Consider the following 54,773-nt stretch of genomic DNA (forward strand, 5'->3'; position numbering starts at 1 on the left):
CGCCATCTTCATCAACCATGTGGATGGGCCGGATGCGCGGATTATCCCTTGGTTCAACATCATATTCCTGACGATTTTCGCCGCTTTGGTCTGGGCGATATGGGTGCGCTGGCGCAGGTTCCGGCAAGCCCGGATCGATCCCATGATCGAAAACGTGGAAGATGGGCTTTATGCGGCGGGTGACGCTATTGAAGAACGGTGCACCAGGTTTCGGCGCTGGCTGGACAGCTGGAAGTCAAAATAGAGTGCAAGGGGCGTGCAATCAGCACGCCCTTATTGCGTGAACGGCCCGTCACCTGACGATGAACTCTGCGTGTAACGCGCCCGCTGCCTTTATGGTTTTCAAAATGTCGATCATGTCCTGAGGCGATACGCCTAGTGCATTCAAACCTGCAACCACTTCGGACAGGGTTGTGGCCTCGGGGATTTCGGCAAGACCGGTGCCTTCTTCCTCTTCGATGCCAGCGATGGTGCGGGGTACGACCACTGTTTCACCCCTGGCAAACGGGTTGGGCTGCACGGCAATTGGTGCCTCTTGCACAGTTAACGTCAGATTGCCCTGAGAGACAGCGACGCGCGAAATGCGGACCTCTTGCCCCATTACAATCGTGCCGGAACGCTGATCGACGACGACGCGTGCCTTTGATTCTGGTTCAACCAGTATGTTTTCGATACGCCCGATGGCATGGGCAGTTGACACCGCCTGCGTTGCAGCGACGTTAAGCTCGACCGTGCCGGAATCCCGCATGATGGCCACGGCCCTGTTGAACTCGGTATTGATTGCGGATTCGATCCGCGCGGCAGTGGTGAAATCGGGTTCTCTCAGCGCAAGACGCATTTGGGTCAGGGTCGACAGGTCAAAGTCAATTTCACGCTCAACCCGTGCCCCAGAGGGTATGACACCTGACGTCGGCACCCCACGCACCACCGAAGCGGCCTCACCTTCGGCAGAAACGCCGCCCGCCAGGATTGTGCCCTGGGCAACGGCATAGATTTGACCGTCGGCGGCATTAAGAGGGGTCATAATCAGCGTTCCGCCCAAAAGGCTGCTGGAATCGCCAATGGCCGAAACCGTCACATCGATCTGACCACCTACCCTGGCAAATGGCGGGAGGCTGGCGGTTACAAGAACGGCTGCCACGTTTTTGGGTCGGAAATCTTCGCCGTTTACGTTGACGCCAAGGCGTTCCAGAATGTTGGACATGATTTCTTCGGTGAAAGGCGCATTACGCAAACCATCACCGGTTCCATTCAATCCTACGACAAGACCGTAGCCGACCAGATCGTTGCCGCGCACGCCGTCGAAATCGACCAGGTCCTTCAGGCGTATCGCTCCTGCCCATGCCAAGCTGGGAAGGAAGATCAGAATAAGTATCAGCGCCCTCATCTCAGAAAGTTCACCAGCGAAAGGTTCGCATTGCGAACGGTTACGGAATAGAGGCTTTCCAATTGGAACTGCACCGTTTGCAATTTGGCCGCTGTTTCATAAGGGTCGGCAGCAATCAGTTCGTTTCGGCTGAACTCAAGGCTGGTGCGGGCAGCAGAATTGCGTGTCGCGGCCTCTTCTATTCGAGCCTCTGCCGTGCCGACCTCGGCCCGAAGTCGTACAGTAGCGTCCTGCGCGTTGGCCAGGTCAACACCCAACTGTGTGAACAATGCCGTGCGCTGATCAGGGGAAAGCGCCAAGGTGCTATCTGTAGCTAGCGCAGCCACTGCAACGTCCCGTAGAGCCGCCTTGAAAGCCGGGTCCGTTGCGGTGATCGGCAGCGTGACACTTTCGTTTTCCGAAATCTGCATCGGTGAAAGTGCACTGTTTGCCCCCTGATAAAATACGGCGTCAAACCCGGCCGGGTCATTGAACCAAGTGTCTGCCGCCAGCCGAATATCGGCCACGGTTACAAGCCCGGTAAGTTGCGGTCTAAGCGCCGCCAAAAGATCGCCTGAAGAGGGAAGGGGGGACACATCGGTGGCTGTACCGGAAAACAGGCTGCGTCCACCTACGCGCGTGTTCAACGCCGAGATCATCGTGTCCAGTTCATTTTTCGCCTGCACCGACGCTTGTTCGTGGTTCGCGGGCTGATTTGCGGTTCCAAATGCCAGCAGGGACGCAGTCATGTCTCCGACGGAATCTCCGAAGGTTTGCAGGCTTAATTGCATGGCATCAGTGAACAGAGCCGCCTCAGACGTTGCTATGCCAAACGCGTCGAGGCGGGCAAGGCTACGATCCAGATCGAGAAGTTGCGAATAATCGCCCCCCAACCGGCCCGAGATATCTTGTACCTGTCCGGTGGACATCTCAAACGAAAGCGTTTCGATCTGTGTTTTTATGTCCGTGGCACGTGTGCGCAGGGTCATACCGCGCGCCAGATCACCGATTGAAGTCAATGTCATCATCACAACCTCAGCAGAGTTTCAAGCAGTTCATCCACGACCGAGATGACCCGGGCATTTGCTGCATATGTCTGTTCGACTTGCATCAGACGTTGCAGTTCCTGATCTGTATCCACGCCCTGTTCGGCCTCAATCTGAGCCATTTGCTGTTGCGCCGTGTTGGCGAAGGTCTGGCGTTGATCTGCAAGATGGGCGTTTGTACCGGCTTTGGACAGCAGTGCTTCGGTCAGTTCGGCGGCCCACATGTTTCCTGTGCCGAACAGCCCGCCAGCTACTGGGCGCGCGTCCTTCAGGATATTGCCGAAGGCACGCAGTTGTGCAGATTGTCCGGGATCACCTGCCGCGACGGCGCCCAAACCCGCGCGCAGCTTCCAGCTGTCACCGCCCATGTCGGGATCCACACTCGCGTTGACCGAAACCCGAGAGGCAAGCCCAACAAAAGCTGTGGGATCAAACCGGTTACCATCGTCGGTGAACAGACCGGGATCAGTAGCCAGAGCAGTCGGATCCAGACCGGGTGTCTCGAACCGTTCGATCAAGTCGCGGGCAACGGTGTCGAGCTGAAGTTGAGCCTCAACCGCAAGCTCGTCGCGGATGGTAAACTGCGCCATCAACGCCCCACCACGGATTTGTGCGGTGTCACCGCTGGTGCGCACCGGGTTTCCGTTCATCTCCAGCCCGGACAGAAGGCCATTTGCCACCGTCATGTGCGGCTTGGTTTCACCTGTGATGGCAAAGGTGAACTCTGACGCTTTACCCTCTAGCAGGATCAACCCGCCATCCGAATACAACGAGACCTGTTCGTTGGCGCGCGGCACGACATTGACCGGAATCAGAGCGTTGACCTGATCAATCAGAACATGCCGCTGGTCCAGCAGGGCACCAATGTCGCCACCAGAGTTTTTGATGGCTGGAATTTTGGCGTTCAGGTCTTCGATATCCTTCATAGTCTGATTCAGGTTTTCTACTTGAGCACCGATCTTTCGATCTGCATCCGAGCGCGCCTGCCGCACACCTTCAGATGCTGTGTTCAGCGCGTTGGCCAGATCACCTGCCGAACGTGCGACCTGATCCATCCGTTCGATCGAATCCGGCAGGCTGGCTGCCGTTAGGAAACTGTTTTCCAAGTCCGTCAGGCGCGTGGACAATGACGGCCCATTTGCAGGAGACCCCACCAGCTTTTCGAATCTTGCGTGAAAGTCCGATACCGCAGATTGCAGCGCCAGATCTGCGTCAGTGGACCGTCTGTTGGCCGTCAGAACCGGGTCCTGGTGCCGTACTACGCCAACGGTGCGGACGCCGTTGCCGGAAATCTGACTTGTTGCCAGTTCAAGGGATCGGCGCGCATAGCCCGGTGTCAGGGCATTTGCGATGTTCCCGGACACCACGGCGGCCCCTCGGCTGGCCGCCGTCAGCCCACCCAATGCGTTGTTGAGTGCCGTCGACATGTTCATGAGACCGCTCCTTTCCTGGGTTCAGAGCCTGAATCAGCGTTTCAGATTCGTCGTTTCCTGCAGCATTTCATCCACTGTTTGGATCACCGTGGCGCTTGATGAATAAGCACGTTGTGTCTGGATTAGTGAGGTGAGCTCGGTGGCGACGTCTGTGGTGGATTCTTCACGGGCGAAGGAAACAAGGTCACCGGTCGGGCCTTCGCCTGCATTCCAAAGAAAGAAGGTGCCGCTTTCACGGGATGGCGCGTAAGTTTGACTGTCCAGTGCCGTCAGGCCGTTGGGATTGGGAACATCCGCAAGTGGAATCTGGAACATCAGACGGCTGACTCCGGTGTCATAGAACGCATAAACAAACCCGTTTTCATCCACCTGCACACTGGTCATCGTACCAACGGCTGAACCGTCTCGTGTGATCGAGACAGGTGCAAATGTATCGGAGAGTTGGGTAATGCCATCAGAGTCCCCGATCATACCGATATTGATCTCCATCGGACCTCCGGCAACGTTGACCATGACGCTGCCTGTCGTTGGATCATATGCACCGCCTGAAACTGCCGTGACGCTGGCCAGGGTACCGCCTGCTGTCCGGTTGTCGGTGAAGGTCAACGTGTATTCTCCGATGATTGCCCCGCCAGAAGCGGAGTCGCGCAGAACCATCGTCCATTCATTACTGCTGCCCGTCGCCGGAACGGTCGGGATCAGTTCGATGTCCACACTTTCGGATTTGCCGAGATTGTTAAAGTATTCGACAGACAAGGGCTGAATATCACCCGGAGCGCCCGCATCCGTAGCGGTGGCCGGCAGATTCATGCGCAGGTTCATTTCCGTCGTAGGAGAGCCTGACAGCTGATTGACGCTTAGTTGAATGGGTTCAAGGGCGGCTGGTGTGTCACGCGGTACAGACGGGATGGTTCCGTCCGGTGCTGCGCGCCATCCCAGAAGAACAAGGTTCAATTCGGTCACCAGATACCCTTCTTCATTGGTGCGGAAAGATCCGGTTGTGGTCAGCAGCATCTCATTCGAGTTGTTGTCGATCTGCGAACTGGGACGCACCGGCAGCATCCCGCGCCCGCGCACGGCGAGGTCAGTGGAATTGCTGGTTGTTACCAAAGGTCCGCGCTGATCGATCATGCGCTGGCTTGTCGTGCGCACACCGCCTGCCGAGTAGCTGCCGCCCTGACCCGATGTGACCATCGAATGAAAATCGGTTTCGACCCGTTTGTACCCATAGGTCGAGGAATTCGCGATATTGTCAGAAATCGTCGCTAGCTTGTTGGCGTTGGCCTTCAGCGCCGCCACACCGGCATTGAGCGAAGAGGAAATGGTCATTGGCGCGCCCTTCTGTTGCGTCAGTCGTTGATGCAACAGGTAACGTGCTGCCCCTTAACAGCGCGCTAACATGTAAAATGCGTTCTATCCTTTAAGGCTGGCGTAGGAAGATCACCTCGACCCTGTTGTTCCGCGCTGCCATTGGGTTGTTGGCAAACAATTCCCGGTCTGCGTGACCCGTGACGCGATCCATTCGTTGCGCCTTGACGCCTTTGTCTTGCAACAACTGACGCAATTTCTGCGCTCGGGTTGTCGACAGATTCCATGCTGTGTTGCGCACCTGAACTACCGGTGATGCGCTTACATGTCCCTCAACGGCGATGGGATTTGTCACCAAATCCGAAGATCGGGCGATGATCAGCGCCAGTGCCCTTAGAAAACGGGTGGGGGTCGCGGATCCTGATTCGAACAATTCCTGGTCCTCGGTGTCGAAAAGTTCAACGACAAGCCCTTCATCGGTCACGCGCGTAACGATATGCTTGAGCAGCTTGTCCGACACCTCGCTTTCACCGGTACGCCCCAGCAGCTTTGCCTCAAGCGTTGAGAAATCTTCTTTGTTGCCTTTGCCGCCACCCCTGGCATCCACACCGATTGAGCCGCGGGCCTGGCGCGATTCAGTTGCGTGTGTGTTTGTGGCACCCAGGCCATCTCGTATCAGGGTATCTTCGGACAGCATACTGTCACCACCAAAGGCACCGTCACCCCCACCGGATTCCGGACTAAGTGGGATCGTCGGCGCAAAATAGTCCGCCAACCCCTTGCGTTGCTGTTCCGTTGTCGCGTTAAGCAGCCACATCAACATGAAGAAGGCCATCATGGCCGTAACAAAGTCGGCATACGCGACTTTCCACGCGCCACCATGGTGGCCATCGCCACCTGATACACGCTTCTTCTTGATGATGATTGGCGCCGCATTGGTTTGCGCACCCATCTCCACCACCTTTTTATCACCCGACTCTGTGACTAGCAGCGCAGGTCTTAAGGTGGCCTTAACACTTAAAACTGTTCAGAATTCCCTTAACGCGGCACCCCAGCCGAGGCACGGCGCAGAATCAGAGACAGGCGGTTAAAACTGTTTTCGATCCCTTCCGGGTCCAGCTTGCCAAAAAACGCATCCAATTCGTCATGAACACGCACTGCCTGATCCAAAAGCGGATCAGACCCTTCGGAATACAGCCCGGCCTTTATCATGACCTCTGACTGTTCGTAGCTGCCGACAAGTTTGCGGGTTTCCGCAATCATCTGGTTCTCGGCCTCGGATGCGGCGGCGGGTAAGCTGCGAGACACAGATCTGCTAAGGTCAATCGCCGGGAAACGCCCGCGTTCGGCAATGTCCCGGCTAAGCACTATATGCCCATCCAATACGCCGCGCAGAATGTCTGCGACAGGTTCATCCATGTCGGACCCGGCCACCAGAACGCTGAACACAGCCGTAATGTCCCCCTGATCTTGTGCGCCCGGTCCTGCGCGTTCGCACAAGTTGGCAATCAAGGGCGTAACCGAAGGCGGATATCCCCGCAAAGAAGGTGATTCCCCCATTGCGACGGCAATTTCCCGGTGCGCTTCGGCAAAACGGGTCACAGAATTGGCCAGAAACAGAACGTTCAGGCCCTTATCGCGCAAGAATTCTGCTGCCGACATCGCCGACCACGCGCAACGTCTGCGCGACAAGGCCGACTGGTCCGAGGTGGCGGCAATGACGATGGTTCGTTTCATGGCCTCGGGACCGATCGCGTGGGCGACAAACTCATTCACTTCGCGCCCCCGTTCACCAACCAGAGCGACCACGACCGCTTCGGCCTGCATGGAGCGTGCGAGGGTCGACAGGAGTGTGGACTTCCCAACGCCCGATCCGGCAAACAACCCGACCCTCTGACCACGTACAATCGGCAGCAATGTATTGAGAACGGACAAACCTGTGGGCATTCTCTGTCCCAACGGTTTGCGCGAAACGGCAGGCGGCGGAGCCTGCATGATATCGCGTTCCTGCGCCCCGTTCAGCAGAGGTTTCCCGTCCAGAGGTTTGCCAAAAGGATCGATGACGCGCCCCAACCAATGCAGGCTCGGCGCAAAGTCAGGAGAAGGGTCAAGGTACACGCGGTCCCCCAGGCTGACACCATCTGGTGCAGCGCCTGGTAACATATGAACATGATCCGCATCCACGTGCAGAACTTCACCGGAGACATCAGGTCCCGAGCGCCGCTGCAATGTAAGTTGGTCGCCAACTCGCGCGTGACTGTTCAGGCCGCTGATCTCGATCAACCCTTTTGCAACTCCGCTGACCAGCCCCACATGACGAACCGAAGTCATCCTGTCGAATTCATGTTTCAGAAGCATAGGGTCGAGATCGGACATTGTGGGTTCTCCAACTGAGTTCTGAAAACGGTTTCTAAAGGAATCGGGGTTAAGCCTTGATTGAAATTGATCGAGGGAGAAGCCCCGATGTTCTATGACCTGAACGTCTTTAAGACCGCGTACGCAATGGCAACCCATGCCGGGCAACGGCAGGCGGTCATTGCGCGCAACATGGCCAATGCGGATACGCCCGGCTACCGGACGCGCGATATCGAATCCTTCAAGAAAGCTTTTGAAACCTCACAGCGTGAAGCGACTATGACCGCCACGCGACAGGGTCATCTGCACGGAGGTTCCGATGCAAAAAGCTGGGCCGAGTTTGATGCAATCTCTTCGAGTGATCCCAATGGCAACGGCGTGTCCTTGGAAGAAGAGATGCTGAAATCGGTTGAGGTCAAGCGCCAGCATGACCGGGCTTTGGCGATCTACAAATCTTCGATGAATATTCTGCGCACCAGCCTGGGTCGCGGTTGAGGGGCAAGTAGATGAGCGATTTTTCCCACTCTCTGACCGCATCCGCCAGCGCCCTGCGTGCGCAAGCCGCCCGCTTGCGTCACGTGTCCGAAAACATCTCAAACGCGGATACGCCCGGTTATCGGCGCAAAACTGTGCCGTTTGAAACCGTGCAAAAAGATGGGCGCGACATGGTGCAGGCGGGTCGAGTGACGCTCGATCGGCGTGACCTGAGCCGGATTTACGATCCTGCCCACCCGATGGCCGACGAAAGTGGCCACTATCAGGGATCGAATGTCGATCTGATGATCGAAATCGCTGACGCGCGTGAGGCGCAGCGCAGCTACGAAGCCAATCTCAAGATGTTTGATCAGACACGGCAGATGTCGTCGTCGTTGATGGAATTGCTCAGAAAATAAAGGACAGCCAGAATGGACATCCGATCCCTGACCGCCGCACAGAACTATGCCGGCGCCCGCCCCGCAACACAGGCCGATCCCGAACATACCGGGCTGGCGCAGGGGCTGAAGGCCAGTTTCCAGGACTTTGCGGCCACATTGAAACACAGCGAGCAGATGTCTCAGACCGCGATGGTCGGGCAGGCCGATCCCCATGCGTTGGTGCAAGCTCTGGCGCAGACCGAACTGGCCGTTGAGACGGCCGTGATCGTGCGCAACAAAGTGGTCGAGGCGTATCAGGAAATCCTGCGTATGCCGGTCTGACGCGATGCTGAGCGAAGGTCTTTTCTATGACATCGTACGTCAGGCTCTTTGGGTCGCGGTGATCACATCGGTCCCAATTCTGGCTGTTGCCTTGGTTTCGGGCCTGATCGTCGGGCTGTTTCAGGCGCTGACGTCGATTCAGGAAATGACACTGACCTTTGTTCCCAAGCTGATCGCCATCGTTGTCGTGTTCTGGATCTCGATGGGGTTCATGACACAGACCCTTGTCACGTTTTTTACCGGAACACTTGTCCCTTTGATTGCAGGAGGTCGCTGATGGACACTGCCTATGTCACCCTGTCCCGCCAGTCCGGTTTGATGAGCGAAATGCGCCTGGTGGCGAACAATATCGCCAACGCCAACACAACGGGTTATCGCCAGCAAGGTCTGGTGTTTTCCGAGTTCATTCAGGACATGCCTAAAAGCCCTTCGCTGTCCATGAGCCGGGCCGAAGCACGCAACACATCGTTGCGGCAAGGCGTGCTGACGGAAACCGGCGGCCAGTTTGATTTTGCCATCGAAGGTGATGGGTTTTTCATGCTCGAAACGCCTGATGGAAATCGGCTGACGCGCGCCGGCAGTTTCTCACCCAATGCGGAAGGGGATTTGGTTGCAATGGATGGCGCACGCGTGATGGACGCCAACGGTGCCCCGGTATTTATCCCGCCCGATGCAGCCACAATTGATGTCGGAAGCGACGGAACCCTGAGTGTCGATGGGCAATTGTTGGGTCAGTTAGGCGTTTTTAACGTCGGTGACCCCAAGACCCTCGTCCGCGAAGGTAACACCCGTTTTCGTACGGAAGAGGCCATAGACCCGGTCGACGAGCCGGTTGTTCTTCACCGTTTTCTTGAAGGCTCCAACGTCAATGCCATCGAGCAGGTGACCCGTCTGGTTGAGATCCAGCGGGCCTATGAATTGGGGCAGAGTTTTCTGGAAAGCGAAGACAAGCGGGTGCGCGGGGCGCTTGACGCCCTGATGCGCTGATCAGAACAAGGAGAGTATGAAATGCGAGCCCTTAAAATTGCCGCCACCGGAATGAGTGCGCAACAGATGCGGGTTGAGACGATCTCGAACAACCTGGCGAATATGAACACCACCGGCTACAACGCCCGGCGGGCCGAGTTCGCAGATTTGCACTATCAACAGATGGCACGGGCCGGAGCTGTCAATGCGTCGGACGGCACAGTCCTGCCCACTGGGATTCAGCTGGGTCTGGGTGTGCGACCCGCCGCTGTAACGGTGCAGCTGGAACAGGGCGCTTTGTCGGCCACTGGCAGTGACCTGGATGTTGCGATCGAAGGTCGCGGATATTTAGAGGTGACGCTTCCAAGCGGCCAGACAGCCTATACACGCGATGGCAGCCTGAAACGTTCGGCCGAAGGTCTGATTGTCACCTCTGATGGATTTGCGGTATCGCCAGAAATCACTGTCCCTGACGACGCGCGGTCGATTTCGATCAACGCAGGCGGCGAAGTTTACGCCTATTTCGACGACGCTCCGGAAGGTCAGCTGCTGGGAGAGTTCACGCTTGCCAGCTTCTCGAACGCCAAGGGGCTTGAGGCAATCGGAAGCAATTTGTTCAAAGAAACCGAAGCGTCTGGTGCTCCGGTTTTGGGCACGCCAGGCGAAGATGGTTTGGGGACCATACGACAGGGTTATTTGGAAGACAGCTCGGTTGATGCCGTGCGCGAGGTGACAGAACTGATTGAAGCGCAGCGCGGCTATGAAATGAACGCCAAAGTCATTTCGGCTGTCGACCAGATGATGAGCGCAACAACACAGGTGCGCTGATGCGAGTTCTCTTTCTGGGCCTGGTAATGCTGATCCCATTTGCTGCGCATTCTGACATCGTGGTCTCAACCCGAACGATAAGGGCAAAAGAGATCATTGCCGCTGTGGATCTGGAAATGAAATCGACAGAAATCCACGGCGCAGTGACGGATCCCAACGTCTTGATCGGGCAGGAAGCCCGAGTGGCTCTTTACCCCGGCAGACCCATTAGAAGCGTGGATGTTGGTCCGCCCGCTGTAGTGGATCGCAACGACCTTGTTGTTCTGGTGTTCAACAGCCAACCCTTGTCAATCACAACAGAGGGCCGGGCCTTGGGGCGCGGCGCAGTCGGCGACCGCATTCGGGTTATGAACCTTTCGTCCAGAACAACGGTAACAGGCCGAATCCGTCCGGATGGCCAAATCGAGGTGCAGTGATGTCCAGAATTCCAAAAACTCTTATTCTGACGGCGTTTGCCTTGGCTGCGTGCGGGCGGCTGGATCACTTGGGCAAACCACCGAGTTTTACGCCAAATGAAGACTCACCGGAACAGGTGGCCATGCTGTGGCCGGGCCTGCCGTTGCACACGCAACCTCAGCGCAACGTGGACCGATCCTCACTTTGGAGTGGCGGTCAGCAATCTTTGTTGGGTGATCAGCGGGCGATCAAGAAAGGGGATATCCTGACCGTTGTAATCGAGCTGGATGAAGAGGCCGAGATATCCAATGACACGCGGCGCTCCAGATCCGGGTCCGAAGAGTTGGGGGTTGGTAGTTTCTTTGGCCTGCCGCAACGCGTACAAAAGAATTTGCCGGAAGGCGCGTCCTTGGACGACGCCGTCGCAATCGAGTCGGACTCCTCAAGCTCGGGGCGCGGATCCGTCCGGCGGAACGAGAAGCTGACTCTGCGCGTGGCTGCTACGGTGCTGGATGTGTTGCCGAATGGCGTGCTGGCTATATCGGGCTCGCAGGAACTGCGCGTCAATTTCGAACTGCGCGAGCTTTTGGTGGCCGGCTATGTTCGCCCACAAGACATCTCGCGTCAGAACGAAATCACCTATGACAAGATCGCGTCTGCGCGGGTGTCTTATGGCGGTCGGGGGCAGATTACGGATGTTCAGCAACCCCGTTACGGCCAGCAAATCCTTGATTCTCTTCTTCCATTCTGAGGTGCAGGTGTGATTGCAAAGCTGGCACCCGTTATTTTTCTCGTCGTCGGATTGGGCGCAGGTGTCGGAGCAGGTCTGTTTCTGGCGCCTCCACAAAAGTCTGGGGACAGTGCAGACGAAAAGGTCGATGCTTATGAGGGAAAAGCCGATAGCAAAAAACCAGACAAGCCCAAGACCTCGGAAACAAAAGACAAAGACGGCGACTATGGGTTTCTGAAGATGACCAAGCAGTTTGTCGTCCCCGTTGTGAAAGACGACGCGATAGACGCCATGGTCACGATGACGCTTAGCCTGGAGGCTGATCCAGCCATTACCGACAGGTTCTATGCGATCGAGCCGAAATTGCGTGACGCTTTTCTTCAGGTTTTGTTTGACCACGCAAATACGGGTGGTTTCGACGGGATTTTCACGGAATCCGGCAATCTGGATATCCTGCGTAAATCCTTGTTGGAGGCGGCGCGCAAAGATCTGGGCGATGACGTCACGAAAGTGCTGATCCAGAGTGTAAACCGTCAGGATATCTGAGCGTGATTGGTCGGTTATTCGGCCAGCTTTCGGGCCGTATAACGGCGTTGCTCCTGCTGCATTTGCTTAATCAGCGCGTCGATGGCTTGTTTACGCCCGAATGCCAAACGAAGCGCTTCTAACCTTGCAAGTTTCTGAGCCCGAATTTGGGCGAGTTGCATATTGAGCTGCCGCCGCGTGGTGGATTCCCAGCCGTTCCAAAGAATATCGGTTCCTGAAATCTGATAGCCTTCGGTTTGGCGACTTTCTGTTCGCACCTGGTTCAACTGGGTATCAAGTTTCAACAGCTGCTGCTGAATTCTGGCTTCGGCCTCCAGAATTGGACGCAGCTGTTGAAACTGCTTTTGAAACGCGGCGTCGGTCACCTTTTCCAATGGCAGAATTTGATTACTTTTCATCTGATCTGCTCACTGGCGCGCTTTCGCATCGTTTCAGCAAACCGGATCGCAGCCGCGACCGGCCGGTAGTGTTCTTCGGGGATCTCCTGACCGATTTCGACGGTTGCGTGCAGCGCGCGCGCTGTTGGTGGGTCCGAGTGGACCGGAACTCCGGCCTCGGCTGCGACAGAGCGAATGACTGCGGCCACCTCGTCCACGCCCTTGGCGACACACACAGGCGCGCTGCCCACGGTTCTGGACCATTTCAACGCGACAGCAAAATGCGTCGGGTTGACGATCACGACATCTGCATCTGGCACATCTGACATCATCTGGTTGGTCGCAATCTCTTGCGCACGTTGACGGCGTTGCTGTTTGATGTGGGGATCACCTTCGGCGTCCTTGGTTTCGTCTTGAATTTCTTTTCGCGACATTCGGTTCTTGCGCATGTGCTCGGCGTATTGCCAAAGGAAATCAACAACGCCGATGGCTAGGGCGATCGCGATCACAATGAACAGAAAGCGGAACAAAAGATTCATCATCAAAAGAATGGATGACTTGGCCGGAGCTGCACTGGCCGAAAGGATCTCGGTCAGATTTGCCTTAAGAAACAGGGTAAGGCAGGTGCTGTAGATCACCAGCTTGACTGCGCTTTTGGCAAATTCAAACAGTCCACCGCGACCAAATTTGTTTTTGGCGTTTGATATAAGCGAGATGCGCGAAAGTTTTGGCTTAAGCTTGCTGGGCGCAAAAATCAGGGCGCGCTGGGCGATCAGGTTCAGCAATACCGATGCAGCGGGCAGGCAGAATAGTAACGCGACAGGCAGCAGAGCACCTTGTAAGATCCCCGCAACCGGAGCGTTTGCCGGGCCGTCAGTCAGCATACGTGTTATTTCGTCGGATTGGTCGATCAACACCATCAAGACGGTGCCCATGTGTTTGACGGTGTATGTTCCAGCCATCATCAGAGCGATCAACAGTCCAGTGTACGCGGCTACGACAGACAGGTCGTTTGATTTCGGAACCTCACCTTTTTCGCGCGCCTTTTGCAGCTTTTGCGGTGTCGGTTCATACGACTTGTCGCTGTCGTCATCACCCGCGTTCATGGTCGTGTCCCGACTGGGTTCACAAAGAATGCCAGCAACGCGTCAGACCAAACGGAAAGGATCAGCGGTGCTCCAGCAAACAAAAGGAACAGTCCAGCGAAGGTGATCGCGGGTGCGCCAACGAAGGCAACCATCAACTGAGGCATGGCCCGATTGATGACGCCCAGCGCAAGGTTGTAGATCAACGAAGCAACGACGAATGGTGTGGCCAGCGCAAAGGCCAGGCCAAAACTGTATGAAACCTGTTGAACACCCCAGCGTGACATATCTGCGGAACCGGGAAGCAAACCTGCTGGAAACAGGGTGTAGCTTTGGATCAGAAATTGCGCGGCTCGCACATGCAAACCCATGATCACAGCCAGGGTCAGCCCTGCGAGGGTCAAGAGGTACCCCATTGCTGGAACAGGGTCGACCGCAGCGCCGCCAAGAAGCTGTGAAAGGGATGTGGACTGCGCCGCGATGGATCCCGCCGTTTGCAGTGCCAGAACGAAAAGGCGCAACCCGATCCCAAGAGCAAGACCAATCAGAGTTTCGGTGGCCACCAAGCGAACCATGGTCCACAGGCCGGGTTCAAAACCAATGGATGGGATTGCAGGCAGGATGATCAGAGTAAAGGCAACCGAAATACCCAGTTTGAGCCCGATGGGAATGCTGCGTTCGCCAAAGGCGGGCAACAACGAAACAAGGGCGGATACACGCAGAAACACGACAAAACTCTGCCAGAGGGCGTCGGAGAGCTGTGACAGCAATTCTGGTGGCAGCGCAATCACGCCGGAACGGTTCCAACCAGCGCAGGCTTGGCTTCGAGACCGATTTCCTCAAACGACAGAACCGGATTGGCGATACCCCGTGCATGCATGATCGTGCGCAGCAATCGCCGCCGCCGGGTCGAGGTTACAATGGCGGGAAACAGGCCGCTATCTGCTGACTTTGCGACGCTGCTCACCACACCGTCGGCCAGTTTGTTGAACAGGTTGGGCGGCAGCGCCACATCCAAACCGGCGGTGGGGGCGTCGATCTGGTAGGTGGCAAACGTGTCCTCCCATTCGGGCGCCAGTTGGATCAGCGGGATCGAGCCGTCCTCGCGTTTCATGTCCGCGACCAGTTGAAAGCCCAGGCGCTGGCGCACCAGTTCACAGATGCCTTCCGGTTGCGTGGTGGTCAGCCGTGCTTCGGCCACGCTTTCCAGGATTAGGGCCATGTTTCGGATCGACACACGTTCATCCAGAAGCAGGCGCAGAACCGCGTGCAGGGTGTCGATTGGCACTTTGTCCGGGATGAGCTCGTCCAGCAATTTGCGGTTGGCTTCGGCGCGGACAGGGTCGCTTAGGCGTGTCATTTCAGACAACAGGCGACGCAGGGACTTCAACGTAAGAAGACGCGAGAAATTCTGTTTGATAATTTCAAGCAGATGGGTTGCCAAAATTTCCGGAGGAGAGACGATGGTTGCGCCGCTTAGCGCTGCATCTTCCTGATGTTTAGGTAGGATCCAGCGGGCTGGCGCCCCGTATACGGGCTCGGTCACGTCGTTGCCTTCGGGCAGCAAATCGAACTCGTCCTGCACAAGGGCCAAAACCAGATCGGGATTGAGAACGCCGCGCGCCTGTTCGACGCCCTGAACTTTGATCACATAGGCCCCAGTCGGCAGATCGGCGCGGTCTGTCAGGCGAATTTCTGGCAGGATCAGGCCAAAGGTCGACGCTACATAGGTGCGCATATTGGCGATCCGGGCGTCCAGACCGGTGCCGGGGTTCAATACCATGCTGACCAGATCAGGGGCGAATTCAAGATGCACGTCATCCAGATCAAGAATATCCCCGATGGCTTGAGACACCGGAGTTTCCGTGGCAGTCGAAGGCAGCTGTATCGAGGTTTCTTCCTCTTGCCGCTTGCGGTGAACGGTATAAGCCGCATATCCCAAAACACCCGCCCCAAGAATGAAGGGCAGAAATGGCAGTCCGGGCACCAACGCAAACAGGACCATCAGGACCGCCACGGTGGACAGAGCCGCAGGATGGCGACCCAATTGCGAAAAGATGGCGGTGTCTGTGGCGCCTTGCGTGCCACCGCGCGCCAGCAGCAACGCCGAAGCGATAGAGATGATCACGGCCGGGATTTGCGACACCAACCCGTCGCCAACGGTCAGAATCGCATAGGTCTCGAAAGCGGACGCAACGGGCATGCCGTGTACGATCACGCCCATGATCAGGCCCATCACAAGGTTTAGCAAGGTGATCAGAAGACCGGCAATGGCGTCGCCTTTCACGAATTTTGACGCCCCGTCGAGCGAGCCAAAAAACGTCGTTTCCTGCTGTTCGCGTTCGCGCCGCTCTTTGGCTTGTTGATGGTCGATAGCCCCTGCAGACATATCGCTGTCAATGGCAAGTTGCTTGCCCGGCATTCCGTCCAGTGCAAAACGTGCACCCACCTCAGCCATGCGGGCAGCACCTTTGGTGATGACCATGAAGTTCACGATCAGCAAGATGCCAAACACCACAAGTCCCAGAAATATACTGCCGCCCATGACGAAATTGGCAAATCCTTCGATGACATCGCCTGCTGCATTTGGACCTGTATTTCCTTGTCCGATGATCAATTTCGTCGAAGATACATTCAACGAAAGCCGCAGCATGAGCGAGGCCAGCAGGATCGTCGGGAAGGATGAGAAATCCAGCGGGCGTTCAATGAACAAGGTCAGAGTAAATATCAGGATGGCCAAAGCAAATGAGGCGGCCAGCCCTACATCCAGCACCCAGGCAGGCATCGGCAGGATCATCATCACGATGACTGTCATCAAAGCCACTGCCAGAAGAACCGTGGGCGAAAAAAGGGACCAGGCGTCGATTTTGGGCACGCGGAACTCCTAGTTGAAGGCGATGAACGCGGTGGCGCTGCTTGCTGCAGGAACCAGGGACCCCAGCGCACCGGTTTCATGCGCAGTCTTTTGCGATGGGATTAATGGGGTTCCAACTCTTGTGAACGGATCACTGGGTGTGGTCGCAACCTGAGGTTGAGTTGAGCCGTCGAGTCGGTGCAGCACGGTCTGAAAACGCTTCGTATAGGCTTTGGCCAGCGAGTCGGTTCGGGAATGATAGGCTCCGGCGGCGGCGGGCCACGAACCAAGCTCAGCGTACAGGTCTTTCAGAAAGCGGGCGGCGTATGTTGCGTTCTCAACAGGGTCGAACATCGCGTCGAGTGAGCGAAAACCCTTGCCATGCCAGCGGTAGTTAATCTGGAAACAGCCCACATCAAAGCTGCGCGCGCCTGCTTTGAAAATCTTGAACACATAGGTTTTGGCCTCGCTTTCAGAGGGGAACCAATACCCTTTACCTTCAACGTTGATGGTCCACGGCCAGGGCAGAAACTGCCCGTCCAATGTACGACCCGTTTCAACACGTGAGATCGCGCGCAGAACGTCCAGCGGTACCCCTTCGGACAACGCCGCACGCCGTGCAGCCTGATCACACAGATCCCCGGTGTGCGCATTGGGCATGGCAAAGCCTGCCTGGACTGCAGCCACAAGCATGAGCATGAAAAAGAACGGGATCTTTTGAATTGGCATTCTGCCGGTCCGGGATTCTGATCTGTCCCGGCCAAGCTAGCCAATGATCGGTTTACAGAGAGTTATCGGCGCTTCAATTTCGATCAATCCTGCGCCCGAAGACAACGCTGGTATTGGTGCGCAGGACGCCGGGTATCTTGGCCAGGTCGTCGACCAGAATGTCCAGATCTTCCAACCGGGGTGCCTCAGCCGAAAGCATCAGATCAAATTCACCATTGATGGACAGGCACAACTTAACCTCAGGATAAGCTTCAAGCCGCTTGATAATACGGGTCGTTTCTTTCTGCTGCACCTCAAGCATAACGATGACCTGCACTTTGGGAGTGTCTTCCGTTGACCCAAGGCGCACGGAATACCCCGTGATCACGCCGCGTTGCTCCATCCGGTTGATCCGTTCGTGAACTGTCGTACGGGCCACACCCAGCGTGGCCGCAATCTGCGTGGTCGAGGCCCGGGCATTGGCTTGCAGGGCGGCGATAATGCGGCGGTCTAGCTGGTCCATTGGGGCTCCGGCTGATGGATGCGGTTTCGGTTTAGGGCAGATCGGGGCAGCTGCTCAAGATCTGTGCGGCACGTTCGGATGAAGGTCGTCGATGATGATTGGGTGTGCGTGCGGTCCTGATCCGGTCAGATGCGGGTGATCGGCCGGCAGATCAGGGTGATCATGTTCAATCACTTCCTGATCAAGGCGCGGCCATAAACTGAACGCGCCAACCACACCGGCCACAGACAGCGTTGCCATGCTGCTGAGCGCCACTGTTGGTCCGAATGCAGTCATTAGCCACCCTGCAAGCGGGTAAAGCACCAGCCAACAGCCATGCGACAGGGTAAACTGAGCTGCAAAAACAGCAGGGCGGTCTTCGGGATGAGCCGACCGGGTCAGCAAGCGACCCGAGGGTGTCAGAGTGGTGGAATATCCAAAACCGGTAAACGCCCACAACAAGGTCAGCAGGCCAAGTGACAAGGGAACAGTTGCTGCCAGAATCGCGGCCACAGCCATGGACCCTGTGGCAAAAACGGCCCCCGAGATCATAACCCGACGATCCTCGATCCGATCCAGAAGGCGGGGCAGGGTAAAGGCGGCCAACATCGAACCGCCTCCGAATCCGGCCAGCGCAATGGCCACTGCGCTTTCCGACAGTCCCAGATTGGCGCGCACGATGACCACGGTGTTGACGATCACCATCGAGCTCAGCGCAGCCGCGCTCCAGCTGAGTGCGAGCAACCCGCGCAACCGGGGTGTTTTCAAATAGATTCGAATACCGCGTGTGGTGCGGTCATAGATTCCGCGGGGTTTGGTTGGTTTTGGCGACGGAAGGACGACGGAGACCACCAGCAATGCCGAAGCGGCAAAGCCCAATGCCGTCCCCCAGAACAAGCTGTTGAAGCTGACCAGCAGCAACAGGGCTGCAGCAAACATCGGGCTCAGCAGGCTTTCCATGTCGTACGCCAGGCGCGACAGGGACAGGGCCCGTGTATATTCCGCTTCATCCGGCAACACGTCAGGGATCGTTGCCTGAAAGGCAGGTGTGAACCCGGCCGAAGCCGATTGCAGCACAAAGATCAACACGTAGATCTGCCAGATTTCCGTCACGAAAGGCAGGCACAGTGCAACGGCCGCGCGGATCAGGTCCAAAACGACCAACATCTTGCGGCGATCCAAACGTTCGGCAAAGGCGGCCGCCAGCGGTGCGACGGTGACATAGGCAATCATCTTGATCGTCAGCGCAGTGCCCAGAACCAGGCCCGCAGCATCCCCCGCCAGATCGAATGCCAGCAGGCCCAGGGCAACAGTCGCCAATCCGGTGCCTGTCAAGGCGACGATCTGAGCGGCGAACAGGTGGCGGTAGGTGCGGTTCTTCAGAATGCTCAGCATGGTTTAGAGGTATTTCGTAATCGCTTTGAAATCTTCGATCCCGCTGCCAGCGTCGTCGGCGGACAAGCAATGATCGATGTGATCGTGAATCAACGCGCGTTTGGCATTGGTGACAGCCTTTTCCACGGCGAACAACTGTTGGGCAACGTCCGAACAGGGGGCCTGGCTTTCCAGCATGGCAATGACTTTGGCCAGGTGCCCGTGGGCACGCTTTAGTCGGGCCGTGATTTGTGGATGCGACTCATGGGTATGATTAGACATGGTATATCCTTATCCTCCCCATGAGGATAAGATCAAGAGCCTGGCGCTGAACAGCCCGCGATTTTTGGACGGCGTTGAGTTTAGGGGCCAAACCGCCTATCTCGGGGACAAAAGCGCTCAGAGGATTAGTCGCGTGGCGAACCATTTGTACAAAAACGATCTGCCCGACGGGCTGGATCTGGGCCCTGTTGTGGCCATTGATTGCGAAACCATGGGGTTGAACCCGCATCGCGACCGCTTATGCGTGATCCAGATGTCGGGTGGTGATGGCAACAGCCACATCGTTCAGGTTGAAAAAGGGCAAACCGAAGCACCAAACCTGTGCGCCATGCTGGAAAACCCTGACGTGCTTAAGCTGTTCCATTTCGGGCGGTTTGACATCGCAGCCATGTACCACACCTTTGGTGCGCTGGCCGCTCCGGTTTATTGCACCAAGATCGCCAGCCGTCTGGTGCGCACATACACTGACCGCCACGGCTTGAAAAACTTGTGTCAGGAACTGATCGGTGTCGACATTTCGAAACAACAGCAGATGAGCGATTGGGGAGCCGAGTCTCTGACAGATGCTCAACTGGACTATGCAGCCTCGGATGTTCTGTACCTGCACCGCCTACGGGATGAATTGAACAAGCGCCTTGCACGTGAAGATCGGACCGAGATGGCGCAAGCCTGTTTTGAATTCCTTCCGATGCGTGCGAAACTGGACCTCGCAGGCTGGCCCGAAACGGATATTTTTGCACACTCATGACTGATAACGAGTCCTTTCTGAAAACCGCCCGTCAGGTCGTTACAGATGAAGCCCGCGCGCTGGACGTGTTGGCTGAAAGTCTGGACGACCATTTTGCAGAAGCCGTGCAAATGATCCTGCAGGCGAAGGGTCGCATCATCGTGAGTGGGATCGGTAAATCGGGTCACATCGGTCACAAGATTGCCGCCACTTTGGCCAGCACTGGTACGCCAGCCTATTTTGTACATCCGGCCGAGGCCAGCCATGGTGATCTGGGCATGGTCTCCAAGGGTGACGTGGTATTGGCGATCTCGAATTCGGGCGAAGCGCCGGAACTGGCCAATCTGCTGGCCTTTACCCGCCGGTTCGGGATTCCGCTGATTGGTCTATCCAGTAAGCCTGAAAGCACGCTGATGAAACAGGCGGATGTGCATCTTCTGATCCCGTCTCTAGGTGAGGCATGCGGCTTTGGCATGGTTCCTTCGATCTCGACGACATTGACCTTGTCAATGGGCGATGCGCTGGCGATTGCTTTGATGAAGTACCGGGATTTCAAGCCCGAGAATTTTCGTGACTTTCATCCAGGTGGCAAGCTTGGCGCGCAGCTCAGCAAGGTGCGCGATCTGATGCACGCGGATATGCCTGTGGTCACGTCCGGCACTCCGATGAGCGAGGCTTTGTTGGTCATGAGCCAAAAAAGCTTTGGTGTCGTTGGTGTCACCGATGACGCAGGCCGCCTGCTGGGCATTGTCACCGATGGCGACTTGCGCCGCAATATGAACGGGTTGCTGGACAAGAGCACCCAAGAGGTCATGACCCGTGATCCGATGACGATTGCGCCAAACGCGCTGGCGGAAGAAGCCGTTGCGATCATGAATGAGCGCAAGATAACCTCTTTGTTCGTGGTCGACCCTGACGCTGACGGACAGGCGCAGGGCTTGTTGCACATCCACGACTGCCTGCGCGTCGGTTTGGGCTGAGGGAGGGCGACGTGGACAGATATTCCCGCATGGTGCAGTTCCTGAAGGTGCTGTTGCCGCTTGCGGCGATTGTCTTGCTTTCAACCGTCTTCTTGCTGTCCCGAAGCATCGAAACAAATGTATCTGTGCCGTTCGCGCAAAATGACATTGATGAACGGCTGGCCCAGCAAGTTGTAACGCAGCCAAACTATCAGGGGACCACGCGCAAGGGTGAGGACGTGCATATCGAGGCAACGCAAGCGACGCAGGGCAACGAGAACGCGACCCCGACTGCCTCGGAATTTCGTGGCCGGTTTGGCCTGCTGAACGGTGGAACGATACTGCTGGACTCCAACTCGGGTTTAATCCGCCCTGACGAAGGCACAGCCACTTTTGTCGGCGACGTGGTGATCACCACCGCTGACGGGCTTCAGGTCACAACCGATCTGCTTAACACATCCTTGGATGAAATCCGCGGCGACACGCCGGGACAGGTGAATGGTACCGGGCCGATCGGCAACTTTTCCGCCGGGCGCATGACTTTTGGGACGGAAAAAAAGGATGGTCCGGTCCATATTGTTTTTACAGATGGTGTGAAGCTGATATACGAGCCTGAAAAGGCAGAAAGATAACTTGTGTTCGATTTTCGTTTTGTTCCACTGTGTCTCGCTGTAATCGCGGGTACCGCGGCCGCGCAAGAGGCGCAGGTGGCCTTTGGTTCTGCAAATGCCGACCCAAGCCTGCCGGTTGAGGTGACTTCGGAGACATTGAACGTCAATCAGGAAGATGGATCTGCCGAGTTCATTGGCAATGTCATCGTTGTGCAAGGCGAAATGCGGCTTACGGCGGAACGTGTTCTGGTGATCTACAACCAGGAACGCTCGGCCATTGAACGGATGGAAGCGACCGAAAACGTGGTTCTGGTCAGCCCACCGGACGCAGCCGAAGGGGATTGGGCAGAGTACACAATCGATTCCGGTGTGATTGTGATGAAGGGCAATGTCCTTCTGACGCAGGGACCCAGCGTCATCAGTGGCGATCAGATGAACGCTAATCTGACAACAGGTAAGGCGACTATGACCGGGCGGGTCAAAACGATCTTGCAGCAGGGCAACAACTGATGGCGGGTCCGAACCTGACATTGGCCGAAGGCAGTTCAGGCCTGCGCATCGACAAGCTGCGAAAATCTTACCGGAAAAAGACGGTTATTCGCGATGTCTCGATGACGCTGGACCGGTCCGAGGTCGTAGCGCTTTTGGGGCCGAACGGGTCAGGCAAGACCACGACCTTCTATTCCGTCGCAGGGCTTGTGTTTCCCGAAGCAGGTAAAGTGACAATTGATGGTCAGAACGTCACAACTCTGCCGATGTATCGGCGTGCACGCTTGGGGATCGGCTATTTGCCGCAGGAAATGTCGATTTTCCGCGGTATGAGTGTCGAAGACAACATTGCCGCTGTATTGGACATTACGGTTCCACACGCACACAGGCGTAAGGAACGCCTGGAAGAACTGTTGTCGGATTTTTCCATAGAACATTTGCGCCGAGCGCCCGCCTTGGCCCTGTCCGGTGGTGAACGCCGCCGTGTCGAGATCGCGCGCTGTTTGGCGGCCGATCCGAAATATCTGCTTTTGGACGAACCTTTTGCAGGGGTTGATCCGATCAGTGTCGGGGATATTCGACATCTGGTGGCCGACCTCAAAAAACGGGGAATCGGTGTGTTGATCACGGATCACAACGTCCGGGAAACGCTGGAAATTGTGGATCGCGCCTATATCCTGCATGACGGCCAGGTGCTGATGTCCGGCACGCCCGACGAAGTTGTCGAAAACGAGAATGTGCGTCGGGTCTATTTGGGCGAAAACTTCCGTATTTCATAGGCTTGAACCGGTTTGCATCAGATGCATGACGGAAATCGCGTATATACACGCCTGTTTTGATTGACTCTTCCTTCGTCTCTTGCCTCAATTGGACTATGGCATTTACTCGGTTCCAGTCTGGATCTCGATCTCCCTTCTTTGAAGGGCAGGACTTAAGGCAACCGCAGAAAATGCCGCGACCCCCCACCCGATAAAAAAAAGTTCGTCGCGTACCGTGACGTCAGAATGGGTGTGAATTGTGAAGGAGATCACATGCGTTACCAAATCAGCGGAAAACAGATCGACATCGGCGCGGCCTTGCAGACACACGTGCAAACCGAGCTGGGCGAGGTTGTGGGCAAATATGCTCAGCGGCCGACAGATGCCAACGTCGTCTTTTCCCGTTCAGCGCATGAATATGTATGCGAAACAACGGTGCACCTGTCCACGGGGCTGACAGCCCAGGCCAAGGCGCACGCTACCGAGATTTACGCAGCGTTTGAGGCATGCTGCGACAAGATGGAAACCCAATTGCGCCGCTATAAGCGCCGCCTGAAGGACCACCACAAGGACCGGGCAGAGCCGGTTGAACTCTTTGGTGCGTCCTCTTATATCCTCGCCTCTGACGAATCGGACACGGCGGACGAGCCCGAATCGCTGCAGCCCATGATTGTGGCTGAGATGGAGACGAAAATTCCGTCTCTGAGCGTTGGGGAAGCTGTGATGCAAATGGAACTTGCTGGCGCTCCGGTGCTGGTGTTCAGGAATGAGAACAAGGATGGATTGAACGTTGTCTACCGTCGCGATGACGGTAACATCGGCTGGATCGATCCGTAACAGGCAAGAAAACGGGGCCGCACCCGCACACGCGGGTGCCGTGCCATGGAGCGTGATCATGGAGCTTTCGAGCATACTCAAGCCCGAGGCAGTGCGTGTACTTTCAGCCGCTTCCAGCAAGAAGCGGTTGTTTCAGGAAATCGGTGACGTTGCCGCCGCGACCCAGGGCCTTGATGCCCAGGCGGTTGTCGACTCTCTGCTTGAGCGCGAAAGCCTTGGGCCAACCGGAGTTGGACATGGCGTCGCGCTGCCCCACGCGCGCCTGTCTGAACTTGAGGCGGTTTCAGGCGTCTTCGTCATGCTGGAAAAACCGATCGATTTCGGTTCGGTTGATCGTCAGCCGGTGGATATAGCCTTTGCGCTGTTCGCGCCTGAAGAGGCGGGTGTGGATCACCTCAAAGCGCTGGCTTTAGTGTCGCGTACGCTGCGGGATACCTCGGTCTGCACCAAACTTCGGGCGAACCCCGATCCGGTCAAGCTCTATGCAATTTTGACCGAAGCTCAATCCATGCAAGCTGCATGATGGAATAAAAAAGCCCCCGAAATTGGGGGCTTTTTGCAAAATCTCTGAACTGGATCAGCCGCCGGTTCCCATTTCCAGCGTCCACCAGATCTTTCCACCATTTTCCTGATGCCAGGCGAACCCCATCTGGGTTGCCTTCGGGTCCATAATCACAGCGCGTGGTCCGGGTTCTTGCATCCAGGCCGCCAGTGTCTCGGTCTCGGTCTCGTAGGTTTCGGAAATCGCTTCGCCCAGGAATGTACCAAAATATCCGACCCGCGCGGCCCGATCGATTGGAGACGACCCATCCGACCCAAAGTGCCAAGGGCGGTTCTGGCGTGCCATATCCTTTGAGTGAGTCGCAGCGGCCGCGTTCAGCTGAGAGTTCAATTGCACAGACTGCAGGCCCTGAGCCTGACGCAAGGCATTGACCGAATCAAGCATTCGGAATTGCAGTTTTTCGGGATTGCCGCGGATTTTGTAGACCGTGGGCAAGGGGCGGCCATCCGCACCAATAGTGGTGGGCTGGGTGCTTGTACATGCCGCAAGCGCGACAAAGCAAATCAACAGTAAAGAAACGATACGCGTCATGATCGACCTGATAATTGTGTTGTCACCCGGCATAGCGTGCCTGACTGCGCTGAGCAAACGTACATTCGTCTATACTCGCGTGATTCTGCCGGTTTGGTTTGCGACTGAAGCATTCTCGCAATAGAATGGACCAGATTTCAGAGCTTACTAGAACACAGGACCCGTTCGTCATGGTCAAAAAGCGTATTCTGTCACCCACGCGCCGGGTGTTTCTGTCCGGTGTAACCGCCTCGCTGGCGACACCGGCGCTGGCGCAATATATTCCAGGCGACCCGCTGCGCCCTGCACCCGAGCCCGAACCGCCCGTGCGCCGGAATGTGTCAGGGTTCCGTGCTCTGGACTGGCAGCCCTATTTCTCGAACACGAGGAACGGGGCAATTTTGGTCGATACAGTGTCACGCGCGCTGCATTATTGGTCAGATGATCAATCTACATACAAACTCTACCCCTCTTCGGTGCCTTTGACCGAAGAGATGACCCGTCGCGGACGCACCAGCGTGATCCGTAAAGTTGAAGGCCCTAGCTGGTCGCCAACGCCGTCAATGAAGAAAAGAAACCCTGAATGGCCGGACTATATCCCGCCAGGGCCAGATAACCCTCTGGGAACCCACGCTTTATATCTGGGTTGGAAATATTACCGCATCCACGGCACCCATGATACGCGCAAAATCGGGCGCCGCTCGTCAAATGGCTGTATCGGGCTCTTCAATGACGATATCGCCGAGCTCTTTTCTATGACGAAGGTCGGCACGCAAGTGTTGCTAATTTGACGACATTTTCCCGCACGAACCCGCTTAGCGCTCAAGTTGCAATTGCATTCCAGCGCCAATGCTGATTAGAAAAAAACACGAGGTAAGTCTTAGGTGCGCGGTTCCGGGCATTGGAACCGTGCAAATTCTGGAGGTTAATATGAAAAAACTCGTTCTCGCCGCAGCTCTGACCGCCGCAGCTTCGACCGCATACGCAGGCAACCTGGAAGAGCCGGTTGTTGAAGCACCTGTTGTTGTTGAAGAAACTCAGGGTTCTTCGCAGGGCATCCTGCTGCCGCTGATCCTGCTGGTTGTTGTTGCTGCTGCTGTTGCTGCAAGCTAAGCCAACACGGAATTCTTGAAAAAGGCGGTGGAGCAATCCACCGCCTTTTTTGTTTCTGAAAGCCAAAACAGGCGAAAAGCGTTCAAAACCAATTGAATCGCTCGCGCCGTGCGTTGTGTTCCGCAAAGCTAGTCCAGCCAGCCGCGCAGATTGTCCTCGACGATCTTGCCCAGGGCGGCGATATGTGCGTCGTCGTCGTTCAGACAGGGGATGTAGGTGAAGGTTTCACCGCCTGCTTCTTCGAAGCTTTCCTTGATCTCTTCGTTGATCTCTTCGAGCGTTTCGATGCAATCGGCCGAGAAGGCCGGGGCGATGACGGCAATGTTCTTCTTACCTTGCTTTGCCAGATCCGCCACGTGATCCACGGTGTAAGGCTTCAGCCATTCTTCCGGACCGAATCGCGACTGAAATGTCGATACAAGCTGGTCGTCTGACCAACCCAACCGCTCTTTCAGCAGCCGGGATGTCTTTGCACACTGGCAATGATAGGGATCCCCTTGCTGAAGATAGCGATCCGGCATTCCGTGGTACGAACAGACCAGAATGTCAGGTTTTGTCTCCATTTCCGCATAGGCGCGCTCAACAGATTGGGCCAGCGCGTCGATGTAACTGGGCTGGTCGAAATAGGCAGGCACTGTGCGGGATGCTGGTTGCCAGGCTTCGTCCATCAACGCGCGGAAAAACTGGTCGTTGGCCGTGGCCGTCGTTGCGCCTGCGTATTGCGGATAGAGCGGGAAGAACAGAATGCGGTCACATCCTGCGGCCACCATCTCGCGCACTTTGGATTTGGTTGACGGGTTGCCATATCGCATACAGAAATCGACCATTACCTGGTCGCCGTACCTGTCATGCATCGCCGCCCGCAGCTTGGCGGTCTGATCCTTGGTAATCGTCATCAACGGGCTTTCGCCTTTGTCGTGATTCCAGATCGATTTATAAGCTTCGCCCGAGCTGAAAGGCCGCTTGCTCAGGATTATGGCTTGTAGAATCGGCTGCCATTTCCATTTCGGATAATCGATGACACGCTGATCTGACAGAAACTCGTTCAGATACCGCCGCATGGGCCAATAGGTATAATCGTCCGGCGTGCCCAGATTGGCAAGCAAAATGCCGACGCGACCCATCCTGATCTTTGGATGATCCGTAGGAGCGTGTGCAGGGCGGGTAGCGTCGAACATATGGGACTTCCTGAATTTCTTGTGATCCGGCCTGAGATAAGGGGATTTATCCGCACGTCAATCAGGCAGTTTGCCCTCGGTGGTGCGCAAGGCGTCTGCCAGACGGGCTTGGGCCGATCCTGGGCGTAACGGTTTGGGTTGGCTATCGTGCGGCGACCATCCGGTCAGGCAGATCAGGTCGAATGTTGCTGTCAGGCGGCCTGAAGCGGTCGAAAAGTGATCCGCATAGATACGCTGCGCGGCCTCGAACACAGCCCGTCTGGTCGGGCGCTTCAGCCGTGCCGACAAGGCGTTGGTTTCACCCATATGCCGCAGATCGCGCATCAGATGCCAGATGTCGCGGTATTCCGCCGTCAGCGGCACCGCGTCCGCTACAGGCAAAGCCAGACCGGCCCGTTGCAACAATCCACCCATGTCTCGAAGTTCCGCCGTCGGAGCGATGCGAGGGCTCAGGCCGCCTGTGATCTCAATCTCAGCCTGTCCCAATGCGGCGCGCAGTTCGTGCAAAGTTTCCCCGCCCAAACACACGACCAGCAAAAGCCCGTCGGCCTGCAATGCCCTGTGGCATTGGATCAGCTGCCCAACCGGATCATTGGCGCAATGCAGGGCCATTGCGTGGATGACCAGATCATGGGCGCCGGGCTGAAGCGCCAGCACGTCGTCATCCTGGACCAAGGCAGCACCCGAAAAAACATCGTCCCAAAGCCGCGGAAACGAGCTCACGATCGCAGGCGCTGTAAAGGCTTTGTTAACCATAGAGAGCCGATCCTGCACCTCGTCAATTGCGGCGCGATGCAGGAAGAAGGCGTCATCCTGTGAACGGGCGCGGTGGCGCAGGATGGTTTTGCGATCAAACAGAGAGGGTGCGTTGGGCTCGGGCAGTTTCATGGCACGCAAGTATCGCATCGCGCAGCGGATTCAAACCGCACTTGCACTGATTTACCCACCCCGCTGCATGGGATGCGGCGCGCTGACCGAGTCAGATTTTGGGCTGTGTGGATCCTGCTGGCGTGAAACGCCCTTTATTGGAGGCACCGTTTGCGAAAGCTGCGGAGTGCCGTTGATGGGTGCGCAGGATGGGTATCGGATTGAATGCGACGATTGTCTGAAAGCCCCACCGCCATGGGATGCTGGCCGATCAGCGTTGATGTATGATGGCAAGGCGCGGTCGCTGATTCTTGCTTTGAAACATGGTGACCGGCCCGAACTGGCTCGCCCAGCAGCCCGTTGGATGGCGCAAGCGGGGCGTGAACTGCTACGACCGGATATGGTGATCGCCCCGGTGCCGCTGCATTGGTCTCGTCTGCTCAAACGGCGCTACAATCAGTCGGCCCTGTTGGCGCAGTATCTGGGTCAGGACAGTGGGCTGGACTGCGTTCCTGACCTGTTGGTGCGAAACAGACGAACACCGGTTCTGGATGGCAAAACGGCGCAAGAGCGGGCCGAGGTTCTGAAAGATGCGATTCGCGTCCACCCGCGCAGGGCAAGGCATCTGAAAGCCCGCGACGTGTTACTGGTGGATGATGTGATGACCTCTGGCGCGACGTTGGCCGCCTGTACCCGAGTGTGTCAGGCCGCAGGGGCAAATCATATTTTCGTGTTGGCACTGGCGCGCGTTGCCAAGGATGCCTAATTCGCCCAAGATTGCGCGAAACCCGAAGGGAACGGAAAATGAAGCCGGTAGAAATCTATACCTCGCCGCTATGCGGTTTTTGTCATGCGGCCAAACGTCTGCTGAAACAAAAAGGCGTTGAGTTCAAAGAAGTCGACGTGCTGATGCACCCCAAACGTAAACCCGAGATGATCCAGCGGGCCGGTGGCAAACGCACCGTGCCGCAGATTTTTATCGGCACTCAGCATGTGGGTGGCTGCGACGACCTGTATGAACTGGAACGTCAGGGCAAGCTCGACCGGCTGCTGGCGGCCTGATGAAGACCGCGCTGCTACAGATCACCTCGTCGGACGATCCGGCCGAAAATCTGGACATGGTGCGCGCCATGATGGCTAAGGCCGCCGGGCAAGGCGCGCGGTTCATTTTGACGCCTGAGGTTACGAACTGCGTTTCGACCAGCACCACGCGGCAGCGCGAGGTTCTGCAGCATGAAGAAGACGATATCACCCTGGCGGGCTTGCGCGAAGAGGCCGCCAAACTGGGCGTATGGCTTCTGATCGGTTCGCTGGGGATCAAAACCCACGACGCGGATGGTCGCTTTGCCAACCGGTGCTTCATGATCGATCCGCAGGGTCAGGTCGTGGCGCGCTATGACAAAATCCACATGTTCGACGTGCAGGTCACGGAAACCGAGACTTTCCGCGAATCGTCCAACTACCGGCCCGGCGCCCGCGCGGTTGTGGCTGAGACCGATTTTGGCAAGGTGGGGCTGACCATCTGTTACGATATCCGCTTCCCCCATTTGCACGCTGCTCTGGCGCAGGCGGGGGCACACATTCTGACCGTTCCAGCGGCGTTTTCACCTGTGACTGGTGCCGCGCATTGGGAATCGCTGTTGCGCGCCCGCGCGATCGAGACCGGGTGTTGGGTGCTAGCTCCGGCGCAGACCGGAGAACATCCCAAAACGCGCGGAAAAACCCGCTACACGCACGGCCACAGCATGGTTGTCGCCCCGTGGGGGGAGGTGCTGATCGACGCAGGTACCGATCCGGGCATTCACATTTTCGATTTGGATGATAGTTCTGTGGCAGAGGCGCGCCGACGTGTGCCCTCATTGACGCATGTGCGGCCTTTCGACAGGCCCTGATCCAGAACCGGACTTATGACGGACGAAAAAAATGCCCTGGCGGTCACGCTGTTCAGCGAGATTCTGACTGCAGACCAGTTGTTGCGCAACCGGCTGAGCCGGGTGCTGCCCAAGGGCATGGAAATCTCGCATTTCTCGGTGCTGAACCATCTGGTGTTTGTTGGGGATGAGCGGACCCCGGCGCAACTGGCCAGCACCTTCCACGTCACGCGCGGAGCCATGACAAACACCTTGGCCAAGCTGGAATGGGCCGGATACATCCACATCCGCCCCGACTGGGACGACGCCCGCCGCAAGATGGTGGCGATCAGCCCCGCCGGTCGCCGTGCGCGGGATCAGGCGATTTCGTCGATTGCCCCGCTGATCAACCGCGTGGTCGGAGAACTGGGGCTGGAGCGTGTCCGCAGCACGTTGCCGGTGTTGAGGGATTTACGGTTGCAGTTGGAGGGGGAGTAGGATTCACCCCGGCTTCACACTCGCAGTCACGTAATTCACGCTCAGATCCCGATCCGAGATCGACCAGCTCCACAAGATCGGGTTGAACACAAACCCCTTGCGATCCACCGGGTCCAGCCCGGCCTGGCGCAGTAGCTCGAACAGTTCGTCAGGTGTGATGAACTTGTTCCACTCATGCGTGCCGCGCGGCAACCAGCGCATGACCACCTCGGCCCCGAAGATGGCCATCGCATAGGATTTCGGATTGCGGTTGATGGTCGAACAAATCTTTAGCCCGCTGGGTTTCAGCAAGTGTTGCGTAGCGGTCAGGTAACTTTGCGGGTCGGCGACATGCTCGACAACTTCCATGTTCAGCACAACGTCGAACTGCTCACCAGCGGCGGCCATGTCTTCGGCCGTGGTGTGGCGATAATCAATCTCCAAGCCCGATTGTTCCGCGTGGATGCGGGCGACAGGCAGATTGCGTTCGGCTGCGTCGGCGCCCACGACCGTCGCACCCAAGCGCGCCATCGGTTCACTGAGCAGCCCGCCACCGCAGCCGATATCCAGCAGGCGCAGGCCCTCGAACGGGTTCGGCGCGGTCAGATCACGGTCAAACTCACCTGCGATCTGCTGTGTGATATAATCCAGACGGCACGGATTCAGCATGTGCAGAGGTTTGAATTTCCCATGAGGATCCCACCATTCCGCCGCCATCGCCTCGAATTTTGCGATCTCGGATGGGTCCACCGTGTTCGGATGCGCTTGCATTCCTGTCTCCGTGTGCTCTTTTACGCCTAAGGACTATATAGGGCCATAATGGACAAGTACCCGGACCAAAAGCGCGCAGTTCAATATCTGTACCCGCCGATCGACCCGTTCGATCAGCGCATGGTCGATATGGGCGATGGGCACCGTATCTATGTGGAACAATGCGGCAATCCCGATGGGATACCGGTTGTTATCCTTCACGGAGGCCCGGGGGGCGGCTGCAGCCCTGCTATGCGGCGCTATTTTGATCCGCGTGCGTACAGGGTGATTCTGTTTGATCAGCGTGGATGTGGTCGGTCCAGACCCACCGCATCGGTCGAAAACAACACGACGTGGCATCTTGTCGCTGATATCGAGCGGCTGCGTGAACTGTTCGAAATTGATGAGTGGATCGTGTTTGGCGGAAGCTGGGGGGCGACGCTGGCGTTGATCTATGCGCAGACGCATCCGGATCGGGTCAGCCGTCTGGTGCTGCGCGGTGTGTTTCTGGCCACGCAGGCCGAGCTGGATTGGTTCTATGGCGGCGGGGCCGGGCGGTTCTGGCCCGAGCACTGGCAGAAATTCACTGCCCTGCTGCCCGAGGGTGAGCTGGACGATACAATTGCCGCTTATAATAAGCGCCTGTTCTCGGGCGATCGCGCGACCGAGATCCTGTATGCACGCGCCTGGTCGCATTGGGAAAATGCGCTGGCCTCGATCCATACCAACGGATCGGTGGGCGAAAGTCCGGGTGAATATGCCCGCACCTTTGCGCGGCTCGAGAATCACTATTTCATCAACAAGGCGTTTCTGGAGAGGGATGGGCAGATTCTGGATCAGATGGACCGGATCGCCGATATTCCCGGACATATCGTTCAGGGGCGGTATGACATGATATGCCCGCCTCAGGCTGCATGGAATCTGGCTGAACGCTGGCCCAATGCCGAGTTGAAGATGGTGCGGCAGGCAGGCCATGCGCTGTCTGAACCCGGCATTAGTGCCGAGCTTGTGCGCATCATGGACCGCGTGGCGGAGGGTGTAGCATGACCCGGATTGACCGCCGTGCCTTGTTTGCCTCGGGTGCTGCAGCCGCGCTGCTGGCGGCGACCGGTGCGTCCTTGGCGGATACGCCGAAGAAAGGCGGCACGTTGCGGCTGGCCGTTCCGCGCGACGACAGCCTTGAACAAGTTGCACGCGGGGCTGTTTTCGACACCCTGACCGAGATTGCACCCGACGGAACGTTGCGGGGTGAGCTTGCAACAGGGTGGCAGACCGATTCCGACGCACGGATCTGGACCTTTGATCTGCGCGATGATGCGGTCTTCCACGACGGCGCGCCGTTGGAAATTGCCGACGTTTTGTCCGTTCTGGCGGAAGTTGGTCGTGCCGAAGCCATGGCCCCCAATCGCGTGCACTTGGAATTGGCTCAGGCCAGTCCGGGTCTGCCGTTCATGTTGGCGGACAGCCGGTTTGTTATTACGCGAGCGGGGCAAACTGTGTCGCCATTGCACGCCGCCAACGGCACTGGCTGTTACCGCGTCGAACGGGCCGAGGATGGACGGCATTTCCTCGGTCGCCGCCTGGCTGGGCATTACAAGGATGGTCAGGCCGGATGGGTCGATGCGATAGAGGTCATCGTGATCCCGGATGCCAGCGTGCGGGCCGAAGCGCTGCGCGATGGTTATGTAGATGTGGCGGCTCTGCCGGATAAGGCGGAAATGCAGGGCGTGCGCGGTCTTCGGTTTCACCCGTCCGAGGCGGACATCGCCCTTGCAGTAGCTGGCGCTGTCGGGATGCCACGCCAGATTGCCGGGTCGTCGGTGCTGGACGATGGCCGTATCGCAGAACGGTGGTGGATGGCGTAAATTCGGCTGCGACTCCCGCCGGGGGTTGCAGACTCGGACCATCCTGCGTATATGCAGTTTCAACAGCGGCGCGTTGGACTTCTGGTTCAAGGCTCCACCGGAAAATTCGACGGGCCGCGCGCCCGTTTTTTTGTGCCCGATTGAAGGGTAGAGAACCAGATGACAAACGACCTGATAGCCAAAGCTGCCATTGACCGGCGACTGGCCGAGATCATCACCCCCGTGATTGAGGATCTGGGGTATGAACTTGTGCGCATTCGCTTGATGAGCGGCAAGCAGACCACGCTGCAGATCATGGCTGACAAGCCAGACGGTGGCATCGAAGTGGACGACTGCGCCGAGATTTCCAATGCGGTCAGCGCCACGCTGGACGTCGAGGACCCGATCCTTGACGCCTATACGCTGGAAGTGTCCAGCCCCGGCATCGACCGTCCTCTCACGCGCCTCAAGGATTTTGAGACGTTTGAAGGCTATGAGGCCAAGATCGAGACCGCCGAGCTGATCGACGGTCGCCGCCGTTTTAAGGGTGAATTGGCCGGGATCGAAGGGGATGAGGTTCTGATCAACATCCCCGAGGGGGACGAGACGATCACCATCGGTTTGCAATTCGACTGGCTGAGCGACGCCAAGTTGGTCCTGACCGATGACCTGATCAAGGAAATGCTGCGCCAGCGCAAAGACGCCGGTGCCCTGAACGAAAACGCTTTCGACGAGATTGAGACCGAAGGGTCCGAAGAGGAGACGAACTGATGGCAATCACCTCAGCCAACCAGCTGGAGCTGCTGCAGACCGCCGAGGCCGTGGCCCGCGAAAAGATGATCGACCCCGGTCTGGTTGTTGAAGCGATGGAGGAATCGCTCGCCCGTGCCGCCAAGAGCCGTTACGGCGCGGAAATGGACATTCGCGTGTCCATCGACCGCAAGACCGGCAAGGCGACCTTCACTCGCGTGCGCACTGTTGTCGAGGATGAAGAGCTTGAGAACTATCAGGCCGAGATGACCGTCGAGCAGGCGCGCCAGTACATGGAATCGCCCGAGGTTGGTGACGTCTTCGTCGAAGAAGTGCCGCCGGTTGAAATGGGCCGGATCGCGGCGCAGTCTGCCAAGCAGGTGATCCTGCAAAAGGTCCGCGAAGCGGAACGTGATCGTCAGTACGAAGAATTCAAGGATCGCGCGGGCACCATCATCAACGGTGCCGTCAAACGCGAAGAGTTTGGCAACGTCATCGTCGATCTGGGTGGTGCCGAGGCCGTTCTGCGCCGCAATGACAAGATCGGTCGCGAAAGCTATCGCCCAAATGACCGCGTGCGCGCCTATATCAAGGAAGTGCGCCGCGAAGTGCGTGGCCACCAGATCTTCCTTTCGCGTACCGCGCCGGAATTCATGGCCGAGCTGTTCAAGATGGAAGTGCCGGAAATCTATGACGGCATCATCGAGGTGAAGGCCGTGGCCCGTGACCCCGGTTCGCGCGCCAAGATTGCCGTGATCTCGTATGACGGATCGATTGACCCAGTCGGTGCTTGCGTCGGTATGCGCGGCAGCCGCGTGCAGGCCGTTGTGAACGAACTGCAGGGCGAAAAGATCGACATCATCCCGTGGAACGAAGATCAGCCGACCTTCCTGGTGAACGCGCTGCAACCCGCCGAGGTCTCCAAGGTGGTTCTGGACGAAGAAGCCGGCAAGATCGAGGTTGTCGTGCCGGAAGAGCAGCTGAGCCTTGCCATCGGTCGCCGCGGTCAGAACGTACGTCTGGCAAGCCAGCTGACCGGTCTGGACATCGACATCATGACCGAAGCAGAAGAATCGGCGCGTCGCCAGAAAGAGTTCGAAGCCCGCACCAAGCTGTTCATGGACAGCCTGGATCTGGATGAATTCTTCGCACAACTTTTGGTCTCGGAAGGCTTTACCAACCTCGAAGAGGTCGCCTATGTCGAAATCGATGAACTGTTGGTCATTGACGGTGTTGACGAAGGCACCGCGCAAGAACTGCAGACACGTGCCCGCGAATTCCTGGAAGCACAGGCGAAAGCGGCTTTGGACGCGGCCCGTGCACTGGGCGCCGAGGACAGCCTTATTGAATTTGAGGGCCTGACACCCCAGATGGTAGAAGCGCTGGCCAAGGATGATGTGAAGACCTTGGAAGACTTCGCAACCTGTGCCGACTGGGAACTGGCCGGTGGCTGGACCACAGTCGATGGCGAACGCATCAAGGATGACGGTGTACTTGAACCTTTCGGTGTGACGCTGGAAGAGGCGCAGGACATGGTCATGACTGCGCGTATCCTGCTGGGTTGGGTTGATCCGGCCGAGCTGGAGCAGACGGAAGAGGATGTCGACGGCGACGCAGAAGATGAGGAGGTCGAGGCCTGATCCCAGGCCTCGGGTGGCGCGAATGGGTCGCGGTGGCGTCCATAAGGATCGGTCTGACGGACCCGAACGCAAGTGCATCGCCACGGGCGAAGTTCAGCCCAAATACGGGCTGATCCGCTTTGTGACGGGACCGGACGGTCAGGTTTATCCCGATGTTGCGGCAAAACTGCCGGGGCGCGGGGTCTATGTGGCGGCAGATCGCGCCGCACTGGACAAGGCGGTTGACAAGAAACTGTTTGCGCGCGGGTTCAAGGCACAGGTTTCTGTGTCGAAGGATCTGAGCGACGAAGTTGAAAAACAGATCGCGCGCCGCGTGGTTGAGTTGCTCAGCCTGGCGCGCAAGTCCGGTGACGCGGTTGCCGGATACGAAAAGGTCAAGACGTGGCTGGACCGGGAAGAGGCGCAAGTGCTGCTTCAGGCCATTGATGGATCGGGGCGCGGCAAGTCCAAACTCAGCACGCCGCACTTCGGAAAATACATCGGTTGGCTGACTGCGGACGAATTAGGGCAGGCATTTGGGCGCCAAACGGTGATTCATGCTGCCATGGCCTCTGGCGGACTCGCCAAACGTGTTGTAGAGGAAGCGCAGCGCCTGCGTGGCTTGCGCGAAACGGATGACGGCGGCAGGGGCCGCGCGGAAGGGTAAGAAGCTTTATGAGCGATAATGACGGCAAAAAGACATTGGGTCTTCGTGGCGGGGCACGCCCCGGAAATGTGAAACAGAGTTTCAGCCACGGACGCACCAAGAATGTCGTGGTGGAAACCAAACGCAAGCGCGTGGTGGTCCCCAAGCCGGGCGCGGCAAAGCCGGGTGGCAGTGCTGCACCTTCGGGTGATCCGTCGCGTCGCCCTGCGGGTATTTCCGACGCGGAAATGGCACGCCGGATGAAGGCATTGCAGGCCGCCAAGGCGCGCGAGGCTGAAGAGGCCGCCGCCCGCGAGGCTGCAGAAAAGGCGCGCGAAGAAGAGCGTGCCCGCCGCCGTGCGGAACAGGAAGCCAAGGAACGCGAACAGCGTGAAGCTGAAGAGCGCGCCCGCCAAAAGGCGGAAGAGGAAGAGCGCAAGCGCAAAGAGGCGGAAGAAGCCGCCAAACGCGCCGCTGCAGCGCCCGCACCGGAAGAGCCTAAAGCGGCACGCGCCCCGGCCAGCAAGCCTGCACCCGCTGCGACCCCGCGCAAGCAGGATCGCGAACGTGAGCAGCGCGGTCGCGGCAAAGGTCGCGACGATAACCGCCGTTCGGGCAAGCTGACACTGGGTCAGGCCACTGGTGGCGAAGGCAACCGCCAACGCTCGATGGCTGCGATGAAGCGCAAGCAAGAGCGTGCGCGCCAGAAAGCCATGGGCGGCACGGTTGAGCGGGAAAAGGTGATCCGCGACGTACAGCTACCCGAGGCGATCATGGTCTCGGAACTGGCCAACCGTATGGCCGAGCGCGTAGCTGACGTTGTCAAATCGCTGATGCAGATGGGCATGATGGTCACGCAGAACCAGACCATCGACGCTGACACGGCTGAACTGATCATCGAAGAATTTGGCCACAAGGTCACGCGTGTTTCTGATTCGGATGTTGAAGACGTCATCAAAGAGGTCGAAGACAGCGATGAAGATCTGAAGCCGCGCCCGCCGGTCATTACCATCATGGGTCACGTTGACCACGGTAAAACCTCGCTGTTGGATGCGATCCGCGATGCGCGTGTTGTGGCGGGCGAGGCCGGTGGCATCACCCAGCATATCGGCGCCTATCAGGTGAAAACCGAGGGCGGCACCACGCTGACCTTCCTGGATACACCGGGCCACGCGGCGTTTACGTCGATGCGTTCGCGCGGTGCGCAGGTCACGGATATCGTGGTTCTGGTTGTTGCGGCTGACGATGCAGTGATGCCGCAGACGATTGAGGCGATCAACCACGCCAAGGCGGCAGAAGTGCCGATGATCGTGGCGATCAACAAGGTCGACAAGCCGGATGCCAACCCGGACAAGGTGCGCACCGATCTGCTGCAACACGAAGTGATCGTCGAGAAAATGTCGGGTGAGGTTCAGGACGTCGAAGTGTCCGCCATCACCGGTCAGGGTCTGGACGAGCTGCTGGAAGCCATCGCGCTGCAAGCCGAAATTCTGGAACTGAAAGCCAACCCCGACCGCGCCGCCCAGGGTGCTGTGATCGAGGCGCAGCTGGATGTGGGCCGCGGTCCTGTGGCCACCGTTCTGGTTCAGAACGGCACTTTGCGCCAGGGCGACATCTTCGTTGTGGGTGAGCAATACGGTAAGGTCCGTGCGCTGATCAACGACAAGGGCGACCGCGTCAAGGAAGCTGGCCCCTCGGTTCCTGTCGAGGTTCTGGGCTTGAACGGCACGCCCGAGGCCGGTGACGTACTGAACGTGACCGAGACCGAAGCGCAGGCCCGCGAAATCGCGGCCTATCGCGAACAAGCCGCCAAGGACAAACGCGCCGCCGCTGGTGCCGCGACGACCCTTGAGCAGCTGATGCAGAAGGCGAAAGAAGACGAGAACGTGGCCGAGCTGCCGATCCTCGTCAAAGCTGACGTGCAGGGGTCTGCCGAGGCCATCGTTCAGGCGATGGAGAAGATCGGCAACGACGAAGTACGCGTGCGAGTGCTGCATTCGGGCGTGGGCGCGATTACAGAGACCGACGTCGGCCTGGCCGAAGCGTCAGGCGCACCGGTCATGGGCTTCAACGTCCGTGCCAACGCATCGGCGCGGAACACTGCGAACCAGAAAGGTGTCGAGATCCGCTATTACTCGGTGATCTATGACCTTGTGGACGACGTGAAGGCGGCTGCTTCCGGCCTGCTGAGCGCCGAAATCCGCGAGAAGTTCATCGGCTATGCCGAGATCCGTGAAGTCTTCAAGGTCACAGGTGTCGGCAAGGTTGCCGGCTGTCTGGTCACCGAAGGCGTTGCCCGCCGTTCCGCAGGCGTCCGCCTGCTGCGCGACAACGTGGTGATCCACGAAGGCACGCTGAAGACACTCAAGCGCTTCAAGGACGAAGTCGCCGAAGTTCAGTCGGGTCAGGAATGCGGTATGGCGTTCGAGAACTACGACGATATCCGCGCGGGCGACGTGATCGAAATCTTCGAGCGCGAAGAGGTCACCCGGACACTGGATTGATCCGGTTCAGAACTCAATTACCAAGAGCGGTCCCCTGGGCCGCTTTTTTTCGCTATTTCTGAACTTTAAAGCCTGCTGATTCGGCAAGGCAGACATTGGCGTTGCGAACAGTAACGGCAAACCTTCTCTTGTTAGTTCCTCTCAATATGGCTGGACTGACACACTCAATGACTTGCGTGCGTTGCATACAGTATTTTGGGTCCGACACTCAGGGACCAAGAATCCTTCTTTTAATATGGCTATTGGTCCCGTGTTTGCGAAGTGTAATGGGCCGTTTTTTAGGGAAAGCTGAATCGCCATCTTCTAGGCCTTAGTCAACTTGATTGATGCAGATTCGGTAGTCGAGCGAGTCGAGTTTTCCTATAATTCTATCGAGATATGTAAACCTGTTACGCGCTAGGGAGTTACATGGTACTTATTCTGCTGCTATATTTCGGGGTTCTTTGGCTGATCTTCTTCAAATTGAAACTGCTGCAATGGAACCGAACCAGCAAAACTATCTCTGCTCTAGTTGGTTTGGGTATTTGTCTTTACGTTGTTGCGCAATTGAATACGACCACGCCGTCGGGTCGTGTTGCCGTCATGGGTGTGGTAGTGGAAATTGCACCGTCTGTGCGCGGTGTCGTTACTGAAGTTCCAGTAACGCCTAATCAATCCGTCGCGGCCGGAGACGTGCTCTTCCGAATAGACCCAGCACCTTATTAGGCTGCTGTTGACGAGGCTGAAGCCTCTGTGGAAATCGCAACCTTGACATTGGACCGACAGCAATCCGCGTTTGACAAGAACCCGGGATTGTCGGTTTCGCAACAGGATCTTGATGAAGGCCGCGCAGCGTTGGATGCCGCGAAGGCACAATTGCGTTCTGCGCTGATTGACTTGGAAGACACTACAGTATTTGCACCGCAGGCCGGTATTGTTACAGCCGTAAATCTGTCGCCGGGCAATCAGGTTCGATCCACAGCCTCGGTTATGCCCTTTATCGCAACAGACTCTTTACGCTTGGTTGGTGTGTTCAAACAAAACGGATCAGGTGTGTTGACAGCAGGCATGCCGGCGGAAATTGTTTTGGACGCGGCACCAGGAAAGATCCTGAATTCCAGCGTTTCATTGCTCTCTCCGGGCACTTCAGGCGGACAAATACCGGTGAGTTCAGATCTGCTTTCTGCTGCTTCCATAGGATCAAGCTCTGAAGTCCTAATTATTCTGGATTGGCCGGATGATCTACCGGCGCATGCGGCACAACTTGGTATGGTTGGCTCAGCGACAGTCTACAGTCCTAATGCCGGACCATTTGAGATACTTGCGAAGATCCTCCTTAGAATTCGGGGGCTTGTTGCTTATCTCTGAGTCTCATCTGCGCGCATTTTTGTTCGGAAAATCTTTTACTTTGAACCGCTTGTTCAATGGGTGCAAACAAAGCATCAAAACAAATCAGCCTCATTGTTGTTGTTAAATTTATTCGCGATTTCGGGTAGAGATGGGTTCAGCAACGGTGGGAACACAGGCTTAAGCAAGAGCCATGAAAAACCAGCCCGCTTTGGGCTAAAAGCTGTCTTCCGTAGTTCCGGCAAAAACCTTGGATCAATTCCGTCAACCTTAATCTTGGCGAAAGGGACAAGTCTGTTTGAAGCCCAATACCGTAACTATCGCGTGTCCGGCAAAAATGTCCCCGGATGCATGATGATATCGAAATGTTGCATCCCCTGTTTCAAATCGAAACTGACCGAATGCCCGGCCTTGCGCAGCAGTTCCGCATAATCCCGGCTTTGTCGGATGAACTCGGGCGTGTCCCTTTCCGCCACTGTCACGTGATAGCGCGGGCCGGGGGGCGGCAGGTGCCGGATAGGTGACAAGTCATGAATCTCGACCGGGGTCAGTTGCAGCGGCTCGTTGATCGGCGTCAGGCTGATCGGCTCCAGATCATAGATGCCGCTGATCAGGATCACGTCGCGCACGCGCAAACCCGCGCGGGCAAGGTCGTTGGCTGAACTGGCCATGACCATACTTGCCAATTGCGCCCCGGCGCTGTGCCCGGACAACGTGATCCGCGATGGGTCAAAACCCAGATCAGACGCATTGGTTGCCAGCCAGAGCAATGCATCGCGGCATTCTTCGACCATCTCTCCGACCCGCGCATCTGGTGCGAGTGTGTAGTTCAGGGTCGCAAACGACTGTTCAGCCTCGATCAGCGCAGGTGCCATCATCGCCGAATCGCGTTGGCTGAGGGCTTGCCAATAGCCCCCGTGAATAAAGACATGCAGCGGCGCACCGGCCCCTTTTGCGGGAAAGAAATCAAGGACCTGAGCGGTTGCATCACCGTAAGAGATGTTCCCGATCACTTCCATCTGTGCGCGGTGCTGTGCGCTGAGCGCGGCGTAGCTGTCCAGATAGGGTGTGAGGTCTCCGCCGATCATTGAAGAGGGGGAATACTCCTGATCCAACTCGGCCTGCGTGAACCCCCGATACAGCATTGCTTACTCCTGATCCGCATACATCAATTCGGTTCGTACATCGTAGAGATCATGGAAAAAGCGCAAATCCAAGGCTTTGCGTAAAAAAGACACACCACTGGAACCGCCCGTACCGGGTTGATTGCCGATCACCCTTTCGACCGCCGTGACGTGATCAAAGCGCCAACGCTGGAACAGGGATTCCACATCCATCAGCTTTTCTGCCAGGGCGTACAGATCCCAATATGTACCAGTGTCCTGAAACACCTGTACCCAGATCTTCACCACACGCGGGTCGCCGGAATAGGGCTGTGCAAAATCGCGCTCTAGCAGGTCTTGGGGCACATTGAACCCTTGGCGGGCCAGCATGAACAGAACTTCGTCATAAAGGGACGGTTTGGTCAGGGCATCATTCAGCATCCCCATCACTTCGGGATCATGCTCATGTACTTTCAGGGTTGCTGCGTCCTTGTTTCCAAGAATGAACTCGATCTGACGGTAGCCATAGCTTTGAAACCCAGAGGAACTGCCCAACGCCTGTCGAAAGGTCATGTAATCGGCAGGCGTCATGGTCAGCAGCGTTTCCCAAGCCGAAATCAACTGGCGCTGGATCGCCTTAACCCTGTCGAGGTTCTTCATCGCCGGGCCAAATTCGTCTCGTTGCAGGTAATGACGCACCTCAACCAGTTGGTGGTGCATCAGTTTTAACCACAGCTCGCTGACCTGATGGATGATGATGAACAGCATCTCATCGGGTTGCGCAGGGTCCTGAAAGGTCTTTTGCAGGTTCAGCAGGGTCTTGAGTTGCAGAAAATCGCCATAGCTCTTGCGATGGGCCTGCGTGAAATCGGTGACGAGAGATTCCTCGATCCCGCGCTCCAGAAACTTGTCCTTGTCGCCCATGTGCCCCTCCAGACGCTTTCGTTTCACCCTGTTTAGGGGGTGACGCGGCGCAGGGCCAGAGTCTCAGATCCAGTCCAGAACCACTTTGCCCGACCGACCGGATTTCATCGCGGCAAAACCCTCGGCGAATTCATCGACTTTCATTTGGTGTGTGATGACGCGGCTGACATCCAGACCGTTTTGCAACATGGCAATCATCTTGTACCAGGTCTCGAACATTTCACGCCCATAAACGCCTTTGATGGTGATCGCCTTGAAGACGATACGAGACCAATCGACCGGAGATTTTCCCGGTGGAATTCCAAGCAAGGCGATCTTGCCGCCCATGACCAATGCCTCAACCATCTGGTCCAGCGCAGCCTGAGACCCAGACATTTCGAGACCCACGTCAAAGCCTTCTTTCATGCCAAGGTTCACGATGACGTCCTGTAGGTCTTCCTTGGACACATCAACCGTGCGCAGCGTCGGCACCACATGCTCGGCCAGTTTCAGACGGTCTTGGTTGATATCGGTGATTACGACATGGCGTGCGCCGGCGTGGCGCGCAACAGCGGCTGCCATGATGCCGATCGGGCCCGCGCCGGTGATCAGCACGTCCTCTCCCAGCAGATCGAAACTCAGCGCGGTGTGCACGGCGTTGCCGAGCGGGTCAAGGATCGCTCCGATTTCATCCGGAACGTCATCCGGCAAGGGCACCACATTGAAAGCAGGTAGCTTGAGATACTGCGCGAAAGCACCCTGTTCGTTCACGCCAATGCCCCGAGTGCCGGGGTCGAGGTGGAACTTGCCCGCGCGGCTCTGGCGGCTGTCGGTGGTGATCAGATGCCCCTCTCCGGAACACCGTTGACCGATCTCAAGCCCGGTCACGTTGCGCCCGATCTCGACGATCTCTCCGGCGAATTCGTGGCCGGTGATCATCGGAACCGGCACAGTGGCAGAGGCCCATTCATCCCAGTTCCAGATATGAATATCGGTCCCGCAGATACCGGTTTTGTTGATTTTGATCAGCACCTCTTCCGGCCCGATCTCGGGCACCGGGGCCTGCACCATCCACAGGCCCTCTTTGGGTTTGGATTTTTCCAGTGCCTTCATGGTGTTGGGGCGCATCAGATCACCCCCAGTTCTTTGCCAACCTTGCCAAAGGCGGTCAGCGCGCGATCCAATTCATCCTTGGTCAGAGCCGCATTCATTTGCGTTCTGATCCGCGCTTGTCCGCGTGGAACAACCGGGAAGAAGAAACCCGAGACATAGACACCCTCATCAAACAGCTTTGAGGCCATGTCCTGCGCCAGCGTCGCTTCGCCCAACATCACCGGGATGATCGGGTGTTCGCCGGGCAGCAGGTCGAATCCCAGTTTCTCCAATCCGGCACGCCAGTATTTTGCGTTTCCGAACAGCTGAGCACGCAGCATGTCGCCTTCTTCTACAAGACGGATCGCCTCAAGCCCTGCGGCGACGATGGAGGGCGGCAGCGAATTTGAGAACAGATAGGGCCGCGCCCGCTGCCGCAGCAGGTCGATCACTGGCTGCGGCCCGGCGATGTAACCGCCGATTGCCCCCCCAAGTGCCTTGCCCAAAGTTCCTGTTAGAATGTCGACATCAACACCGAAGTGGTCCGGCGTACCCGCACCGTTCGGCCCCATGAAGCCGGTGGCGTGGCAATCATCAACCATGACAATGGCGTCGTACTTGTCTGCCAGTTCGCGAATCTTCGGCAGGTTGGCCAGATAACCATCCATCGAGAACACGCCATCCGTTGCGATCATGATGTGTCGCGCCCCGTCCTCGCGTGCCTGTTTCAGCCAGGCTTCGAGGTCGTTCATGTCATTGTTCAAATAGCGATAGCGCTTTGCCTTGCACAGCCGCACCCCATCGATGATCGAGGCGTGATTCAAGCTGTCTGAGATAATCGCGTCTTCAGGCCCTAACAAAGGCTCAAACAACCCCCCGTTGGCATCAAAACAGGCAGCAAACAGGATCGCGTCGTCCTTGTTCAGGAACTTGGCCAGCTTCTGCTCCAGTTCACGATGAATGTCTTGCGTGCCGCAGATGAACCGGACCGACGCCATGCCGAAGCCTTTTGGGCCCATCGCATTTGTTGCGGCGTCGATCAGCGCCGGATGATCGGCCAGACCCAGGTAGTTATTGGCACACAGGTTGATCACCTGCTTGCCGCCCACGGATATCTCACCGCCCTGAGGCGAAGTGATCATTCGTTCGCGCTTGTACAAACCTTCGGATTCGATTTGCGCGAGTGTATCCGTGATGTGGGACAAGAATGCATCTGCCATGGCGACCTCCGTTCAACTGAGTCGCACATCTAACATAGCGGATGAATTTCCCAAATAGGGGAATTACAATATGAAGGAAAAAAATCCGTGAAGGCGGAAAATTGTCGGTATCATGCGTTCTTTACGATCAAAAAGACCCGTGCGGGCCCTTTGGCGGAAATGGAATGCACAATATCAGCGGCATAGCGGGCGGTGTCCCCTTGGCTGAGATCCGAGATAGCGCTGCCCGATGTGACCCGGACCGAACCTTCCAGAACTGTCAGCTGTTCACGCGCTCCGCGGGCATGGGGCTGGCTGTTCAAAGCCCCATCTTTGTCGAACTCAATATCGTAAACCTCGTGACCTCCGGCTTCTTCTGGTGGGGACAGAATGCGAATCCGGCAGTTCTGCCCCATATTATCGATATTGGGGACCCCAGAGCTTCGCAGAACCTCGATCTGGTCACTGGCTTTTGCACCTTCCAACAGACCGGCAAAATCCACCTGCAAGGCGCGGGTCAGATTCCACAGGGTCGAGATCGTCGGGCTGCTTTCGCCGCGCTCGATCTGGCTGACCATGGACCGGGAAACGCCGCTGAGGTTGGCAACCGCCTCAAGCGACAGTCCTTTTGCCCGGCGTGCCTCTTTCAGGCGTGCAGGCAGGAGGTTCAGGATATCGTCTGTGTTTTCCGTCATGACGGAATCCATGCGTGTTGCGCAACGTAATGTCAATTCCGGGCGTGACAGTGAGTCTAATTTGAAGATCATGCTGCAAGTGCATAATGCGCGCGGGTTTTGGAGGAGAAAACATGACTGACGTAGTGATTCTGGATGGTGCGCGTACCGCCATCGGCACATTTGGTGGCGCTTTGGCTTCGACCGCTCCGATTGATCTGGCCACTGTTGCCACCGAAGCAGCCCTTGAACGTTCGGGTGTTGAAGGCGCGCAGATCGGCAGCGTTGTCTTTGGTCATGTCATCAACACCGAACCACGCGACATGTATTTGTCGCGCGTGGCTGCGATGCAGGCGGGTATCCCCAACGGTACGCCGGCCATGAATGTGAACCGTCTGTGCGGCTCGGGGGCTCAGGCCATTGTATCCGCCGTGCAGTCCCTAATGCTGGGAGATGCGGAATTTGCTGTGGCGGGCGGTGCCGAGAGCATGTCGCGCAGCCCTTACATCGTGCCGCAGGCGCGTTGGGGCGCGAAGATGGGCGATGTTACCTCGCTCGATATGATGCTGGGCGCACTGAATTGCCCGTTTGGCACAGGGCATATGGGTGTCACCGCGGAAAACGTGGCAGACGAACATCAGATCAGCCGTGAGCAGATGGATGAGTTTGCAATAACCAGCCAGACCCGCGCGGCAGCGGCGATTGAGGGCGGTTTTTTCGAAAGCCAGATTGCGCCGGTGCAGGTTAAGGTCAAGCGTGACATGGTCGACTTCAAGGTCGATGAACACCCAAAAGCGACTACAGCCGAGGCGCTGGCAGGTTTGAGGCCAGTGTTCAAGAAAGACGGGCGCGTCACGGCCGGGAATGCCTCGGGCATCAATGACGGCGCGGCGGCGATGGTTCTGGCAACGGCGGACGCGGCAGAAAAAGCGGGTCTGAAACCGAAAGCACGCGTCATTGGTTATGCCCATGCGGGTGTGCGGCCCGAAGTCATGGGTATTGGCCCGGTCCCAGCTGTTCAAAACCTGTTCAAGAAGACCGGTTTGTCGGCGGGTGATTTCGATGTGATCGAAAGCAACGAAGCTTTCGCTGCGCAGGCACTGGCAGTCAATCAGGAGCTGGGTCTGGATGCGGCCAAGGTAAACCCCAACGGGGGTGCCATTGCGCTGGGCCATCCGGTTGGCGCGACCGGCGCGATCATCACCCTCAAGGCGCTGTACGAGTTGGAGCGTACGGGTGGGACAAAAGCTTTGATCACCATGTGTATCGGCGGTGGTCAGGGGATTGCCCTTGCCATCGAGCGGCTCTGAGCCAGAATGGAGCAGGGGGGCTGTCTGCCCCCCATTACGCCATGCGCAATTCCCCCCGAAGGTATTTTTAGCCAGATGAAGCGGGCGGTTTGTCTTAGCTGAGTGCTATGGCAACAAGCGTTGCGGCTACGCCAAACCCGGCACCGAGAAGGGCAGGCAGGACATACGCGCTGAGGCCATTGTTCTTTTGGTCGTCTTTTTGTGTCTGGGCGATTAATGCGTTTTCGACCAGCGCTGGCAGGCGCGGGCCGAAACGGGCAAGAACCATCGCTGTTTTCCCAAAATCCCGTAGAGCGGCGCGAGGGCCAATAGATCGCTTGATGTAGTCTTCGACCACGGGGCGGGCGACCTCCCAGATGTTCATGTGGTCGTCGAGCGAGCGCGCCACGCCTTCAACCACCACCATGGTGCGTTGCAGCAGGATCAGCTCGGTTCTTGTTTCCATGCCGAACCGTTCGGTCACCTCGAATAGGTAGTTCAGCAGACGGCCCATCGAGATATGTGAAGCATCCATGCCGAAGATGGGTTCGCCAACTGCACGCAGGGCGCGGGCGAATTCATCTACGTCCTGGTTTGCGGGGACATATCCTGCTTCGAAATGTACCTCGGCCACGCGCTTGTAGTCGCGGCGTATAAAGCCAAAGAGGATCTCGGCATAGACCCGGCGGGTGTATTCGTCGATATGGCCCATGATGCCATAGTCATAGGCGATGATATCGCCATTGGCGGCGACCTTCAGGTTACCCTGGTGCATGTCGGCATGGAAATAGCCGTCGCGTAGGGCGTGCAGCAGGAACAGGCGTAGTACACGTTCGGCCAGGTCGCGGCGGTTGTGGCCTGCTGCGTCAAGAGCTGCGTTATCGCCCAGCGGGATACCGTCGGCCCAGCTGAGTGTCATCACGCGACGCGCAGACAGCGACCAAACCACGGGCGGCAACCAGAACCCGGCGTCGTCCTTAGTGTTGGCGGCGTATTCCGATGCGGCAGAGCTTTCCAGCCGCAGATCAAGTTCGCCACGGACAACGCCATCGAAATGTTCGATCACCTCCATTGGGCGCAAGCGGCGCGCGCCGGGGGCGAAAAGCTGTACGATACGGGCCGCGAAATAGAAAGCGTCTACATCCTTGCGGAACGCGCGTTCGATATTGGGGCGCAGGACTTTGACGGCTACATCCTCTCCAGTGCTGACCAGTTTGGCTTTATGGACCTGCGCGATAGATGCGGCGGCAATGGGTTCGCTGAAATCGCTAAAGATCTCGGCAACAGGCTGGCCCAGTTCCTTTTCCACCTCGGCCATGGCTTCGGATTTGGAAAAGGGGGGCAGTTTGTCCTGAAGCACGCGCAGCTGCTCGGCCAATTCGTTGCCGACAACATCAGGGCGGGTAGATAGTACCTGACCAAACTTGATGTAGGCCGGGCCAAGCGCCGTCAGAGCACGCGTGGCGGGTGGCATATCGGGATCACCCTTGTAACCCAGCCATTGGAACGGTTTGCCCAGCGCATGGGCAATAAATCGCAGCGACCGGGGAGCCTCAAAAGCATCCAGCACCACATTCATGGCACCGGTGCGCTCCAAAGTGGCGCCTGTGCGGATCAGGCGGATGATGTTGTGAGGACCGCGCATCAGATCTTCCAGCCGGAATGCAGCGCGGCGATGCCCATGCTCAGGTTTCGATACTTGGCGTTTTCGAACCCGGCGGTACGGACCATGTTCAGGAACGTCTCTTGATCGGGGAACTTGCGGATCGATTCTACCAGATACTGATAGCTGTCATAATCATTGGCGATCAGCTTGCCCATGCGTGGGATGACGTTGAAGCTGTAGAGATCGTAAAGCTTTTGCAGCCCGTCATTAGGCAGTTGGCTAAACTCCAGCACCATCAGACGGCCACCGGGTTTCAGCACGCGGTACGCTTCGTTCAGGGCCTCTTGCGGGCGGGTGACGTTCCGAATGCCGAAAGAGATCGTGTAGACATCAAAGGTGTTGTCTTCGAACGGCAGGGCCATGGCATCCCCGACCACCCAGTTCAAGCTATCCTCCATCTGGTCGGCCTCGGCGCGTTGGCGGCCTTCTACCAGCATAGGTTCGGTCAGGTCCAGAACGGTGGCGTGGCCGTGGCCTGCGCGTTTCAGGAAACGGAACGAGATGTCGCCCGTGCCGCCTGCGACGTCCAGAAGACGTTGGCCGGGGCGTGGCGCCAGCCAGTCCATCATCGCATCCTTCCACACGCGGTGGATGCCCATCGACATGACATCGTTCATCACGTCATATTTCGAGGCGACCGAGTTGAACACGCCCTGCACGCGTCCGGCCTTGTCTGCCTCGCGTACGGTTTCGAACCCGAAATGAGTGGTCTTGTCGCTGTTGTCGGACATTTGCCTTGCCGTTTGTCGAATTTCGCCTCTGTTATAGGGCCATAAGAGGCGGGCACAATGCGGCCCTTTGGATTAGGAGCCGTGTAATGCCCGAATTGCCCGAGGTCGAGACAGTAAGACGCGGCCTGAGTCCTGCTATGGAAGGGGTGGTGATAGAACGGGCCGATGTGAACCGCCCCGATCTGCGCTGGCCCTTCCCGGATCGCATGGCAGAACGGTTGACCGGGCAGCGGGTTGAGCGGTTGCGGCGGCGGTCGAAGTACATTCTGGCAGATCTCAGCAGCGGTGAGACATTGCTAATCCATCTGGGTATGTCCGGGCGGATGACGGTTTCGGGTGATCCGATGGGTCAGTTCGTGCATACGCATCCGATGCCGGAGAAACACGATCATGTCGTGTTCCACATGGCCAACGGCGCGCGCATCACTTTCAATGATCCGCGCCGGTTCGGAGCGATGGATCTGTTGCCGACGGCCAAGGCAGATGACCACAAGCTGCTGTCGGTTCTGGGGCCAGAGCCCCTGGGCAATGACTTCCACGAACACCATCTGATCGAGGCCTTCAAAGGCAGGAACACTCCGGTCAAATCCGCACTTCTGGATCAGGGAATCGTTGCCGGATTGGGCAATATCTATGTCTGCGAGGCGCTTTATCGCGGCAAGGTGTCGCCACGTCGCAAAGCCGGGCAGATTTCTGCATCACGTGTTGCCGCATTGGTTCCGATCATCCGGAAAGTGTTGCAGGACGCCATAGAAGCGGGCGGTTCTTCCTTGCGAGATTTCCGCCAAGCCGATGGAGAGCTTGGATATTTTCAACACAGCTTTGATGTCTATGGACGCGAGGGTGAGCCTTGTCGGACCGAGGGCTGTGGTGCCAAAATTAAGAGAATCACTCAATCGGGACGCTCATCCTTCTATTGTGCGCAATGCCAAAGATAGCTTGATCCAGAGAATTCGCGTGATAAGGAATCATACCTGAACGGAACAACCGGAAGCTTTCAACTCATGGCTTTTGAGACGATCATCGTCGAAATCGAAGACCACGTCGCCCTCATCAAACTCGACAGACCGGATGCGATGAACGCATTGAACTCCCAATTGGTGGGAGAGCTTTGCGATGCGCTGGAAGAAGCAGATCGTAATGACAAGGTTCGGTGCATCGTGCTCACCGGGTCCGACAAAGCATTTGCCGCAGGCGCGGACATCAAGGAAATGTCCGAGATGAGCTTTGTCGATGTCTTGAGCGCAGATCTGTTTGCTTCGGTAAACGACCGCGTCTCGGCCATTCGCAAACCGATCATAGCGGCCGTGGCGGGGTATGCTCTGGGCGGTGGCTGTGAAGTGGCCATGATGTGTGACTTCATTATTGCTGCAGATACAGCCAAGTTTGGGCAGCCCGAGATCAATCTGGGTGTTGTCGCAGGTATTGGTGGAACACAGCGCCTGACGCGCTTTGTTGGCAAGTCCAAGGCGATGGATATGAACCTCACCGGTCGGTTCATGGATGCAGAAGAGGCAGAGCGTGCCGGTCTTGTTAGCCGTGTCGTTCCAGCCAAAAAACTGATCGAAGAAGCCATGGGTGCAGCGCAGAAGATTGCGGAAAAATCCTTGCTGACAGCTGGGGCCGTCAAGGAGGCTGTGAACCGCAGCTATGAACTGCCGTTGAGCGAAGGGCTTTTGTTTGAGCGTCGTGTCTTCCATTCGATGTTTGCAACCGAAGACCAGAAAGAGGGCATGGCTGCATTCCTCGAAAAGCGCGCGGCGCAATTTCGCGACAAGTAAAACCTTCCAGATCAAGTTCGAAGGCGGGCCATGTGTCCGCCTTTTTGTTTTCATTTTGGTGGGTCTGAGAATTGGCTTGGCAAACCTGAAAAACTTGGATACATACCGCCGCCATACATGCGCGTGCGGCCCGCTTGGCCCGACTCACACTCGTGATTTCTGATCCGGTGCGGATACGTCCGTGGCGCGCAAACCAAGATAACCGTACCGAACGAAGGTCAGAGACACATGGCAAATTCGCCCCAGGCAAAGAAACGCGCACGTCAGAACGAAAAGCGTTTCGCAGTAAACAAAGCGCGTCGTTCGCGCATCCGCACCTATCTGCGTAAAGTCGAAGAAGCGATTGCTTCTGGTGACAAGGACGCAGCAACTGCCGCTCTGCGCGCTGCTCAGCCCGAGCTGATGCGCGGCGTCACCAAAGGTGTTTTCCACAAGAACACAGCAGCCCGCAAAATGTCGCGTCTGTCGGCCCGCGTCAAAGCGCTGGGCTAAGGCAGCAAATTGACCAATGGTCATGTCAGCAAGGCTGATCTAAATTTAAGGCGTCGCTTCGAGCGGCGCCTTTTTTCGTGTTGCCGGAAAACCGCGCCTTCACAAAACTGAGAGATTCTTTCGGCCAAAGAACCGAGTCAACATCAGAGTTTCGTTGCCGCGCCCCGCTTGGAGTTGTTACCACTGTTATCAGCGATTCACTCGCTTGGGGGGACAGGCTGTTTCTTCGGTCGAACTGACGGGCATCAGATCGATTTGAGGAAATGGGCGACGACTGGCTGATGCCAGGCTGCCGATCTGTCGTGAAACCCGGGTGCAACCCGGTCTTCTCGGCCCTGTCTAAAAAATTGAGAGTGCTACGTGCAACCCGGTTTTCCGGACGCTCACCTATTTTCGGGTGTTCTGCGGGACATGTGTGCATTCGAAAGACATCCCGCCAAACCGGGCAGGTTTTGGCGCAGGGATACCTTTGCGTGCGTGAATGCATAACCGGGCAACCGGATTCGTATGAATAAGGCCGACAGGCCAATAAGAATGGGATGCGTGAGGCGCTGAATGACACAAGAGAAATGGGGACTACTGCGAAACAAATTGCTGAAGGCCGTCGGTCGGAATAACTACACCACCTGGATCGAGCCTTTGGAATTTAAAGAGCTGCAAAACGGTGTGGCGGTTTTTTCCGTGCCGACCAATTTTATGGGCAACTACGTCAGCCAGAACTTTGCAGACCTCATATTGTATGAATTGAACACGGCAGGGGAAACTGTGCAGCGGCTGGATTTTCGGGTTCCCGCGAACTCGCCCGCGCGTCCGAAACCTGCTGTACAAGCTGCTCCTGAGGTGCGTGCAGATCCTGTTGCCGCGCCTGTGACAGAGGTTGCGCAGGATGCGCTCGAGTCTTTGCAGGCTGCGCCGTTGGACACCCGTTTTACGTTTGACAGTTTTGTCGTTGGCAAACCCAACGAACTGGCACATGCGGCGGCGCGCCGTGTGTCCGAAGGTGGTCCGGTCACATTCAACCCGCTGGTGCTGTATGGCGGTGTGGGCTTGGGTAAGACCCACCTGATGCACGCCATCGCCTGGGAATTGAAAACCAAGCATCCTGAACTGAACGTGCTCTACCTGTCCGCCGAACAATTCATGTACCGTTTTGTTCAGGCCCTACGCGAACGCCGGATGATGGATTTCAAACACCTGTTCCGGTCGGTTGACGTGCTGATGGTGGATGACGTGCAATTCATCGCAGGCAAGGATTCAACCCAAGAGGAATTCTTCCACACCTTCAATGCGCTGGTGGATCAGAACAAGCAGATCATCATTTCCGCCGACCGCGCCCCGGGTGAGATCAAGGATCTGGAAGACCGTGTGAAATCGCGTCTTCAATGCGGTCTGGTCGTCGACCTGCATCCGACCGATTACGAGCTGCGCCTGGGCATTCTGCAGAACAAGGTGCAGCAGTACAGCAGCACCTATCCTGATCTGGAGATTGCTGACGGTGTACTTGAGTTTCTGGCCCACCGTATCTCGACCAATGTCCGCGTTCTGGAAGGCGCTCTGACTCGTCTGTTCGCCTTCGCATCGCTGGTGGGCCGCGAAATCGATATGGAGCTGACCCAGGATTGTCTGGCTGATGTGCTGCGCGCCTCGGAACGTAAAATAAGCGTTGAAGAGATTCAGCGGAAAGTGTCCGAGTATTACAATATCCGTCTGTCTGACATCATCGGCCCCAAACGTCTGCGGTCATACGCGCGTCCGCGCCAGGTTGCGATGTATCTGTGCAAGCAGCTCACCAGCCGTTCGCTGCCTGAGATTGGCCGCCGTTTTGGCGGGCGCGATCATACAACGGTCATGCATGGCGTGAAGCGTATCGAAGAGCTGAAGCTGACCGACGGTCAGATCGCTGAAGATGTGGAAATGCTGCGGCGATCGCTGGAAGCCTGATCTGAGCATTTCATGAAGAAAACGCCCCGGTGCTTTGCGTCCGGGGCGTTTTCTTGTGCGCATTAATCCACGGTTGGACCAGAACTGAGGCTAGTTGGGCACGATGCCCTTGACGCTAAGGGCTTTCCAACCCAGAAATCCGTAAAAAATCCTTGTGCCTCAGGGTGGAACCGCTAACGTGCCAGTCCCGCCCATGTCGGTACGCAAGTCAGAGGAACTGAGGGTATGAAGATCAGCATTGAACGCGGCACCCTTCTCAAGGCCGTTTCGCAGGCCCAATCCGTTGTGGAACGGCGCAACACCATACCCATACTTGCGAATGTTTTGATTGAAGCCGAGGGCGATGTGGCCCAATTCCGCGCCACTGATCTGGACATCGAAGTGGTCGACAAAGCGCCTGCGCAGGTCGAGAAAGCCGGGGCGACCACGGTTGCGGCGACCACTTTGCATGAAATCGTGCGCAAGCTGCCGGACGGGGCGCTGGTAACGCTGACCGCAGACAGTGCCGCAGGCCGGTTGACCGTCGAGGCGGGCCGGTCAAATTTCTCGTTGGCAACGCTGCCAAAAGAGGATTTCCCGGTTATGGCGTCCTCGGAATATCAGTCGAATTTCACCGCGTCTGCCGCGCTGCTGCGCCGGCTGTTCGACAAATCGAAATTCGCCATCTCGACGGAAGAGACGCGGTACTATCTGAACGGTGTCTACATGCATGTCGCTGACAGCTCGGATGGCGGTAAAGTGCTGCGATGCGTTGCCACCGATGGTCACCGTCTGGCGCGTATTGATGCGGATCTGCCTGAAGGGGCCGCAGATATGCCGGGTGTGATCGTGCCACGCAAAACCGTAGGCGAGCTGCGCAAGCTGCTGGACGATGACGAAATGGACATCGCTGTTTCGGTCAGCGAAACGAAAGTGCGTTTTGCCACGCCGGATATCACCCTGACCTCGAAGGTCATCGACGGCACCTTCCCCGATTACACACGCGTCATCCCGCAAGGGAACACCCGCAAGCTTGAGGTCGATGCTGCCGAGTTTGCGCAGGCCGTAGACCGGGTCGCGACAGTGTCGTCCGAACGGTCGCGTGCGGTAAAGCTGCAATTGGATGGCGACAAGTTGGTCCTTTCGGTCAATGCTCCGGATAGTGGTGCGGCTGAAGAAGAACTGGCCGTCGCCTATGGGGATGAACGGTTGGAGATCGGGTTCAACGCCAAGTATCTGCTGGAGATTGCGTCTCAGGTCGATCGTGAGAATGCTGTGTTCCTGTTCAACTCGGCAGGTGATCCGACCCTGATGCGTGAAGGCAATGATCAAAGCGCGGTTTATGTTGTGATGCCGATGCGCGTCTGATCGCGCTGACGCGCGACGCCTCCGGCGGGAGTATTTTTGAAAAGATGAAGGGAGGGGTCATGGGATTGGCCCTGACCGAGCTTACGGTCTCGCATTTTCGGTCTCATAAGCTAGCGCGCCTGTCGCTGGACGGGAGGCCGGTTGCGATTCACGGGCCCAATGGAGCGGGCAAGACTAATATTCTGGAAGCGGTTTCTTTGTTTTCGCCCGGTCGTGGTATGCGTCGGGCAAGCGCGGCTGAGATGACACGACGGCCCGAGGCGTTGGGGTGGAAGCTGTCGGGGATATTGGATGCGCAGGGGCAGCGTTACGAGGTGGAAACCTGGTCTGAGGGTGGCGCGGCGCGGCAGGTTCGGATTGACGAAAAAACCTCGAGCCAGATCGAGCTGGGGAAACTGGCGCGGGTTGTTTGGCTGATCCCTTCGATGGACCGGCTTTGGATTGAAGGAGCCGAAGGGCGACGGCGATTTCTGGACCGTATCGCGCTGAGTTTTGACCCAGCCCATGCCGAAGCGTCTTTGACTTATGAAAAAGCAATGCGAGAGCGGAACCGTTTGCTGAAAGAGCAGGTGCGGGATGCCCATTGGTATGCGGCCCTGGAGGGTCAGATGGCGGAGTCCGGGCATCGCATACATGCCGCTCGCGTTGCGGCGCTGGATTATTTGCGCGCCGCGCAGGATCGGGCGGAGACGGCTTTTCCGTCAGCTGAGTTGGAATTGGTCCAGACAGAAGGTGCGATGCCTCAGACAGCAGAGGATCTGCGTGACGCCTTGAACGAGAGTCGCTTCCGGGATCTGGCGGCGGGCCGGACTTTGGTAGGGCCGCA

64 protein-coding genes (2 of these 64 only partly in view) are annotated in these 54,773 nt (G+C 57.2%); 39 read left to right on the top strand and 25 right to left on the bottom strand.

Translation table 11 applies throughout. From position 1 onward, the window contains the following. On the top strand, positions 1-244 hold the 3' end of the coding sequence (locus tag ACXADZ_RS00255; RefSeq protein ID WP_475191702.1) for a DUF1523 family protein. Its footprint begins 401 nt before the window's first position; 244 of the gene's 645 nt are visible here — the last part of the coding sequence; its start codon lies off the left edge, out of view; it ends in the stop codon at positions 242-244. Between the two features lie 48 nt (positions 245-292). Here ACXADZ_RS00255 and ACXADZ_RS00260 read toward each other — a convergent pair whose 3' ends face one another. The 6 genes from ACXADZ_RS00260 to ACXADZ_RS00285 all read right to left on the bottom strand — a co-directional run bounded on the left by ACXADZ_RS00260 (position 293) and on the right by ACXADZ_RS00285 (position 7,529). Then, entirely contained in the window at positions 293-1,387 is a 1,095-nt protein-coding gene (locus ACXADZ_RS00260; protein ID WP_171096555.1) for a flagellar basal body P-ring protein FlgI, read from the bottom strand. Further along, positions 1,384-2,391: a flagellin gene (locus tag ACXADZ_RS00265; protein ID WP_475191705.1), complete on the bottom strand. Its 1,008-nt coding sequence runs from the start codon at positions 2,389-2,391 to the stop codon at positions 1,384-1,386. Before ACXADZ_RS00265 ends, ACXADZ_RS00260 begins: the two co-directional genes overlap by 4 nt. 2 nt (positions 2,392-2,393) lie before the next feature. Continuing rightward, positions 2,394-3,845 (bottom strand): flagellar hook-associated protein FlgK, encoded by a 1,452-nt coding sequence (flgK, locus tag ACXADZ_RS00270; protein WP_475191709.1) that lies wholly within the window; start codon positions 3,843-3,845, stop codon positions 2,394-2,396. Positions 3,846-3,878: 33 nt separating this feature from the next. Beyond that, positions 3,879-5,174, bottom strand: a complete 1,296-nt coding sequence (locus ACXADZ_RS00275; RefSeq protein WP_475191712.1) for a flagellar hook protein FlgE — start codon at positions 5,172-5,174, stop codon at positions 3,879-3,881. Between the two features lie 91 nt (positions 5,175-5,265). Continuing rightward, positions 5,266-6,105 carry a flagellar motor protein MotB gene (locus tag ACXADZ_RS00280; protein WP_475191714.1) on the bottom strand — a complete coding sequence of 280 codons (840 nt, stop codon included), beginning with the start codon at positions 6,103-6,105 and terminating at the stop codon, positions 5,266-5,268. Positions 6,106-6,191: 86 nt separating this feature from the next. After that, positions 6,192-7,529 carry a FliI/YscN family ATPase gene (locus ACXADZ_RS00285; protein ID WP_475191717.1) on the bottom strand — a complete coding sequence of 446 codons (1,338 nt, stop codon included), beginning with the start codon at positions 7,527-7,529 and terminating at the stop codon, positions 6,192-6,194. Positions 7,530-7,616: 87 nt separating this feature from the next. Between ACXADZ_RS00285 and ACXADZ_RS00290 the strand changes: the two genes are divergently transcribed. From ACXADZ_RS00290 to ACXADZ_RS00330, 9 genes are read left to right on the top strand one after another with little or no spacing between them, the layout of a single operon-like run. Then, on the top strand, positions 7,617-8,003 hold the full coding sequence (locus ACXADZ_RS00290; RefSeq protein ID WP_475191719.1) for a FlgB family protein: 387 nt from the start codon (positions 7,617-7,619) through the stop codon (positions 8,001-8,003). Positions 8,004-8,014: 11 nt separating this feature from the next. Continuing rightward, on the top strand, positions 8,015-8,401 hold the full coding sequence (flgC, locus tag ACXADZ_RS00295) for a flagellar basal body rod protein FlgC (RefSeq protein ID WP_475191720.1): 387 nt from the start codon (positions 8,015-8,017) through the stop codon (positions 8,399-8,401). A gap of 12 nt (positions 8,402-8,413) precedes the next feature. After that, complete coding sequence (gene fliE, locus ACXADZ_RS00300; protein ID WP_475191722.1) at positions 8,414-8,704, top strand: flagellar hook-basal body complex protein FliE; 291 nt, start codon at positions 8,414-8,416, stop codon at positions 8,702-8,704. 4 nt (positions 8,705-8,708) lie between these two features. Then, entirely contained in the window at positions 8,709-8,981 is a 273-nt protein-coding gene (locus ACXADZ_RS00305) for a flagellar biosynthetic protein FliQ (RefSeq protein WP_171621143.1), read from the top strand. Next, entirely contained in the window at positions 8,981-9,691 is a 711-nt protein-coding gene (locus ACXADZ_RS00310; protein WP_475191727.1) for a flagellar hook-basal body complex protein, read from the top strand. The genes ACXADZ_RS00305 and ACXADZ_RS00310 overlap by 1 nt, the downstream gene beginning before the upstream one ends. A 21-nt stretch (positions 9,692-9,712) precedes the next feature. Beyond that, positions 9,713-10,498, top strand: a complete 786-nt coding sequence (flgG, locus tag ACXADZ_RS00315) for a flagellar basal-body rod protein FlgG (RefSeq protein WP_475191730.1) — start codon at positions 9,713-9,715, stop codon at positions 10,496-10,498. Continuing rightward, positions 10,498-10,914 carry a flagellar basal body P-ring formation chaperone FlgA gene (gene flgA, locus ACXADZ_RS00320; protein ID WP_475191733.1) on the top strand — a complete coding sequence of 139 codons (417 nt, stop codon included), beginning with the start codon at positions 10,498-10,500 and terminating at the stop codon, positions 10,912-10,914. Before flgG ends, flgA begins: the two co-directional genes overlap by 1 nt. Beyond that, positions 10,914-11,645, top strand: coding sequence for a flagellar basal body L-ring protein FlgH (gene flgH / locus ACXADZ_RS00325; protein WP_475191735.1), 732 nt, complete (start codon positions 10,914-10,916; stop codon positions 11,643-11,645). The genes flgA and flgH overlap by 1 nt, the downstream gene beginning before the upstream one ends. Before the next feature lie 9 nt (positions 11,646-11,654). Beyond that, a complete protein-coding gene (locus ACXADZ_RS00330) occupies positions 11,655-12,170 on the top strand; it encodes a flagellar basal body-associated protein FliL (protein ID WP_475191737.1) in 516 nt (171 codons plus the stop codon). 14 nt (positions 12,171-12,184) lie between these two features. Here the strand turns inward: ACXADZ_RS00330 and ACXADZ_RS00335 are convergent, their stop codons facing one another. From ACXADZ_RS00335 to ACXADZ_RS00370, 8 genes are all read right to left on the bottom strand, one after another. After that, the gene (locus ACXADZ_RS00335) at positions 12,185-12,535 is read right to left on the bottom strand and encodes a hypothetical protein (RefSeq protein ID WP_475198431.1); all 351 of its coding nucleotides are present in this window, start codon (positions 12,533-12,535) and stop codon (positions 12,185-12,187) included. Positions 12,536-12,564: 29 nt separating this feature from the next. Further along, a complete protein-coding gene (locus tag ACXADZ_RS00340; protein WP_475191739.1) occupies positions 12,565-13,653 on the bottom strand; it encodes an EscU/YscU/HrcU family type III secretion system export apparatus switch protein in 1,089 nt (362 codons plus the stop codon). Beyond that, on the bottom strand, positions 13,650-14,423 hold the full coding sequence (locus ACXADZ_RS00345) for a flagellar biosynthetic protein FliR (RefSeq protein ID WP_475191743.1): 774 nt from the start codon (positions 14,421-14,423) through the stop codon (positions 13,650-13,652). The genes ACXADZ_RS00340 and ACXADZ_RS00345 overlap by 4 nt, the downstream gene beginning before the upstream one ends. Continuing rightward, positions 14,420-16,507: a flagellar biosynthesis protein FlhA gene (gene flhA / locus ACXADZ_RS00350; protein WP_475191746.1), complete on the bottom strand. Its 2,088-nt coding sequence runs from the start codon at positions 16,505-16,507 to the stop codon at positions 14,420-14,422. Before flhA ends, ACXADZ_RS00345 begins: the two co-directional genes overlap by 4 nt. 9 nt (positions 16,508-16,516) lie before the next feature. Continuing rightward, the gene (locus ACXADZ_RS00355) at positions 16,517-17,215 is read right to left on the bottom strand and encodes a lytic transglycosylase domain-containing protein (protein ID WP_475191748.1); all 699 of its coding nucleotides are present in this window, start codon (positions 17,213-17,215) and stop codon (positions 16,517-16,519) included. Between the two features lie 73 nt (positions 17,216-17,288). After that, positions 17,289-17,717 carry an Lrp/AsnC family transcriptional regulator gene (locus ACXADZ_RS00360; RefSeq protein WP_171096551.1) on the bottom strand — a complete coding sequence of 143 codons (429 nt, stop codon included), beginning with the start codon at positions 17,715-17,717 and terminating at the stop codon, positions 17,289-17,291. Positions 17,718-17,771: 54 nt separating this feature from the next. Then, positions 17,772-19,091, bottom strand: coding sequence for an MFS transporter (locus ACXADZ_RS00365; RefSeq protein ID WP_475191750.1), 1,320 nt, complete (start codon positions 19,089-19,091; stop codon positions 17,772-17,774). 3 nt (positions 19,092-19,094) lie between these two features. Further along, positions 19,095-19,352: a metal-sensing transcriptional repressor gene (locus ACXADZ_RS00370; protein ID WP_171671597.1), complete on the bottom strand. Its 258-nt coding sequence runs from the start codon at positions 19,350-19,352 to the stop codon at positions 19,095-19,097. A 133-nt stretch (positions 19,353-19,485) separates the two neighbouring features. Between ACXADZ_RS00370 and ACXADZ_RS00375 the strand changes: the two genes are divergently transcribed. From ACXADZ_RS00375 to ACXADZ_RS00405, 7 genes are all read left to right on the top strand, one after another. Further along, complete coding sequence (locus tag ACXADZ_RS00375; RefSeq protein ID WP_475191755.1) at positions 19,486-20,100, top strand: ribonuclease D; 615 nt, start codon at positions 19,486-19,488, stop codon at positions 20,098-20,100. Continuing rightward, positions 20,097-21,059 (top strand): KpsF/GutQ family sugar-phosphate isomerase, encoded by a 963-nt coding sequence (locus tag ACXADZ_RS00380; RefSeq protein WP_475191756.1) that lies wholly within the window; start codon positions 20,097-20,099, stop codon positions 21,057-21,059. Before ACXADZ_RS00375 ends, ACXADZ_RS00380 begins: the two co-directional genes overlap by 4 nt. Before the next feature lie 11 nt (positions 21,060-21,070). Further along, complete coding sequence (lptC, locus tag ACXADZ_RS00385; RefSeq protein ID WP_475191758.1) at positions 21,071-21,670, top strand: LPS export ABC transporter periplasmic protein LptC; 600 nt, start codon at positions 21,071-21,073, stop codon at positions 21,668-21,670. 3 nt (positions 21,671-21,673) lie between these two features. After that, positions 21,674-22,159: an LptA/OstA family protein gene (locus ACXADZ_RS00390; protein ID WP_256367978.1), complete on the top strand. Its 486-nt coding sequence runs from the start codon at positions 21,674-21,676 to the stop codon at positions 22,157-22,159. Continuing rightward, the gene (lptB, locus tag ACXADZ_RS00395; RefSeq protein WP_475191762.1) at positions 22,159-22,917 is read left to right on the top strand and encodes an LPS export ABC transporter ATP-binding protein; all 759 of its coding nucleotides are present in this window, start codon (positions 22,159-22,161) and stop codon (positions 22,915-22,917) included. The genes ACXADZ_RS00390 and lptB overlap by 1 nt, the downstream gene beginning before the upstream one ends. A gap of 252 nt (positions 22,918-23,169) precedes the next feature. After that, positions 23,170-23,733 carry a ribosome hibernation-promoting factor, HPF/YfiA family gene (hpf, locus tag ACXADZ_RS00400; protein WP_050605577.1) on the top strand — a complete coding sequence of 188 codons (564 nt, stop codon included), beginning with the start codon at positions 23,170-23,172 and terminating at the stop codon, positions 23,731-23,733. 58 nt (positions 23,734-23,791) lie between these two features. Then, positions 23,792-24,256 (top strand): PTS sugar transporter subunit IIA, encoded by a 465-nt coding sequence (locus ACXADZ_RS00405; protein WP_171096653.1) that lies wholly within the window; start codon positions 23,792-23,794, stop codon positions 24,254-24,256. A gap of 54 nt (positions 24,257-24,310) precedes the next feature. On the opposite strand, the gene dalA is transcribed toward ACXADZ_RS00405, so the two are convergent. Continuing rightward, entirely contained in the window at positions 24,311-24,826 is a 516-nt protein-coding gene (gene dalA / locus ACXADZ_RS00410) for a divisome-associated lipoprotein DalA (protein WP_171096538.1), read from the bottom strand. Here dalA and ACXADZ_RS00415 point away from each other — a divergent pair. The 3 genes from ACXADZ_RS00415 to ACXADZ_RS00425 all read left to right on the top strand — a co-directional run bounded on the left by ACXADZ_RS00415 (position 24,825) and on the right by ACXADZ_RS00425 (position 25,918). Continuing rightward, positions 24,825-24,950 carry a hypothetical protein gene (locus ACXADZ_RS00415; RefSeq protein ID WP_256367977.1) on the top strand — a complete coding sequence of 42 codons (126 nt, stop codon included), beginning with the start codon at positions 24,825-24,827 and terminating at the stop codon, positions 24,948-24,950. The genes dalA and ACXADZ_RS00415 overlap by 2 nt on opposite strands. Before the next feature lie 46 nt (positions 24,951-24,996). Continuing rightward, the gene (locus ACXADZ_RS00420; protein WP_475191767.1) at positions 24,997-25,596 is read left to right on the top strand and encodes a L,D-transpeptidase; all 600 of its coding nucleotides are present in this window, start codon (positions 24,997-24,999) and stop codon (positions 25,594-25,596) included. A gap of 139 nt (positions 25,597-25,735) precedes the next feature. Then, the gene (locus ACXADZ_RS00425) at positions 25,736-25,918 is read left to right on the top strand and encodes a hypothetical protein (protein WP_117870963.1); all 183 of its coding nucleotides are present in this window, start codon (positions 25,736-25,738) and stop codon (positions 25,916-25,918) included. Positions 25,919-26,046: 128 nt separating this feature from the next. On the opposite strand, the gene hemH is transcribed toward ACXADZ_RS00425, so the two are convergent. Further along, a complete protein-coding gene (gene hemH / locus ACXADZ_RS00430) occupies positions 26,047-27,096 on the bottom strand; it encodes a ferrochelatase (RefSeq protein ID WP_475191774.1) in 1,050 nt (349 codons plus the stop codon). A gap of 57 nt (positions 27,097-27,153) precedes the next feature. Beyond that, on the bottom strand, positions 27,154-27,984 hold the full coding sequence (locus ACXADZ_RS00435; RefSeq protein ID WP_475191778.1) for an SAM-dependent methyltransferase: 831 nt from the start codon (positions 27,982-27,984) through the stop codon (positions 27,154-27,156). Between ACXADZ_RS00435 and ACXADZ_RS00440 the strand changes: the two genes are divergently transcribed. The 4 genes from ACXADZ_RS00440 to ACXADZ_RS00455 are packed head-to-tail and all read left to right on the top strand — an operon-like array spanning position 27,983 to position 30,311. Further along, positions 27,983-28,729 carry a ComF family protein gene (locus ACXADZ_RS00440; protein WP_475191782.1) on the top strand — a complete coding sequence of 249 codons (747 nt, stop codon included), beginning with the start codon at positions 27,983-27,985 and terminating at the stop codon, positions 28,727-28,729. The genes ACXADZ_RS00435 and ACXADZ_RS00440 overlap by 2 nt on opposite strands. A 38-nt stretch (positions 28,730-28,767) precedes the next feature. Then, the gene (grxC, locus tag ACXADZ_RS00445; RefSeq protein ID WP_050605571.1) at positions 28,768-29,025 is read left to right on the top strand and encodes a glutaredoxin 3; all 258 of its coding nucleotides are present in this window, start codon (positions 28,768-28,770) and stop codon (positions 29,023-29,025) included. Next, complete coding sequence (locus ACXADZ_RS00450) at positions 29,025-29,855, top strand: carbon-nitrogen hydrolase family protein (RefSeq protein ID WP_475191786.1); 831 nt, start codon at positions 29,025-29,027, stop codon at positions 29,853-29,855. The genes grxC and ACXADZ_RS00450 overlap by 1 nt, the downstream gene beginning before the upstream one ends. A 15-nt stretch (positions 29,856-29,870) precedes the next feature. Continuing rightward, positions 29,871-30,311 carry a MarR family winged helix-turn-helix transcriptional regulator gene (locus ACXADZ_RS00455; RefSeq protein ID WP_170334681.1) on the top strand — a complete coding sequence of 147 codons (441 nt, stop codon included), beginning with the start codon at positions 29,871-29,873 and terminating at the stop codon, positions 30,309-30,311. Positions 30,312-30,314: 3 nt separating this feature from the next. On the opposite strand, the gene ubiG is transcribed toward ACXADZ_RS00455, so the two are convergent. After that, the gene (gene ubiG / locus ACXADZ_RS00460; protein WP_475191792.1) at positions 30,315-31,061 is read right to left on the bottom strand and encodes a bifunctional 2-polyprenyl-6-hydroxyphenol methylase/3-demethylubiquinol 3-O-methyltransferase UbiG; all 747 of its coding nucleotides are present in this window, start codon (positions 31,059-31,061) and stop codon (positions 30,315-30,317) included. Positions 31,062-31,109: 48 nt separating this feature from the next. On the opposite strand from ubiG, the gene pip reads away from it, so the two are divergent. The 8 genes from pip to ACXADZ_RS00500 all read left to right on the top strand — a co-directional run bounded on the left by pip (position 31,110) and on the right by ACXADZ_RS00500 (position 39,750). Next, the gene (pip, locus tag ACXADZ_RS00465; protein ID WP_171188110.1) at positions 31,110-32,087 is read left to right on the top strand and encodes a prolyl aminopeptidase; all 978 of its coding nucleotides are present in this window, start codon (positions 31,110-31,112) and stop codon (positions 32,085-32,087) included. Beyond that, positions 32,084-32,905, top strand: coding sequence for an ABC transporter substrate-binding protein (locus tag ACXADZ_RS00470; RefSeq protein ID WP_475191797.1), 822 nt, complete (start codon positions 32,084-32,086; stop codon positions 32,903-32,905). Before pip ends, ACXADZ_RS00470 begins: the two co-directional genes overlap by 4 nt. 159 nt (positions 32,906-33,064) lie before the next feature. Continuing rightward, entirely contained in the window at positions 33,065-33,655 is a 591-nt protein-coding gene (gene rimP / locus ACXADZ_RS00475) for a ribosome maturation factor RimP (RefSeq protein ID WP_152459779.1), read from the top strand. Beyond that, positions 33,655-35,274: a transcription termination factor NusA gene (nusA, locus tag ACXADZ_RS00480; protein WP_171096521.1), complete on the top strand. Its 1,620-nt coding sequence runs from the start codon at positions 33,655-33,657 to the stop codon at positions 35,272-35,274. The genes rimP and nusA overlap by 1 nt, the downstream gene beginning before the upstream one ends. A 22-nt stretch (positions 35,275-35,296) precedes the next feature. Beyond that, a complete protein-coding gene (locus tag ACXADZ_RS00485) occupies positions 35,297-35,920 on the top strand; it encodes an RNA-binding protein (RefSeq protein WP_475191799.1) in 624 nt (207 codons plus the stop codon). A gap of 8 nt (positions 35,921-35,928) precedes the next feature. Beyond that, on the top strand, positions 35,929-38,403 hold the full coding sequence (gene infB, locus ACXADZ_RS00490) for a translation initiation factor IF-2 (protein ID WP_171096518.1): 2,475 nt from the start codon (positions 35,929-35,931) through the stop codon (positions 38,401-38,403). A gap of 408 nt (positions 38,404-38,811) precedes the next feature. Then, entirely contained in the window at positions 38,812-39,108 is a 297-nt protein-coding gene (locus ACXADZ_RS00495) for a hypothetical protein (RefSeq protein ID WP_475191803.1), read from the top strand. An 87-nt stretch (positions 39,109-39,195) separates the two neighbouring features. Further along, positions 39,196-39,750 (top strand): HlyD family secretion protein, encoded by a 555-nt coding sequence (locus ACXADZ_RS00500; RefSeq protein ID WP_475191804.1) that lies wholly within the window; start codon positions 39,196-39,198, stop codon positions 39,748-39,750. A gap of 296 nt (positions 39,751-40,046) precedes the next feature. Here ACXADZ_RS00500 and ACXADZ_RS00505 read toward each other — a convergent pair whose 3' ends face one another. The 5 genes from ACXADZ_RS00505 to ACXADZ_RS00525 form a co-directional block, all read right to left on the bottom strand. Then, positions 40,047-40,874 (bottom strand): alpha/beta hydrolase, encoded by an 828-nt coding sequence (locus tag ACXADZ_RS00505; RefSeq protein ID WP_475191806.1) that lies wholly within the window; start codon positions 40,872-40,874, stop codon positions 40,047-40,049. 3 nt (positions 40,875-40,877) lie between these two features. Then, positions 40,878-41,756: a tryptophan 2,3-dioxygenase gene (locus ACXADZ_RS00510; protein WP_475191810.1), complete on the bottom strand. Its 879-nt coding sequence runs from the start codon at positions 41,754-41,756 to the stop codon at positions 40,878-40,880. Positions 41,757-41,819: 63 nt separating this feature from the next. Beyond that, positions 41,820-42,848 (bottom strand): L-threonine 3-dehydrogenase, encoded by a 1,029-nt coding sequence (tdh, locus tag ACXADZ_RS00515; RefSeq protein WP_475198437.1) that lies wholly within the window; start codon positions 42,846-42,848, stop codon positions 41,820-41,822. Between the two features lie 14 nt (positions 42,849-42,862). Continuing rightward, on the bottom strand, positions 42,863-44,047 hold the full coding sequence (locus tag ACXADZ_RS00520) for a glycine C-acetyltransferase (RefSeq protein ID WP_171188073.1): 1,185 nt from the start codon (positions 44,045-44,047) through the stop codon (positions 42,863-42,865). A gap of 110 nt (positions 44,048-44,157) precedes the next feature. After that, positions 44,158-44,721 (bottom strand): helix-turn-helix domain-containing protein, encoded by a 564-nt coding sequence (locus ACXADZ_RS00525; protein WP_475191817.1) that lies wholly within the window; start codon positions 44,719-44,721, stop codon positions 44,158-44,160. 113 nt (positions 44,722-44,834) lie between these two features. Here ACXADZ_RS00525 and ACXADZ_RS00530 point away from each other — a divergent pair, with 113 nt between their 5' ends. Then, entirely contained in the window at positions 44,835-46,010 is a 1,176-nt protein-coding gene (locus tag ACXADZ_RS00530; RefSeq protein ID WP_171671650.1) for an acetyl-CoA C-acyltransferase family protein, read from the top strand. Between the two features lie 94 nt (positions 46,011-46,104). On the opposite strand, the gene ubiB is transcribed toward ACXADZ_RS00530, so the two are convergent. Together ubiB and ubiE are read right to left on the bottom strand one after the other, a co-directional pair. Then, positions 46,105-47,634 carry a 2-polyprenylphenol 6-hydroxylase gene (gene ubiB, locus ACXADZ_RS00535; protein ID WP_475191823.1) on the bottom strand — a complete coding sequence of 510 codons (1,530 nt, stop codon included), beginning with the start codon at positions 47,632-47,634 and terminating at the stop codon, positions 46,105-46,107. Then, positions 47,634-48,386: a bifunctional demethylmenaquinone methyltransferase/2-methoxy-6-polyprenyl-1,4-benzoquinol methylase UbiE gene (gene ubiE / locus ACXADZ_RS00540; protein WP_475191826.1), complete on the bottom strand. Its 753-nt coding sequence runs from the start codon at positions 48,384-48,386 to the stop codon at positions 47,634-47,636. The genes ubiB and ubiE overlap by 1 nt, the downstream gene beginning before the upstream one ends. An 86-nt stretch (positions 48,387-48,472) precedes the next feature. Between ubiE and mutM the strand changes: the two genes are divergently transcribed. From mutM to recF, 6 genes are all read left to right on the top strand, one after another. Next, on the top strand, positions 48,473-49,324 hold the full coding sequence (mutM, locus tag ACXADZ_RS00545; RefSeq protein WP_475191829.1) for a bifunctional DNA-formamidopyrimidine glycosylase/DNA-(apurinic or apyrimidinic site) lyase: 852 nt from the start codon (positions 48,473-48,475) through the stop codon (positions 49,322-49,324). Positions 49,325-49,390: 66 nt separating this feature from the next. After that, a complete protein-coding gene (locus tag ACXADZ_RS00550) occupies positions 49,391-50,167 on the top strand; it encodes an enoyl-CoA hydratase (RefSeq protein WP_171188067.1) in 777 nt (258 codons plus the stop codon). A 228-nt stretch (positions 50,168-50,395) separates the two neighbouring features. After that, positions 50,396-50,659 carry a 30S ribosomal protein S20 gene (rpsT, locus tag ACXADZ_RS00555; RefSeq protein WP_039541017.1) on the top strand — a complete coding sequence of 88 codons (264 nt, stop codon included), beginning with the start codon at positions 50,396-50,398 and terminating at the stop codon, positions 50,657-50,659. A 555-nt stretch (positions 50,660-51,214) separates the two neighbouring features. Continuing rightward, positions 51,215-52,600, top strand: coding sequence for a chromosomal replication initiator protein DnaA (dnaA, locus tag ACXADZ_RS00560; protein WP_171188066.1), 1,386 nt, complete (start codon positions 51,215-51,217; stop codon positions 52,598-52,600). 225 nt (positions 52,601-52,825) lie between these two features. Further along, a complete protein-coding gene (gene dnaN, locus ACXADZ_RS00565) occupies positions 52,826-53,947 on the top strand; it encodes a DNA polymerase III subunit beta (protein ID WP_171188064.1) in 1,122 nt (373 codons plus the stop codon). 59 nt (positions 53,948-54,006) lie between these two features. After that, positions 54,007-54,773, top strand: partial view of a DNA replication/repair protein RecF gene (gene recF, locus ACXADZ_RS00570; RefSeq protein ID WP_475191842.1) — the 5' portion only. It continues 331 nt past the right edge of the window; only the first 767 of its 1,098 coding nucleotides appear in the window; its start codon is at positions 54,007-54,009; its stop codon lies beyond the right edge, outside the window.

Source organism: Ruegeria sp. ABM4_193 (genome assembly GCF_056158705.1).

Coding starts and splice junctions, on each gene's coding strand:
- nusA (WP_171096521.1), top strand. CDS start 33,655: ATGGCAATCACCTCAGCCAACCAGCTGGAGCTGCTGCAGACCGCCGAG.
- lptB (WP_475191762.1), top strand. CDS start 22,159: ATGGCGGGTCCGAACCTGACATTGGCCGAAGGCAGTTCAGGCCTGCGC.
- ACXADZ_RS00440 (WP_475191782.1), top strand. CDS start 27,983: ATGGCACGCAAGTATCGCATCGCGCAGCGGATTCAAACCGCACTTGCA.
- ACXADZ_RS00305 (WP_171621143.1), top strand. CDS start 8,709: ATGCTGAGCGAAGGTCTTTTCTATGACATCGTACGTCAGGCTCTTTGG.
- ubiB (WP_475191823.1), bottom strand. CDS start 47,634: ATGCGCGGTCCTCACAACATCATCCGCCTGATCCGCACAGGCGCCACT.
- ACXADZ_RS00525 (WP_475191817.1), bottom strand. CDS start 44,721: ATGACGGAAAACACAGACGATATCCTGAACCTCCTGCCTGCACGCCTG.
- rimP (WP_152459779.1), top strand. CDS start 33,065: ATGACAAACGACCTGATAGCCAAAGCTGCCATTGACCGGCGACTGGCC.
- ACXADZ_RS00290 (WP_475191719.1), top strand. CDS start 7,617: ATGTTCTATGACCTGAACGTCTTTAAGACCGCGTACGCAATGGCAACC.
- ACXADZ_RS00260 (WP_171096555.1), bottom strand. CDS start 1,387: ATGAGGGCGCTGATACTTATTCTGATCTTCCTTCCCAGCTTGGCATGG.
- flgC (WP_475191720.1), top strand. CDS start 8,015: ATGAGCGATTTTTCCCACTCTCTGACCGCATCCGCCAGCGCCCTGCGT.
- ACXADZ_RS00355 (WP_475191748.1), bottom strand. CDS start 17,215: ATGCCAATTCAAAAGATCCCGTTCTTTTTCATGCTCATGCTTGTGGCT.
- hpf (WP_050605577.1), top strand. CDS start 23,170: ATGCGTTACCAAATCAGCGGAAAACAGATCGACATCGGCGCGGCCTTG.
- infB (WP_171096518.1), top strand. CDS start 35,929: ATGAGCGATAATGACGGCAAAAAGACATTGGGTCTTCGTGGCGGGGCA.
- ACXADZ_RS00495 (WP_475191803.1), top strand. CDS start 38,812: ATGGTACTTATTCTGCTGCTATATTTCGGGGTTCTTTGGCTGATCTTC.
- flgG (WP_475191730.1), top strand. CDS start 9,713: ATGCGAGCCCTTAAAATTGCCGCCACCGGAATGAGTGCGCAACAGATG.
- hemH (WP_475191774.1), bottom strand. CDS start 27,096: ATGTTCGACGCTACCCGCCCTGCACACGCTCCTACGGATCATCCAAAG.
- ACXADZ_RS00360 (WP_171096551.1), bottom strand. CDS start 17,717: ATGGACCAGCTAGACCGCCGCATTATCGCCGCCCTGCAAGCCAATGCC.
- ACXADZ_RS00285 (WP_475191717.1), bottom strand. CDS start 7,529: ATGTCCGATCTCGACCCTATGCTTCTGAAACATGAATTCGACAGGATG.
- dnaA (WP_171188066.1), top strand. CDS start 51,215: ATGACACAAGAGAAATGGGGACTACTGCGAAACAAATTGCTGAAGGCC.
- ACXADZ_RS00530 (WP_171671650.1), top strand. CDS start 44,835: ATGACTGACGTAGTGATTCTGGATGGTGCGCGTACCGCCATCGGCACA.
- ACXADZ_RS00280 (WP_475191714.1), bottom strand. CDS start 6,105: ATGGGTGCGCAAACCAATGCGGCGCCAATCATCATCAAGAAGAAGCGT.
- dnaN (WP_171188064.1), top strand. CDS start 52,826: ATGAAGATCAGCATTGAACGCGGCACCCTTCTCAAGGCCGTTTCGCAG.
- grxC (WP_050605571.1), top strand. CDS start 28,768: ATGAAGCCGGTAGAAATCTATACCTCGCCGCTATGCGGTTTTTGTCAT.
- ACXADZ_RS00420 (WP_475191767.1), top strand. CDS start 24,997: ATGGTCAAAAAGCGTATTCTGTCACCCACGCGCCGGGTGTTTCTGTCC.
- ACXADZ_RS00520 (WP_171188073.1), bottom strand. CDS start 44,047: ATGGCAGATGCATTCTTGTCCCACATCACGGATACACTCGCGCAAATC.
- ACXADZ_RS00470 (WP_475191797.1), top strand. CDS start 32,084: ATGACCCGGATTGACCGCCGTGCCTTGTTTGCCTCGGGTGCTGCAGCC.
- ACXADZ_RS00370 (WP_171671597.1), bottom strand. CDS start 19,352: ATGTCTAATCATACCCATGAGTCGCATCCACAAATCACGGCCCGACTA.
- mutM (WP_475191829.1), top strand. CDS start 48,473: ATGCCCGAATTGCCCGAGGTCGAGACAGTAAGACGCGGCCTGAGTCCT.
- ACXADZ_RS00485 (WP_475191799.1), top strand. CDS start 35,297: ATGGGTCGCGGTGGCGTCCATAAGGATCGGTCTGACGGACCCGAACGC.
- ubiE (WP_475191826.1), bottom strand. CDS start 48,386: ATGTCCGACAACAGCGACAAGACCACTCATTTCGGGTTCGAAACCGTA.
- ACXADZ_RS00510 (WP_475191810.1), bottom strand. CDS start 41,756: ATGGGCGACAAGGACAAGTTTCTGGAGCGCGGGATCGAGGAATCTCTC.
- flgA (WP_475191733.1), top strand. CDS start 10,498: ATGCGAGTTCTCTTTCTGGGCCTGGTAATGCTGATCCCATTTGCTGCG.
- ACXADZ_RS00550 (WP_171188067.1), top strand. CDS start 49,391: ATGGCTTTTGAGACGATCATCGTCGAAATCGAAGACCACGTCGCCCTC.
- ACXADZ_RS00265 (WP_475191705.1), bottom strand. CDS start 2,391: ATGACATTGACTTCAATCGGTGATCTGGCGCGCGGTATGACCCTGCGC.
- ACXADZ_RS00425 (WP_117870963.1), top strand. CDS start 25,736: ATGAAAAAACTCGTTCTCGCCGCAGCTCTGACCGCCGCAGCTTCGACC.
- pip (WP_171188110.1), top strand. CDS start 31,110: ATGGACAAGTACCCGGACCAAAAGCGCGCAGTTCAATATCTGTACCCG.
- flgH (WP_475191735.1), top strand. CDS start 10,914: ATGTCCAGAATTCCAAAAACTCTTATTCTGACGGCGTTTGCCTTGGCT.
- rpsT (WP_039541017.1), top strand. CDS start 50,396: ATGGCAAATTCGCCCCAGGCAAAGAAACGCGCACGTCAGAACGAAAAG.
- ACXADZ_RS00505 (WP_475191806.1), bottom strand. CDS start 40,874: ATGCTGTATCGGGGGTTCACGCAGGCCGAGTTGGATCAGGAGTATTCC.
- tdh (WP_475198437.1), bottom strand. CDS start 42,848: ATGAAGGCACTGGAAAAATCCAAACCCAAAGAGGGCCTGTGGATGGTG.
- ubiG (WP_475191792.1), bottom strand. CDS start 31,061: ATGCAAGCGCATCCGAACACGGTGGACCCATCCGAGATCGCAAAATTC.
- ACXADZ_RS00365 (WP_475191750.1), bottom strand. CDS start 19,091: ATGCTGAGCATTCTGAAGAACCGCACCTACCGCCACCTGTTCGCCGCT.
- ACXADZ_RS00405 (WP_171096653.1), top strand. CDS start 23,792: ATGGAGCTTTCGAGCATACTCAAGCCCGAGGCAGTGCGTGTACTTTCA.
- ACXADZ_RS00435 (WP_475191778.1), bottom strand. CDS start 27,984: ATGAAACTGCCCGAGCCCAACGCACCCTCTCTGTTTGATCGCAAAACC.
- ACXADZ_RS00450 (WP_475191786.1), top strand. CDS start 29,025: ATGAAGACCGCGCTGCTACAGATCACCTCGTCGGACGATCCGGCCGAA.
- ACXADZ_RS00340 (WP_475191739.1), bottom strand. CDS start 13,653: ATGAACGCGGGTGATGACGACAGCGACAAGTCGTATGAACCGACACCG.
- ACXADZ_RS00455 (WP_170334681.1), top strand. CDS start 29,871: ATGACGGACGAAAAAAATGCCCTGGCGGTCACGCTGTTCAGCGAGATT.
- ACXADZ_RS00275 (WP_475191712.1), bottom strand. CDS start 5,174: ATGACCATTTCCTCTTCGCTCAATGCCGGTGTGGCGGCGCTGAAGGCC.
- flgK (WP_475191709.1), bottom strand. CDS start 3,845: ATGAACATGTCGACGGCACTCAACAACGCATTGGGTGGGCTGACGGCG.
- ACXADZ_RS00415 (WP_256367977.1), top strand. CDS start 24,825: ATGATCGACCTGATAATTGTGTTGTCACCCGGCATAGCGTGCCTGACT.
- ACXADZ_RS00380 (WP_475191756.1), top strand. CDS start 20,097: ATGACTGATAACGAGTCCTTTCTGAAAACCGCCCGTCAGGTCGTTACA.
- fliE (WP_475191722.1), top strand. CDS start 8,414: ATGGACATCCGATCCCTGACCGCCGCACAGAACTATGCCGGCGCCCGC.
- dalA (WP_171096538.1), bottom strand. CDS start 24,826: ATGACGCGTATCGTTTCTTTACTGTTGATTTGCTTTGTCGCGCTTGCG.
- ACXADZ_RS00310 (WP_475191727.1), top strand. CDS start 8,981: ATGGACACTGCCTATGTCACCCTGTCCCGCCAGTCCGGTTTGATGAGC.